The organism is Thermicanus aegyptius DSM 12793, from assembly GCF_000510645.1.
GTDB lineage: Bacteria > Bacillota > Bacilli > Thermicanales > Thermicanaceae > Thermicanus > Thermicanus aegyptius.
The window spans coordinates 2,762,165-2,817,113 of sequence record NZ_KI783301.1; the positions used below are offsets into that span (position 1 = coordinate 2,762,165).

The window sequence follows — 54,949 nt, forward strand, 5'->3', positions numbered from 1 at the left end:
ACATTGTCGATGTATCGATTGTTCCATACCGGTTCGAAGATGGAATTGGCAAAGCGAATCACTTCGATATTTTGAACCATCTCTTTTCCCAGATAATGATCGATTCTATAAATCTCCTCCTCCGCGAAAACCTCCCGGATCTCTTGATTCAATTGTTCGGCCGAAGAAAGATCATGGCCAAAGGGCTTTTCAATCACCAATCGCTTCCACCCATTTGTCCGGGTGAGGCCTGCAGTATGGAGATTTTTGGCAATCAATCCAAAAAAGTCGGGTGCCATCGATAAGTAAAAAATGCGATTTCCCTTTAAGGAAAAATGTTCATCCAATTGGATTAGCGTCGTTTGCAACGTTTCAAATCCCGCTTTATCGTGTATATCAAGGGATTGATAAAAAAAATGTTTCGCAAACGCCGCCCACTCTTCTTGCCCCGGTAAGGAGAAGCGGGAGTGGCGGGCAATCGAGTCTTTTACCCGCCGATGGTACTCCTCTCGGGTAAGAGGACTTCTGGCCAGGCCGATGACGGCAAAGTCATGGGATAATATCCCTTGTTTATATAGGCTGTAGAGGGCGGGATAGAGCTTCCTCTTTGCCAAATCTCCGGTTGCCCCAAAGAGGAGCACCGCTGCTGGATGACTTTCATTTCTTTTCATGGTTCGCCTTCCTCGCGTTTATGGTCTTCCATAGTATCCCCATTTTTCATAACCTGTGTAACCGGGATATCATCCTCATTTTAGCACAGCGGAACAAAAAAGTACCACCTTGACGACATCCCTTCCCTTTTTCACCCTTTCATCCCCTCCTGAATACTCTAATTTCGTACCGAAGCCGATGGGCAGATATCACGATGGGAGGTTGATAAGATGTGCGGAATATCGGGTTGGATTGATTGGGTGAATGACCCCGGGGGACAGACGGACACCTTGGAGGAGATGAATGAACGGATCAGCCCCCGAGGCCCCGATGATGCGGGATTTTGGGCGAAGGGGCCAGCCGCCTTTACGCATCGCCGCCTGGTGGTGGTAGACCCCGCAGGGGGAAAGCAGCCGATGATCCGGGCAAAAGAGGGACGACTCTATGTCCTCGTGTACAACGGGGAATTGTATAATACGGAGGAGTTGCGCCGGGAACTTCGCGAAAAGGGCTATTCCTTCGAAGGGCATTCGGATACGGAAGTCCTCCTCCTCTCATACATCGAATGGGGTCCTGCGTGCGTTGAGCGCTTGAACGGCATCTATGCCTTTGCCATTTGGGATGAGGGAAGGGAACAGCTCTTCATGGCCCGGGACCGGATCGGGGTAAAGCCCCTCTTCTACTATGAAACGCCCCATGGCCTGATCTTCGCCTCAGAGATCAAGGCCCTTCTCGCCAATCCCCTCGTTCCCAGCCGAATCGATGGGGAGGGATTGGCCGAGATCTTCGCACTGGGACCGGGGCGGACACCGGGAGTGGGTGTCTTCCGGGGAATAAAGGAGGTTTTACCAGGAGATTCGATTCTTTTTGATCGAAACGGACTACGAATCATCCCCTATTGGCGTTTGGAAAGCAAACCCCATGAAGATGACCTGGAGAAAACCATCGCCACCGTGAGAGAACTGGTACTGGATGCGGTGGAGCGGCAGCTCGTCTCCGATGTTCCCGTATGCTCCTTTCTCTCCGGGGGCTTGGACTCCAGCGCCATCTCCGCCGTCGCCTCCCGCTACTATCAGGAGCGTCGGGGAGAGGTCCTCCATACCTTCTCCGTCGATTATGTGGAGAACGACCGCTACTTTAGGAAAAATGAATTCCAGCCCAACCCCGACGCCCCCTGGGTGGAGAAGATGGTCCGTTACCTCGGTACCCATCATCATCCGGTTCTCATCGACACCCCGGAACTATACGAATCTCTCTTTCCCGCCCTGATCGCCCGGGATCTCCCGGGAATGACCGATGTGGATTCTTCCCTCCTCCTCTTCAGCGCGGAAATTAAGAAGTGGGCAACCGTCGCCCTCTCCGGCGAATGCGCCGACGAGATTTTCGCCGGTTACCCCTGGTTCTTCCGGGAGGATCTCATCACCGCCCCCACCTTCCCCTGGTCGGTGAAGCTGAAGGACCGCATTCGCTACCTCTCTCCCGAATTGGTGGAAGCGATTCGTCCGGAAGAATATGTGGCACATCGGTATGAGGAGGCACTGAGCGAAGTTCCCCGCCTCCCCGGAGAATCGGAACAGGAAGCCCGTATGCGGGAGATTCAATACCTAAGCCTCACCCGCTGGATGCCTGTCCTCCTCGACCGGAAAGACCGGATGAGCATGGCGGTCGGCCTTGAAGTCCGCGTTCCCTTCGCCGACCACCGCATCGTGGAATACCTGTGGAATGTTCCGTGGGAGTGGAAGGCTCTCCACGGGAGGGAAAAGGGGCTCCTCCGCGCCGCTCTTACGGGAATCCTCCCGGCCGAAGTGCTGGAGCGGAAGAAGAGCCCTTATCCCAAGACCCATAATCCTTCTTATCTCGCCGCGGTAAAACAGGGAATGTACCGGCTGCTGGACGATCCCCACTCTCCGATCCTTCCCCTGATTCACCGGAAAGAAGTGATGAAATTGCTTGAGGAAGCCACACCGGAAAGCCACCTCCCCTGGTTCGGCCAATTGATGAACGTTCCCCAACTCTTCGCCTATCTCATCCAGGTGAACGCTTGGCTGAAGGAATATCGGGTGGAAATCACTCTCTGAAAGAAGTTGCGGTATCCCTGTTTCATCAAAGAAAGAACGATAGCTGGGGCACCTTTATATCACCTTGATCAGCAACGACATGTATTAGACCGTTTTTTAGATCAATCTTCCACAAAGGAGAGATCGTCCAGCTATTGGGGATAGCTTTATAAACCCGTGTACACACGGAGAAGAAGGTCTACTTCTTTTGAGAGCCAACTGTTGAAGTCGGGCAAACGGTATAACTTCCATTCCGTTTCATGATCTGGATTCTGGACTCCGAGGTAAGCATCTTTTACTTGATTCGGATCGGTAAAGAGGAGTAAATCTTTATGCGGAAAATCGTTCGTCCCTGGCTTCGGCTTATAAGGCTCAAAGGTAAGAAGTACCGAATAAAACCGATCTTTCAACGTTGCCCCCACATTCAGTAATTGATCTAATTCATTTGAGTCCATTTTTTCAGTTTCAAGTTCGATTCCGATCCCGCCCCTTTGAGCAACCCATAACAAATTTTGGATATCAACAACAATCCCCATAGGATCCGAAATGGATGGATCGTTAAAAGGAAAAACTTCTGTTCCCCTTTTCACCGTAACCTGGATCAGTTTCTTCATGGACGATTCCTTATGTTGAGAATCAGAAAGATTTTGCCTTCCCGTGTTTTGGGAAATACCTTGGGCAGATTGGCTTACATTTTCTTCCCTGTTTATTCCGTTATTGGCACTACAAGAAGAAAGAAAGATCATACAAGCCAGTAAAACTCCAAAGGATAGCCCCCTTTTTTTCACTAAAAAAAACCTCCCCCCGCTTTCACAAATAAACATTGGAACGATATCACACCATGATCATCGCAAAGTCTCACTCATGGTGGAATGCGCTCCCTCGCTTTATAAACTCCAAAACAGTAAAAAATTCTTGTAGAAACGACTATAATTGAACGAATTGAACGTAAGATCGCAAAAAAACTTGGAAGATCTCAGGTTACAAAACCGGATGAAAGCCCCCTTGAAAGAATAAGGAAACCTCTTTTTAAGGTCAAACCTCATCTCATGAAAAAAGTCGAATCATCTAGATCAACCCCTTCATCCCTCTCAGGATCCGTTGCAGGAAAACCCGAAGCGTGTCCCCGCAGGTAACGGTCGGCCAGGAGACCGCCTCTTCCAGAAGAATCTTTACCCTTTCCCATGCCTCTAAGGCGATTTTCCTCCCCTCTTCCCTCGCCTTCCCATCGGTAAGCGACTCCATCCGGGCAAAGGCGAGGATTAACTCCAGACCCTTTTTCATTGCATCGGACCAGCGGCCATAGTCGGTGATCCAAAGGGAGATCTCCTGCAACAAGGGAATCTCTTTTCCCTTTTCCCGCAGTACTTCATAGGCTCTCTTCATCGCAGTGACCCGCTCCATATAGCGGGAGATCGCCTCCTCCCTCTTTCCCACATTGAGAAGAGATTGAAATTCTTTCACGAAGGAAACATAGAGAGGGGGCTCCTCCGGAACCAGGGGGCTTATCGTCACCGCTTCGGCAAATTCTTTAAAAGCCGCGATGAGAGCATCCCCGAAATCCTTTCCCCTTAGTTCCTCCTTTACCGCCTCTATCCAGCTCTTGTCCGGATCGTAGCCTTCCGGATCCGAAAAAAACCGGGCTGCTGTCCCCAAAGGAATGCGGGAAGCGAGAGGTAAGCTCATGGGATTGAGGAAAACCCCCCTGGTTCCGGTGAGAAGGGAAGAATCCCGTCCCCGGTAAGGACCGATATGTAATTCCGGCTCCATGTAAACATCATTCACCGGATAATTGTCCCAGATGAGGGGGGCTCTTCCCATCGCTTTCCACACCTCCCGCAGATGTTCCTCGGAAATGGCAGGGGAACAGATGGCAGGACCCGTCCAGAAGAGATCCACCTCTTCGGGAAGACGCCGCCCCAATTCGATAAGATAAGGATGATCCGGCTCTCCCGCATAATACGTGGGGCAGAAGATGAGATTTAGTCCGTCCCCCTTCCCTTTTTCCAGAAGGCGCAGCGCGAAATCGGCCTGGGCCTCCGCCAGATTGGCATAGCGCTTCTTATCCGCCTTATGTCTTAATTCAAAGGGAATATCGTCAAAGAATAGCCCCAACCTCTTTAATCCCATATCGATAAAGGGGGATACCTTCTTCCATAAAGCCTCCAGTTCCGTCGGATCGGAATACGTGAGGCTTAAGCCGGGGCTTAGGGCCATCATCACTTCCACATTGGCCTCCCCACCGACCCGAAAGAGATCTTGAAACTCCTGTAATTTCTCCTCGGGATAGGGCTCCCGCCACCTTTCCCTGTGGTAAGGATCTCCCTTCGGCGCATAGATGTAGGCGTTATACCCCTTCTCTCCCATCCACCGAAGAAGCTCCTTTCTTTCCTCCGGCTTCCATACCGGACCGTAGAAACCTTCGATCACGCCCTGTAACCAACCCTTCATCGCCATTCTCCTCTCCTCCTCATCTGTGGTTTAGAAAAAAGCCGTATTCACCATCTTCACCATCTATCGAAAAAAATAATAGGAACAATTTCTTTTTATCATTTTACTAAATCATAGATCATCCCGTAAAATGATGGCAAAGAATTTTAAAACTTTTTGGTAAGGGTGGGATGATGAACCGGAAAAATAAACCCCTTTTCGTCCTCGTGGGAGGAATGTCCGCGTTGGCCATTGTGATGGGAATCGGACGCTTTGCCTATACCCCGATTTTGCCCTACCTTCAAGATTTCGTTCATCTTTCGAGTGGGACGGCAGGCTACCTGGCTTCATCCAATTATTTGGGCTACCTGTTGGGAGCCCTCTTTGCCGGGATTTTCAGGTGGAAGGGAGGCAAAACCTTTCCACTTCGAATTTTTTTGGCCCTTAATATCTTGACGACCGTCGCCATGGGATTAACCGATCATCTCCCGCTTTGGTTTATCCTTCGCTTTCTGTCGGGTTTAAGCAGCGGCGTTGTTTTCGTGCTTGCTTCCAGCCTTACGCTTGACGTTCTCGCACGTGCCGGGAAGCCTGTATGGGCAGGGTCGTTCTACAGCGGCGTAGGCATCGGTATTTTTTTCACAGGCCTTTTGGTCCCATGGTTGAACCATTACTTTGGTTGGCAGGGAACTTGGATCGGCGTCGGGCTACTTTCCTTTTTCCTAAGCCCTTTCACGATCGGATGGTTACGGGAGGATCTTTCACCCCAACGGGAGGGACCTCCACCCGATCGCTTAAGCACATCTCTTCCCGGCAAGAATAAGATCCTTCCATGGTTGGTTGCCGCCTACGGCTGTGAAGGGATGGGGTATATCGTAAGCGGAACGTTCTTGGTTGCCTTGGTCCGAGAGATTCCCTCATTAAACCATGATCCCGCTTTAAGCTGGGTGATCGTCGGACTGGCCGCCATCCCCTCTTCAGTGCTTTTGGCGCAGGCCGCCGCGAAATGGGGGGATCTGAATGTGTTGCAAACCGCCTATTTTCTCCAGATGATCGGCGTCATTTTGCCCACCCTCTTATATAATTCATATGGGGCATTGGCCGGATCATTGCTATTTGGCGGAACCTTTATGGGGATTACGACATTGGCCGTCTCCGCCGGAAGGCGGATGGCTTCTCGGGAAAGCAGCAAGGTGATCGGTCTTCTCACCTTCGTCTATGGCGTAGGCCAGATGGCGGGTCCTTCCCTGGCAGGCTTCTTCATCACCGGCACCGGGAATTACACCTCTTCGTTGCTATTTGCAGCCGTTGTCCTTGGATGCGGAATGCTCTTCCTAGGGGCTGGGCAGATCAAAGCTTCTAAAGAGAAGATTGCAGGAAGTGGTCATGGCTCCGCCATGCGCCCATAACGTACAGAAAAGGAGGATAAAAAAATGCCGTATGTGAACATTAAGGTAACCAAGGAAAAAATTCCGGTTACGGCGGAACAAAAAGAGCGGCTAATTCAAGGCGTAACCCGGCTGCTTCAAGAAGTCCTGGGTAAAAACCCCAAAACTACGGTGGTCGTCATCGATGAAGTGGATACGGACAATTGGGGCATCGGAGGAGAGTCGGTGACCATAAGGCGAAAACGCGGTGAGTAGGCCAAACCCCGTTCCGCATCCTTCGTGGGACGGGGTTTGCTCTCCCCATCTTCAGATGCGTACCATTCCCAATCCCTTTGCCTAGCATATCCGAAATGAACAAGACCAAACCTATGAATTCCATTCTTCTTTCGATGGACCATACAGACCGGGAACACGCAGGCCGGCTTGGCGCATCAAGACGGTCATTTTCCCCCGATGATGGGCCTGATGCTGAATTCCATTATTTCAGAAACCGAAAGATTTTCCTTGACCCTCCGTTTTAAACTCGATAAGATGGAAATGGTATACATAAACGGTTCAAGGGAGGAATGGGTATGCTGCAAGGATTATCTCTTACCTGGGATCTGGAGAAGATCTTTCCAGGTGGGAGCCAATCGGAAGAGTTAAACCGCTTCATGGAAGATCTGAAGCAACGTTTAGACGCTTTACAACAAGAGATATCTTCGGGGAGAGCCCCGCAAACCCTGGAAGAGGCCAAAAATTGGGCGAAAGTGATCGACAATATCGAAGAGCTCTCCGGGCACCTAGCGGAGGTCGGGGCTTTCCTCAGTTGCCTCACCGCCCAAAATGTGAAGGATGAGAAGGCGAAGCTTCTTTACGGAAGGATACAGCAATACTTCGCAGACTTTACAAGCACCTTAACCTCTTTGGATGAGCAGATTCTAAAGATTCCCGATGAGGTCTGGAATCAGCTCCTTCGGGAAGAATTCCTGCGGGAGATCTCCTTTCCACTGGAGGAGCGCCGGGAGAAGGCAAAGGTGCGCATGGATCCTGTGCTGGAGCGTCTTGCCACCGATCTTTCGGTGGACGGATACCACGCCTGGGGAGAGTATTACAACACCGTCGTGGGGAGAATTACCATCCCTTTTGAAATAGACGGGGAGAAAAAAGAATTGTCCGTCGGCCAGGCCAACAACCTCCTGGATCATGAAGATCGAAACGTGCGCAGGGCCCTTTTTTCCAAATACGAAGAAGCATGGGCCGACGCTGCAGAGCTTACCTCAGGCGTCTTAAATCACCTGGGAGGATTCCGCTTGGCCCTTTATAAGAATCGAGGCTGGGATTCCGTCTTGAAGGAGCCCCTTGAATATAACCGTATGACCGAAGAGACGTTGGAGGCCATGTGGGCCACGGTAGAGAAAAATAAAGAGATCCTGGTCCGATACCTGGAGCGGAAGGCGCGCCTTCTGGGACTTGATCGGTTAAGCTGGTTTGATGTGGACGCCCCCTTGCGGAAATCGGCCGCAAAAATCTCCTACGATGAAGGAGCCCATTTCATCGTAGAGCAGTTTAGGCGCTTTAACCCGAAGATGGCCGATTTCGCCGCCCATGCCTTTACGAACCGGTGGATTGAAGCCGAAGACCGACCGGGAAAACGGCCGGGAGGGTTTTGCACCAACTTCCCCTTAACGAAAGAGTCCCGCATCTTCATGACCTACAGCGGTACCATGAAAAATGTCTCTACACTGGCCCACGAATTGGGGCACGCCTATCACCAATCGGTGATGAATGATCTTCCTTACTTGGCTCAGGATTATGCCATGAACGTGGCGGAGACGGCCTCCACCTTCGCCGAGATGATCGTCTCCGATGCCGCCTTGAAGAAGGCCTCATCGAAGGAGGAGAAAATTGCACTTCTTGACGATAAGCTCTCCCGGGCCATCGCCTTCTTCATGAATCTTCATGCACGCTTCCTCTTTGAGCTTGATTTCTATACCGAGCGGAAGAAAGGTCCCGTCAGTGTGGATCGGCTAAATGAACTGATGGCAGCTGCCCAGAAGAGGGCGTACAAAGAATCGCTGCAGCAGTACCATCCGTATTTCTGGGAATCGAAGCTTCATTTCTATATCACCGAAGTTCCTTTTTATAATTTCCCGTACACCTTCGGTTTCCTTTTCAGCTCCGGAATCTACGCCAGAGCATTGGCGGAAGGACCGGCCTTCGCCCCTCGCTACGAGGCTCTCCTCGGGGATACAGGCCGCATGAAGGTGGAGGATCTGGCGAAGAAACATCTTGGCGAGGACCTCACCAAGTCCGACTTCTGGCAGAGCGCCGTCGATCTCACCCTCGCCGATGCGAAGGAATTCCTAAAATTGACGGAGTAGAAGGGTAAGGCCCCTATGAGGATAGATGCGAGTTTAAGGTCATGAAGCACGGTCATGGAGCACGTGATCTGGAAAAATCTTCGCCTCTCCTCAGGGGGCCATTTTGATCCTAACCAGGTAGAAGATCTCCCGGCTCCTCTCCCATATCCCGCCCGTTCCTTCCGGAATAAAGTACTTTTCGATACCATACCGGAGATTCACTTGTTGTCCGGAATCATCGCCCCATGTTACTCTCCCTTTTAAGGAAACGTCTTGATCCCCCTTCCTCCCCCGTGTCCGGCAGACGCCGGCGGCCTCAAACACCTCTCCATGAGGCTTGAGAAGATTCCTTTCTCCACCTAACCTTTTTCCCTATTTCTTCGCGATCCGCTCTGTTACTATCTTGGATGGTCAGCTCTCTTTCCCCTGGGGCATTCCCTCTCCGGATGGATCAAAGGAGAGGCGAACGTGCGGCAGGGGACGGTTTTTCGCTTCTTCCAGGGAAAGAACATCCCGGTTGGGCAGTTGTGCGATGCACACCCGGATCTGTTGGCAGAGTTCCTCCACATCGAGCCCCCAGTGTTTGGGTCGATATTGCTCCAGATAATGGAGGGCGGTCTTCAGCATCCCTCTGGCTCCCTTTACATTTCCGTATTCATAATGGTAGAGCGCCACGGAGAGTTGGATCAAACCTTGTAAGAAGCGGTTTTGCTTCTCCGCCAACCAGATTTCCTCAAGGAGGTCGTGGCACTCATAGTACTCCCCTTTATGAAACTTTTCTAAAAAAAGATCATATTCTTTGGGATAAGAATTTCCCCATGACGGCTCCAAGACACCCCGCTACTCCCTTCTTTCATGCAGTTTAACCTAAAATCTTCGTTTCCGTTTTATCGACAGAGTGGATGTGATATAATATCCATCATGAAAAGAACTACAGGTGAAGAAAATGTCTCAACTTATTCATAATTATCCCTTATGGGCGAGCATTTGGGCCATTCTTATTGCCCAATTTCTAAAAATTCCCCTCTATTATATGCACCATAAAAAATGGGATTTCGAGCTTTTCTTCAGTACCGGAAGAATGCCGAGCTCCCATTCCGCGGCCGTTGCGGCGCTCACCGTTTCTTTAGGAATCCAGGAAGGGTGGAATTCTCCTTCATTTGCCATCGGTTTCATTCTCGCCTCGATCGTTATGTTTGACGCGGCAGGTATACGCCGCCATGCCGGTGAACATGCCGCCCTCTTAAATCAGATTTTTTTCGGCACGACAACTCCTTCAGGAGCTGCCCCCGATGAAAAAAAGAACGTAGAAGAAGAAAAGGAACCTGGGATGAAACCCCTTGAAGAACTGTTGGGACATAAGCCCATCGAAGTGGCCGGAGGAGCCCTTCTAGGGATCCTGGTCGCTCTCGCCTTAGCTTAATGTTCCCGCACCCTTCCCATTTATACTTTTCCTCTCCCCCGCCAAATGCCCCTTAAAACATGCGGTACCCATGCCGCCTCAATGCCCGAATCGCCACACTGCTTAACACCCCACCGAGGACGCCGGACAGCAGGATCACGATATCTACCCACTTGAGCCCCCCCGTGGCCACCCAGGCGATGAGAAACACGCCTCCGCTTAATACGCTGGGCAGCCATGTGGTTTTAAGGAGCATATTTAAGATGAAGCCGATTCCAAAGAATAGAACCATAAAAAGCGGAATTGAAATGATAAACTGGGCAATGTTCATCTCTGCTTTCCCCCATATCTAGCTTCCTTCTCCCCCTCAGTGTACTGAAAAGGGAAAGAGCGGTCAATCGAGAACGACCGCCCTGCCCATATCCCTTATCCATACGTCTTTTACTTTTAAAAAAGATTAACCGAATAGGCGTCCCTTCTTGAGGACCAATGAAACGCCACCCAATTTGTAGAGATAGCGCAGATCGGAGGCCTTCTTCATGAGGCGGGCCGATCCCCCTTTGAGGCGAATCTTCCCCACCACTCCGATGCCGTCACTTCTCCCCAGAGAGGCAAGAGTTCCCTGAATGGAAGGCGTAAATTCCTCCAAGGTTCCGCCTCTGAGCAAGGAGAGAAGATTCTTCGCACAATTTTCGCCTTGTTGGGTAGCGATTTGGGCCGTCGGAGGATAGGGTCTTCCTTCCTTGGTAAAGACGACGGAAGCATCGCCGATGACAAAAACATCTTCATAACCAGGCGCCCGTAAAGCTGGATCTACCTTCACCCTCCCGCGAACCGTCTCAAATCCGGCCTCCTCCAAGAGGTGGTTGCCCCGTACCCCGCCTGTCCAGATGACCGTCTTGGAAAGAATGTTCTCCCCATTGGCCAATTCAATGCCTTCGGCGGTACATGACTTAATAGGTGTATTAATCCGGAATTCAACTCCTTTGGCCTGAAGGCGCTCCATCGCATACTCCACCAGTTCTTTATCAAAGCCGGGCAGTACGGTGGGAGCCGCCTCCACACTAATGATCCGCACTTTTTCCCGCGGGATGTCAAATTGCCTACATAGATCGGGCATCCGATCCGCCAGCTCCCCGACAAATTCAATACCGGTAAATCCGGCACCTCCTACAACGATGGTTAGGTACGACTCTTGTTCCCCTTCCTCATGGTATCTCGAAAAAGTATATTCAATATGTTCACGGATGGTGCGAACGGCATTAAGGCTGGTAATGCCGAAGGCATATTCCCTTAGGCCCTGGATGCCAAAGGTCTCCGGCTCGCTCCCCAATGCAATCACCAAATAATCATAATGAAGTTCCCCATCATGGAGAATAACCCTTTTTTCTTTGGGGTCAATGGCTTCAACCGTTCCCTTCCGGAAATGGATCAGATCGGTGTTAATAATCTCGTCAATGTTTACTTTAACCGCTTCTTGGGGTGCCGTGCCCGCTGCCGGTTCGTGAAGGTGAGTGGTCATATAATGGTAATTATGCTTATTCACCAGCGTAACTTCCGCCTCATTATACTGTATATCCCTCTGTAGATGGATCGCGGTCATCAAGCCTCCATACCCGGCCCCCAAAATCAATACCTTTGGTACTGTCATTTTTATCCTTCCCCTCTCTTGCCTGAGACTTCTTTTTGACGACGGTCCCAAGCCTAGTTTCTCCTACTCCCATAAATCTTTGCAAAGACTTTGTACTTACGTTCACAAATATGTTACAATATTTATTGTAGGAGCTTTTTCACTATTTGACAAGTGAAAAAGCTCACAATAGAAATTTTTCCCCTCTCTATTCCATCCACTGATTCTAGAACAACATAAAGCATGGGAAGATCGAGATTAACGGAGGTGCCGACATGTCGGAACGGGATGAAATTGTTGACATTACCATTATCGGCGGGGGACCCGCAGGGCTATTCGCGGCCTTTTATGGGGGGATGCGCCACGCTACCGTGAAAATCATCGAAAGTATGCCGCAATTGGGGGGACAGCTGGCCGCCCTTTATCCGGAAAAATATATTTATGATGTGGCCGGATTCCCAAAGATTAAAGCACAAGATTTGGTGGAGAATCTCAAAAAACAGGCACTCTATTTTAACCCCATAATCTGCCTGGAAGAAAAAGTATTGGACTTGAAGAAGCTGGAGCAAGAAAACCTCTTTGAGCTGACAACGGATAAAGGGACGCATTATTCCCGATCCGTCATCGTGGCTGCCGGAGTCGGCGCCTTTGAACCGAGACGTTTAGAGCTAGAGGAAGCGAAACGATTTGAGAAAACAAATCTGTACTACTTCGTCAGCGATATGGAACAATTCCGGGGAGAACGGGTGGTCATTCTGGGCGGAGGCGACTCCGCAGTGGATTGGGCTCTCATGCTCGATTCGATCGCCAGCGAAGTTCATATCGTTCATCGAAGGGATAAATTCAGAGCGCATGAACATAGCGTGGAGCAATTATACCGATCCCATGTCCACATTCACACTTCTTATGAAGTAAGGAGCTTGACGGGGGAAAACAAGATCGAATCGATCACGATCGTTCATAATAAAACGGGAGAAGAGATCATCCTCCCCTTAGACGCCCTCATCGTCAACTACGGTTTTGTTTCTTCCCTCGGCCCGATTCAGAATTGGGGGCTTACCTTACAGAAGGGGGCCATTCTGGTCAATTCCAGGATGGAAACCAATATTCCCGGCGTTTACGCCGCAGGAGATATCGCTACCTATGATGGCAAGATTAAGTTGATTGCCGTAGGACTGGGGGAAGCTCCTACAGCCGTTAACAATGCGAAGAGCTATATCGATCCTACCGCCAAGGTTCAGCCAGGACACTCCAGCAGCCTCACCTTCTAACGTGACCCCTCCTCTTGGAAAGCCATCTCTTCCCGCTCGGAAAGATGGCTTTTTGCATATACTACCTACAAAACCTTTATAAATGCGCGGGAATGCGCGGGATAAAAGGAGGCGGGAACATGGGGTATATGTGTCCCCTGTGTAACGGCATGACCACCCTGTACCGGATCTGCCCATCCTGCGGCACCAGGCTGGACCATAAGGGAAGGATCGAGGAATCCTATGATCCTTACAGTCCTTATCGGGATGGAGAGGATCTAAAACGAACCAATGGATATTACGATGATCTCCTTCATCAATGCATCCACGTCGGCTATTGCCCGTATTGCAATAAAGAGCATCTCCTCTTCATTCAGGAGGAGCTCCACTAGGGCAGAGATCCTTGGCGACACGATCCTGTTTCCCCAGCTCCTTTCTTCATCATGAACCCGACTTCGCGGATCCATGAACCGAGCCGTCGCCCCGTATTGCCACAAGAAGGGAACGAGATTTATAATGTTTGTAGTCAGTTCCTTAGCCTTACGAAAGGAGATGCTTATTTGACGATAAAGATGGATTCACTACAAGATATTCGGGAGAAGGTGGAGAGGGGAGAACGCCTTACCTTTGAAGATGGGATGAGGCTGCTCACTTCGAACGACCTTTTCGCCATCGGTCAGATGGCCGATTCGGTTCGAAGGAGGAAAAGTGGCGATCATGTTTATTTTATCGTCAATACTCACCTGAATTACACCAATGTGTGCTATCTTGACTGCAAGTTGTGCGCTTTCGGAGTGAAGCCTGAAAACCCCCGCTCCTACACCCTCTCCCTGGAGGAAATCGAAAGGAAAATCATCGATATGAAAGGGAAAGGATTTACGGAACTACATATTGTTGGGGGTGTAAATCCGAAGCTTCCTTTCAGCTATTATGAAGAGATGATTCGCCTCGCCAAAAAACATCTGCCGGAGATTCATGTACAGGCGTTCACGGCCGTAGAACTGGATTACCTCGCGCGCCTTTCGAAGATCAGCATCGAAGAGGCGATCGACCGCTTGCGGGAAGCAGGGCTGGGCTCTATCTTGGGCGGTGGAGCGGAGATCTTCCACCCGGAGGTGCGGTCCATCATTTCCGGTCATAAGACGAACGCAGAACGGTGGTTCGAAATTCACGAGCGGATTCACCGTTTGGGCATGCGCTCAAACGCCTCGATCCTTTACGGGAGCATCGAAAAACCGGAACATGTGATCGACCATCTTCTCCGCCTCAGGGCATTACAAGATAAAACAGGGGGATTTGATGCCTTCTTTGGTTTTGCCTTCCATCCGGAAAATACGAAACTTGCGGAAGAGTATGGGATCACCGGTGAGACCACCGGCCTTTATGATCTTAAACTATTGGCCATCGCCCGCCTCATGTTGGATAATTTCCCCCATATCCGAGCTTTCTGGATGATGATTGGGTTAAAATTAGCCCAGATCTCCCTCTACTTCGGCGTAGATGATTTAGATGGGACGGTGATGGAAGAACAAATTGTCCATGACGCAGGCGCGGAAACCCCGCAAATGACGCCGAAAGAGACGTTTATCCAGATGATTCGGGAGGCAGGACGAATCCCGGTGGAACGGGATACGCTTTATCATGTCCTCCGAACCTATTAAACTTTTAAAGGATGGAAAGGAGTAAGAAGATGATAAAAACCTTAGAAATTAAAGATCCTGCACTTTTCCCGATCGCTGAAAAGATTGAGAAGGGGGAACGGCTTACTCTGGAAGATGGGCTGCTCCTCTACAAGTCCCCGGATCTTTTAAGCATTGGGCAGATGGCTGATGCGGTGAACCGGAGGTTCAACGGCGATGACGTCTACTTCATCGAGAATATGTATATAAACCCCACCAACATTTGTGAAGCCAACTGTGCTTTTTGCGGCTTTAAGAGAAAACGAGGGGAAGACGGCGCGTATACCATGTACCCCGAAGATGTTCTCCGATATGTGGAAGAGCGAATCACCCCAACCACTCGAGAGTTTCATATTGTGGGAGGGCATAACCCCCATGAGCCCTTTTCCTATTATGTAGATACCCTCCGCATCCTGAAGGAACATTATCCCGAAATTACGATTAAAGCCTACACAGCCGCAGAGATTCAGTTCTTTTCCAAAATCTCCGGCCTATCGGTGGAAGATGTGCTCAAAGAATTGATCGCCGTGGGATTGGAAACCCTCCCCGGTGGCGGAGCGGAGATCCTCTCAGAGAATTACCGCCGTAAATTAAGCCCTGACAAGGCCACCACCGAAGAATGGCTCGAGGTTCACCGGACGGCGCACCGCCTCGGGATGAAGACCCATGCCACCATGCTCTATGGCCTGATCGAAAGTTTGGAAGAACGCCTCACCCATATGATCCTCCTTCGGGAGCTGCAAGACGAGACGAACGGATTCTTGGTCTTTATCCCCCTCGCGGTTCAGCCTAAATCGATCAACGCCGGCATCAAGAAGAGGACCTCCGCTTTTGACGATCTGCGCACGATCGCGATCAGCAGACTGATGCTGGACAATTTCCCCCACATTAAGTCCTACTGGATCAACATTGGGACCCAACTGACGCAGCTCTCCATGACCTTCGGCGCCTCGGATATCCACGGCACCTTAGTGGAAGAGAGAATCAGCCACTCGGCAGGTGCCCTCACCCAATCGGCTCTTACCCGGGATGAGTTGATCTGGCTGATTCAAGGCGCGGGGAAACGCCCGGTGGAACGGGATACCTTCTATCGGCGCATTCGGGTCTACGAGTAAACCTTCCAACGTCTGCGTGAAGCAAAGGAAGGCATAGCGAAAAAAATGATTGCAGAACAAGGGGCGTTTTCCCCCTTGTTCTGCGGTTGGTCGTTTTTTTCTATTTCTTCCGAGCCTCTTCCTTCATTCCTTGCTCTTCGACTTCCTCTTCTCCTTGCCCTATCCCCATGTCCCCTTCTTCCTCCAGACCTACCAACACCCTAATTTTTTCAAGAAGCTCTTCCGGGGTCATCGCAGAGATAATCTCCCCATTCACCAAAGCATAAGGATTGGTAAAACACTCCCCACAATTTCCCAGACAACCGTACTCTACCACATCTAAACCAGGCTCTTTCTCCAATGCTTCCTTTACCATCTCCGTACCGCTGGCCAAATTGCTGATGCAAAACTCAATGATGGGGCGCATGAATGGTCTCACCTCTACCTCTATCCTAGTCGAGAGAAATGATTTGGTCAAATCGATCCTTTGCTTCGTCCACCCTGCATTTATCCTCTGCAAAATTTATCCCCCGGCGAGAGAAATGTTTTGTTTCGCTGTTAAACCGGCATTCTCAAGTTCCTGATACAGCCCCTTGAGGGACGGAGGGCCCTCCGATACCACCCGGCCGCCAATCACGATGACGGGATAAAAGGGGTCCCCCTCAATATCCTTAAGGAAGGAGATCCCTTCCTCCCCACTCTCCGAATCCATATCGATATACCGAACGAAGAACCGGCTCGGATCATAGCGCCTGGAAAGGGCAGACTGAAGCCAGCTCGCCGTTTCTCGAGAGGATGGGGCACCTATACAGGTGGCACAGGAATGCTCAGAACCGATCACGATGATCTCCAAAGGTTTCAATCAACTCTCCCTCCCTATCAAGCGAATATTATATAACAAATTTATTCTATTATATAACATAATTCAAAAAAGATAAAGGTACAGGGGCTAGCCCTACACCTTTATCTTAACAGAGGAGATTTCATATGCCAAAGTGGAAAAGTACCCTTTCGAATAGAATTTATTTTCTTCTCGGTCTATAATAGAAGAGGAAAGGAGTGAAACTGATGGAAGTAAGAGAAAAAGTGGAGGAAGTATTAGATAAGCTTCGCCCCTTTATCCAAAGCGATGGTGGCGATGTAGAATTGCTCGATGTAGAAGATGGGATCGTTAAACTTCGCCTGCTCGGCGCCTGCGGAAGTTGTCCCAGTTCCACCATCACTTTAAAAGCAGGCATTGAAAGGGCATTGATGGAAAAAGTTCCTGAAGTGGTCGAGGTGATTCAAGTCCTCTAAGGGCTCTCCCTTGGTTCTCTCAGATGGGTGGGATTTAACCACTCGATTTCCGCTAAATCAACGCCGCTCCATTCTTTCAGTTTTTCGCGAAATTGGATAAGGAACCGGTTTTTTTGAGCTTCTTGGTTCAAAAGGGAGCGGAACTTAAGTTCCCCCAAACCCGGTTCCAAATTCTTAGCATAATACCCTTCAACGTACCCTGCCCATTCGTAGGGAAAAAGGAGAATCGCATAGAGGAGCGGAAATTCTTCCGGAAGAATCTCCCTTACCCGCTGATATCCCTGCAAAAAGGAGAAGGCCCCGGCCTGTTCTCCTTTTTCCATAAACGTGTTTCGCATAAAATGGCCCAAATCGCGAACAGGAATGTCCAACCTCCAATCTTCTGCATGGCGAAATCCGATCGATTCTCCTTTTATCTCCAATTGATCAAGCGACAACGACCGGTATGAAAGGACGCCATAGGCCGCCGAGAGGGGAACCACCTCAGGATAATGATAATCGTCCAGGTAAAATAGGGCATCTTGAGCCAATTGGTGATAATAGGTGTAATTGTCCAAGAAGAGGGACTCCAACTCATTGGAAATCCCTTGAGAAAAAAGAGCATCCCTAAACCTCCGAATTCGTTTTAGTCGTTCTACCCAAATCTCCCGCCATTTTCCGATGCGATTTAAGGGATGCCTGCGTGAGACTGGAAAACCGGCCGAAGCCCGATGAAATCTCGCCAGTCGTTCCCCGATGCTCTCCAGCAGTTTTCGCTCTTCACGGATCAAGTTTTCTTTTTGCTGTGGGTTCGTCTCCATACGAGGAGACGGGTTGAGGATAAAACCTCGCATTTCTAAATAATGGCCCATGGAAGCAATAAATGCGTGAATCAGTTCCATACCTGTTCCCCCTTTCATCCTCGTTATATCCTATGCCTGATAGAGGGAAAGGTGCCCAGGGGAAAAGGGGAACTTTAAGCGATTCAAGCATACTTTAGATATCACGATTCAATTTATTTCAAGAAGAAATGAGGAATTCAGGTTGACTGACGATGATAAATTACGCAGAAAAGCCCTTGAGCTGCTTAACGATCGGGGGGTCACCTTGGAGGATATCGCCGATTTGGTCTTTTTTCTCCAAAAACCTTATCACGATGATCTGACCAAGGAGGAGTGCCTTTTCAATGTCCAACGGGTTTTGGAAAAAAGGGAAATACAGAATGCCATCATCACGGGGATCCAGCTCGATCTATTGGCGGAGCAAAATGCATTGCTTCAACCTCTTCAACATATGATCGAAACGGATGAAGGCTTATATGGGATTGATGAAATCCTGGCCTTCTCCATCGTTAATGTTTACGGAAGTATTGGATTTACCAATTATGGATATATCGATAAGGTCAAACCAGGAGTACTGAAGAAATTAAATGATAAAAATGATGGATATATTCATACGTTCCTTGACGATATCGTAGGAGCGCTCGCTGCCGCTGCTTCCAGCCGTCTCGCTCATACCCGTGAGGAGCATAAGTCCTAGTCGATCTCCTATCCCTTTCTCATGAGCCACTGTCGAACCTCAGTAAGAGAAGAGAAGGAATAGGTCGGCCTGATCGTGGAGGTTTCTGCCTCCTCCTGGGTGGTGACTCCTGTAAAGAGGAGGAGGGTATCTAAACCCCCATTTTTCCCAGCGAGAATATCGGTATGGAGGTTATCGCCGATAATGAGGCTCTCCTTCTGCTTAAAACCAAACCGATTTAAGGCCATCTCTACGATGATTTTCGATGGCTTTCCCACGACGGTGGGATCTACCCCTGTAGTGATGGACAATAGGCCGGCGAGGGAACCGGCCCCAGGGAGAAAGCCCCTTTCTGTGGGAAGCGCCTTATCTCCATTGGTTGCGATAAAGGCCGCCCCTGCCCGGATCGCAAGGGCTCCCCTTGCCAATTTTTCATACGTAACCTCTCGATCTAGTCCGGAAACAACTACCTCTACATCCTGTGGGTTCTCCCCGTCTACCAGTGAGTATCCCGCCTTTTGCAAAGCCTCGATCAGCCCTTCTTCCCCGATGGGATAAATACGTTTCCCCGCATGCTTCGTCTTTAGATATTCTGCGGTTGCCAGTGAGGAGGTAAAGATCTCCTCTGCTGTTACATAAAACCCCATCCGTAGTAATTTTTCCGCCACTTGTTGCGGTGTGCGGGTAGAATTGTTGGTGAGAATTGCAAAAGAAAAGCCTTCATCCCTAAGCCAAGCGAGGAAGGAAGGCGCATCCTGAATCAATTCTTCTCCCCGATACAATGTTCCATCCAAGTCGATCAAAAAGCTTTTATACATCTCTCTTTATCCCTTCTTTATTTCCAGCAGGTTTCTTAATGCTAAAACTACAGTAATTCTCTCCTTCCGCATAACAATCGATACGCTTTATTTCCGTTTTCAGGACTTCCTGAAATAACTCCAATTCACACCTGCATGCCTCTTTATACTGCTTGGCGATCGCTGAAATGGGGCAGTTATGCTCCAATAAAATATATTCATCCTCTTTCGGGACAACCTTTACCATATACCCTTTCTGATCCTGAACCTCTGCCAGACGAAAGACCTTCTCTTCAAACCGGTCTACGCGCTGAAGCTGCCGATCCATCTCCTTGATCAGTCTCTCTTTCCGCCGCCGGAATAAAGCATGGATTAGTTCTTCGTTCTCCTCACCCAAATCCTTGAGGAACTCCAGTGCTAAATCCCCGTAATTCTTAGGGAAAACATGTTCTCCGATTGCAGAGAGCCTGTAAAAGGTAGCCGGTCTACCCATCGACTGTCGGACCATGGAGGTCTCCACCAATTGATCCCTCTCCAAAGCATTGAGATGACGACGAACGGCCATCTCCGTGATGCCTAATTCCTTTGCTATATCCCCAACGGAAAGGGAGCCTGCCTTTTTTAACATCGTGAGGATCTCTTGCCGGGTGGTATTGCTCAACATTTTCACCTACCATCTTGGTGCAAAGATAAGTTTTTTGTTATTATACCTCCTTTTCTACTATACGTAAACTTTATAAATGTTTATCTTTATTTACCAATTTATAGGATATATCATGTGGTTTATAAACCCTCCTGTCGTATAAACGAGCGGACCCGATCCGGAAAGAGGAGAAATTCATCTCTCTCCTGCTCTAGAAGGGAAAGGAGGGAGGTTGCCCCTTCGTTTCGGTAGTATTCCCGGGTTAGGCGGCGGTAGATGGAGATCATCTCTTTCCACACAGAAGAGGAAGGAGGAGGAAGAATTTCTTCATCTACGAGGATGTCCACCATATCCTCATAGCTCCCCGGATCCCTTAAAATGAATCGATCTATCAATAAGGCCGCAATATCGGTAAAGGAGTGGAAGAGAAGCTCAAAACCCCGTTCTAACGCCAACTCTTTCATCCGCTGAGGTGCGGTTAACGCTTCCTTTGGGTATTCTTCCAAGAGATAGCGAATCAGTGCTTCATACCCTTTGATCCGTTCTTCTACTTTGTCAAGGTCTGTCCGGAACATTTCATCTTCACTTCTTTCTGCGGGCAAAGAGTAGTATTCCTGCGAAGGTTAATAAGGTCGCAAGGAGGATGGTGACTCCTTCCATAATCGCTTGCATGATGAACCGTCCTTTCTTTGTTCTTCCGGGTTCTCTCTCATCAAAGGGAAATCGAATGCTTCTTCCAAAAATTATAAAACGCTTGGGATGGGGGGGAAGTGTCCCACCGAGGATGGTTTTGTGTATAATGAATTATACCTTACAAACAGAAAGAAGGAGGAACGAATGATGGAAAACCTTCACTTCTTATATGATTACCAAGAGGAAACAAAAGTGCGGTTCATTAGTTTTTTGGGGAAGACAGGCCGGTTTGATTTAGCTCTCCTCATAACGGATCAGTATTTCGGGAAAACGATTGTGATGGATATTCAGAAAAGTCGGTTTGCCATCATGGGCCAGGACGATTTGGAAGAATCCGGATACTTGGAGGACGCCTTCTCCCTCACTTCTGAAGAAGCATCGGAGCTAAAAGAATTCTTAATGCCTCTCCTTTAACGGAATTGGGTTACTTCGTTCTCCTGAAATCGAGGCGATATGATCCTCTCTCTTTTTAAAACCGAAAGCCGCCAACTTGTACATGGCGGCCTTATTCTTCTCCCGTCTCCTCAAGATTTTCTTCCTCTTTCTTTCCCCCAAGGAAAAGGCTCATCTTCTTCACCACAAAATAAGAACACCCAAAATTGCAGTATTCCTGTATATATTGATCCAGAGAGCCGATACGCTGCTCGAAGGCCGCCTTTTTATTCCGATCTTCATAAAAACCTTTTAGCCTGAGTTGACCAAACCCCCAATCCCCAACGATGTAATCGTATTTATCTAAGACCTCGCTGTACCGGTCCCGAAAGGCTTCAGGATTCCATCCGTTTCTTTCATCATGGACTAACTGAAAATAATTTCCCTGTATCCGAATACTCTTCTCCATTTCTACCACCTTTCTGTCTCCCATCTTACCATTTCCCTCACTTCTCATGCAACGGTTTTACGCATCCTGGGAAGAATAAACCCAGGAGGTGTTTACAGATGAGATGTTTGCTCATTTCTCTTTTTCTCCTACTCCTTGTCGGCTGCGGGGGAAATCAGGGGTGGATCACGAATCGATCTCCGGGGGAGATCAACCGGACGGTTACCGAGGATGTAAACCGTTTTAAGGAGAGGATAAATTCTGTGGTTTATGCCCCGGCCGTTCCGCCCGCTCCCATCTCTTCTCCAACGGGGAGGAATGGATTGCAAGCCCCCAATAAACCCGGAGCGCTTAACACTTACGGGTTGGTGCGCCTTACGAGAAAAGAGTTAGATCAGGTTCGGCAGAGTACCGTAGGGTATGACCGAAATCATTTGGCTCAATTGGTGGCCCAGGCGATAAGTAGTCTTTCCGGAGTCAGGGATGTGACCATCCTCGTTACCGATGATCATGCATATGTAGGATATTCCACGGCGGAACCGAACGGCCAAGTCGAGTCCTTAGATCAGCAGGTAAAGAAGTCGGCACAAAGCGTTCTCCCTCCCTATTATGATGTTTTCACCTCAACAAATCCTTCTCTAACGAATGAAGTCATACGGCTTACCAACGGAAAGACAGATCGCATTGATGAAGATCTGGACCGACTCTTAATGAGGAGAGGGATCCGGAAAAGCGGTGGCAGATAGGCAGATCATGATGAAAGAAAAGAGGTCTCGACAAGGGACCTCTTTTATACGATCTCATGATTTACCGCAAGTTTCCTCATGACATTGGAGATCTACACGGAAGAGGATTGAATGTGAGCAGCCGCTTTCGCCTGTTCATGGGCATGGTAGGAGCTGCGGACCAGAGGGCCTGACTCCACGTGGCGGAATCCCCTCTTCTTCCCCTCCAATTTAAGTTGATGAAATTCTTCCGGGGGATAATATCGAACCACTTTCATATGATGAGGAGATGGCTGCAAATATTGTCCGATCGTAAGGATGTCAACTTCAGCCTTTCTTAGATCCTCCATGGTCTCCAGGATCTCTTCATACTCCTCCCCAACCCCGACCATGATGCTTGATTTGGTAGGAATTCGTGGATTTATCTCCTTAGCCTTCGTCAACAGTTCCAAGGAACGATCATATGTAGCCTTGGAGCGAATCCGGTCGGAGAGACGACGAACCGTCTCCACGTTATGATTTAAAACGGCAGGGTAGGCCTCCATAACTTTCTCTAGGGAGGACCAATCACCTTGAAAATCAGGGATGAGAACTTCCACACTACAGGTCGGTACGCGCCTACGAATGGCACGGATCGTCTCTGCAAAGATGGATGCCCCACCATCGGACAGATCATCACGTGCTACCGAAGTAACCACCACATGGGCAAGTCCCATCTGTTCGACCGCCTGGGCTACCCGCTCCGGCTCCGCCAGATCCAATTCGGTGGGAAGGCCCGTCTTTACCGCACAGAAACGGCAATTTCGGGTACAGAGATCGCCTAGAATCATAAAAGTAGCCGTACGCCGGCTCCAGCATTCATAAATGTTGGGACAACGCGCCTCTTCACATACCGTATGCAGGGTTTTACTCCGCATCATCTCTTTCAGTTCCTGGTATTCCCCATCGGTGCGCAGCCTGATTTTTAACCATTCCGGTTTTCTCTCGGTCACAGGTTCGTCCTCCTAGAGTTCATCTTTTCCTTCATTATAAACTTCTTCGCGGCAGGAGACCAGGATTTAAGCGAATGAGTGTAGGTTTGGGAAAGCATGAATGACACCTATTGAAAAACGGGAGAATAAAAAAGAATCCTTTTGGAAGAAAGGAAGTGTTCTGCAGTTGGGACGTCTCTTTCGTTCTTTTAGGACTCCCGCATTCTTATTTCTGCTTGCTTTTTTTTCCCTGATCCCATTCCCAGGGAAAGGAACGGCCGATGAGGAAGGAAAAGCTCTTCTGGAAGAACGAATGGCATTATATGAACGGATGGAGAGCATTACCCTCATCCCCTGGTATTATCTCGCTGCGGTCGACCAATACGAACGGAGTATCCACAAAACGAAGGGGGAAAAAGATCGTCTCATCGCCATCCGAATCCCTTCCTCTCTCTGGTCAGGACCTCTAAACCCGGATCAGGAAGATGAAAACCCGGTTTCCATCTCCTTCTTTCAGGGAATCGGAGAGGATGGGGATGGAGACGGTTTTGCCTCCCTAGAGAGCGATGAAGATCTCCTTTACACCTTCGCCCACCGGTTATCTCAATATGGCACCACGGAAGAAGATCTTCGCATCGGATTATGGGAATATTATGAGAAGGATAAGACCGTCCGGATCATCCATGAATTCGCCCAGATTTTTAAGAAATATAAACGCCTGGACCTCTTCGACAGAGCCTTTGTGTTAGATCGGCGTTTTCATTACAGCTATCACAGCACCTGGGGGGATCCCCGGGGATGGGGGGGACGGAGAATCCATGAGGGGACCGATCTTTTTGCCGGTTACGGTACCCCTGTGCGGAGCAGTTCCTACGGATATGTGGAGATTATGGGTTGGAATAAATATGGGGGATGGCGGATCGGAATCCGGGATCTGAACAACATCTATCATTATTACGCCCACCTTTCCGGTTTCCAAAAAGGGATTAAGACCCACATGATCGTGGAACCTGGGCAGGTTATTGGGTACGTCGGCAGTTCCGGATATGGCAAACCGGGGACTTCGGGCAAATTCCCACCCCATCTCCATTATGGTATGTATAAATATAACGGTCGCTCCGAATGGGCCTTTGACCCTTACCCCCACTTAAAACTCTGGGAAAGAAGTCAACTACCCCCGCCTACGTTTCACTAAGAGGCGGGAGCTTGCAACTCCCCGGAAGTGCGAACGAAAGCCTCCTCCTTCCTTCAATTGGGGTTGCATCATGGGCAGGTTGACTGCTGCCCGGCCTTGCCGGTCATGCCGGCAAAGCCCCTGTTTTAAGGTACTCCATTCCCTTTAAAAACAGGTTCATTGCTCCAATTCGATCATCATTGGATCGGTACGAACATCTTTTGCAACAAAAGGTGTGGGTTTTCTTACTCCGGTTCGATTTTTCCCTATGCCCACACCGGGGACAGGTTTGGGAGGTGTAGTGGGGTGGGACTGCGATAACTTTTGAGGAACGCTGTTTCGCTTTATAGGTGAGCATCTGCCTGAATTGGTAGAACGCCCATGACACCGTTTCATAGCGGTCTTTCCTCCACACTCTTTCTGTTGCATCTCTTACACCGGTCAGATCCTCCAGCACGAATAAGGTTCTTTCTCCATACCGGCTCACGAGTGCCTTCGTGACGGTGTGATTGATGTCCGTCATCCAACGGTTTTCTCGCTGACCAATTCTTTTTAGTCTTCTTCTTGCCGAAGGGGTTCCTTTTCGTTGTAACTGCCTGCGAACCTCTTTAAAACGGGATCTTCTCTCTTTCATGGCACGACCACGGACAAACAGAGACTTTCCTTGATCGTCATAAACCGTCGCAAGGAAATGGACGCCGAGGTCAACACCGACAACCCTTTGAATCTCATGATCCTTTAATTCCGGGATCCCTTTCGTCATCGGGATATGGAGGAAAAACTTCCCCTTTTTCATCACGAGCTTCGCCGTACCGAAAAGCCATGTGCCGTCAAAGTACCGTTCCATTCCTTTGATGGTAAAGGGAACCTTTACCCGTCCTTTTAAGGTGTTTACGGAGAAGAGCCCTTTTCGCAAGGAGTAATCCCGGTTCCAAACCAAATCATACTCCGGTCGTTTAAAGCGAATGAGCGTAGGTTTATGACCGTTATGTTTGGCAGTCTTGTAACGGGCAAGGACGGTCTTCATGACAGACTGCGCCATTTGGGAACGAAGGCCAAACCTTTCACGAAGCGCCGGATAAGTCTTTTGATGCAACTTCATTAGACGAATCGAGGGGTTTGTAAACACTTGCTCAGAAACGAAATTACATCCATCCCTATAGGCCCTCAAGGTTTCGCCCAATAATACGGTTTGTTCTTCGGTGGGGAAAATCCTGATTTTTGCCGTAAGCGTAATTTCCATTGGTTCACCCCGCTTTCTCTACAGAAAAGATACCATCATTTGTTCGTAATATCAATATCTTTGAAAGGAGGAAAGGCACATTCCTCTCCCGCTTATAGAAGCGGGAGTCTCCTGCGCTGAAAATGATGAACGGAAAAAGAGGTGATCATGGAGAGGTGGATGGTATCCCTTCTAAGGGAATCGTCTGGAAGGGGATTCTCTCGCTTCCCCGAAAATAATAGGAAGGAACTTCTCCTACGATGAATTGTTGGGCGATGGGCACCTTTTGTTCCACCACCACTTCCTCTGAGGAAAAAGGAATGACCACTTTTATTTTTGTTTTGATGTTTAGGTTTACGGTGAGGAGTACATTATTGATTCCGGTTTCCTGTAAAACCGGAAGAATACTTACATCAACCGCTCCTAGAGGGACAAAGCTGATGGGGATCTTAGGGCCATAGGTGGCCAAAATCTCGCTATTTAAAGCCACCCCGACGGGAAGCTGAAAGGTTTGATGGCTCGCCTCTTCCAGTCTATCCCTGATGTTTTGGGTCGCTTCCGCTTGAATGAGGGAAGCATTCTTCACATCAAGGGAAATCGAAGTGATCTTATTATTTTGGTCTGTTTTTGAGTTGAAGAGTTCATTGATATGGTCTTTCTCTGCGATTTTTTTGGTAATCGCATCATTGATGGCATCAATGGCAATCTCCTCCACCTTGATGATCGCATAATCACGTATTACCGGCTGGATTTTCTTCTCCACATACCAGAAGGTTTGCAGCATAAGAACCAGGAAGAGAACGAGGATGAAGAAAAAAATTCTCCCTTTTTTCCGCCTTGGTTTACCTAATCTCATCTTCGTCATCTCTTTCACTCCCCTACCCATTTTATGCAGAAATGGGGACTTCATGAAAAAAGGGCATGCCCTTTCGGAATTAAGGGAAGGGTGAACCACTTCCGGATATAAGCTAAGGGAAATGAAAAAGGGAGGAATAGGAAAATTACCAATGTCCTGACCATTGCAGGAGAAGGATACCCCCTCCTAGGCACCAAACATAAAGTGCAAAACCTTTAAGAGAGCCCCGTTTAAGGAGGTTTAACATCCAACGGATGGCCAGATATCCCGTCAAAAATGAAGTCAACCCGCCCAAAATAAGGGGAAGAAATCCCACAGATTCGACGTGATGTGTGCGGGAAAGTTCAAGGAGGGGAAGGAAAAGATTAGCTCCTAAAATGGAGGGGATGGAGAGGAGAAAGGAGAAACGGGCCGCTTCTTCCTTTTCCATGCCGATAAATAAAGCGCCTGCCAGGGTAAGTCCTGAACGGGAGATGGCGGGGAGGATGGCTGCTCCCTGCAATGTCCCAATCCAAAGGGCATCCATGATTCCCATCTCCTCCATTCTCTTTTTTCCCCTCTCACGCAGATGGTCCGCTGCCCAGAGGATCCCGCCTGTGAAGAGAAACTCCCATCCCAAGCTTTCGCCGGTTACGGCAATCCGATCAAAAAAATCGGCAAATAGGAAACCGATCAATGCGGTAGGAATCGTCCCCGCAACGAGCAACTTGGTTAAAGGAGAAAAGGGGTGAGAAAGCACCTCTTTTATTTCCCGGAGAAAAACGGCGAGCACCGCAAAAAAGGTGCCCAAGTGCATCAGCGTATCAAAGAGAAGGCCCGCTTCCGACAAACCCAGCCACCTTCGGGCTAAAACCAAATGGCCGGTGCTGGAGATGGGCAGAAATTCCGTCAACCCTTGGATCGAGCCCAGCAACATTCCTTTTAAACTTTCCTCCACGCGAACACCTCCCTGTCTCCACAAAAGATCCCATGTCCTTTTCAATATATGAAGGGAAAAAGGCTCTTATGGCTTTAAAAGGCAAAAAAAAAGCGGTGACTCCGCCTTTATTTTTCATCCGATCTATCCGCGCCTTACCTCTAATGGATATTGGGATCGATGGGGATTTCCCGTTCAAAGATGCCCGGAAAGCCTTCTTCCACCATTTTTCGTTTGATCAATTCCACCACATAGAGAGAGATCATTTGAAAGAGCTCCTCATCCGTCATCTGTTGGACGAAATTCATCAGATCTTCCCGGGAATGGCCTGAAAAAAGGGAGAGAACAATTTCCACGGTATCTTCATCATTTCCCGTAAGTTGATCGCGGTAGAGCTTAAAAAGATCATCGACGAATTTCATGAACTACACCTCGGTTCTATTTTTTTCCTTCCACCCAATGAAAACGGGGATGCCACGCCTCTTCCAGAGCTCCCTCCCTGTGCATCTCTACAGCGAGGAGATGGCGGAGAAAGTCGGGAAGAAAAAATTCCGGAGATAATTCCTTTTCTAATGCATGATACGGCTTTAAAAACATAAACATGTCGATGGTGCCCAACCGTATTTCTGCATGGGGGGAGAGGGGTTTACCATGAGCATACAGGCCTACCACCTTCGGTACTTCTCCTCCTTCCACCACCACCTCACACCCATCTAAGACCGGGAATCCCAGAATTTCTCCCCGAAACCCGAATCCTCTTACTCGTTGCCTCATTTTAACCGGCTGCAATGCTTCTTCTATGATTTCTTTTAATTCTAATGCTCTTAACGAAATGACGCAAGTATTTATTGGATGGGGACAAACCCGGAGAAGATCTTTTTGCGTGGCACTTCCAGGGGGAAGAGAATCAAGGAGAAGACCTGCGTTTACCAGGGAGATCTCCGTATGGGTCCAGTGCCGTACCGATTGAGCCAAGAGATTGGCGAAGGGCGATTCCTTCTCCCAATGGAGCGGCAGTCCCTCTTTCAAGTAAATAATCTCCCTGTCCAACAGCCGCTCCGCTTTTTCCCCGTACTGTTCAATCAATCCCATGATTCTTCCGTCTTCCTCTTCCCCTTCTATGGAGAAGGAGGTGGCGCCGATTTGAAAAGAAAGGGATGGATGATTCGTTCGTTGGGGCTCGATCAAGACCTCGCCTACATGCCCCCCATTTCTTCCCATCTGGACAATGAGCGTATTTCCGATCCATTCCCCTTCCGGGAGATAATGATGAGAATGGCCTCCAAGGATGAGCCCGATTTCGGGATAGTTTTCCGCGATCAGCCGATCATTGGCCAAACCCAAATGGGAAAGAAGAATGAGCAAATCTACCTGGGGGGCGAGACGGGATACGAGTTCGGGAAGAACCTCTTCCGCCGTCTCCACCTGCCACCCCAAAAGGCGATAATACTCTTTGTAAGGTGCCGTCAAGCCGATCATTCCCAACCTGAACCCATCCAGATCAAGGATTTTGTAGGGCGTCGCCCATCGGGGGTACTCCAACGTATCCAGATCTCTCAAGTTGCTCACAATCACTTGATAAGAACTCCCCTGATAAAGATGATTTAATTCCTCTTTTGTAAGCGTAATCCCCTCATTATTCCCCAGGGTAACCGATTGATACCCGGAAGCCTCCAGAATTTCCCGGTTGGCAAATCCTACGCTTACTTCCGTTAACGGATGGCTGCGATCCAGATGATCTCCCAGGTCTACGAAGAGGAGGATTTCCCGTTCGCCGTACTCCTTTCTCTTTTTGTTGAAAAAATGGGCGATTTTAGGCATTGCCTCAAAATGGCTGTGCAGATCATTGGTGTGAAAAATGCGAATCGGCCTCATAAACGATCCTCCTATGAGCCTTACGGTCTGCTCTTTCCCTTACACTCAGGATATGCCAAAAAGGGGAACTTATCAACCGGGAGAAGCGCAGGCACTCCCCCGTTCAATCGGAGATCCCCTCCTTAGAGAAGTCCTTCCATGCAAAAACCCGCCTTTTCGGCGGGCAGAAATCGGGAAAATCGTTTTTGTGATCGGAAAACCAATGATCATATCCGGTTTATCCGATGCTTCCCTCCATCTCGAACTTGATTATTTTAACCTTTTATATCTTTTCACGCTATCGAGAAAGCCTTGATTTATTTGGGTTTTTACAATAGAATTTTTCATATTGTATCAAACTTTTTCAAATCGTTTTGGTCAAAATATGGTCAATGTCACGACTAAACATCCTCTCTTTTGTTCTTCTTTTTCACCAACCCCGGGGACGACAAGCAGCTTTGGTCCCCAATCCGTCCCCAACAAAAAACGCCTGGTCAATCGACCAGGCTTTCGTGTGTGGATCCCATTCGATTGATCTCTTTTCCGGATCCCAACGGATCAGCCGCTCTTCGTGCAGCTTCTCCAGCACCTTTATGACTCTTTTCTCAGATCGTCCTGTCCTCACACATAGCTCCTGGATCGTCGGGGGCCGGTCATTCTAATCTAAAGTAAGTCTGGTAATTCTTTGGAATGAAAAATATGCCATTAACTTGACGACGTTGACCATTTGGTCTATACTGTATATGACAGAACCCACCCACGCCTCTTGTCAAAGACAATGCGCACCGGGGTGGGGCGTTTTATTATGGAGGTTTAAATCATGTCATTTGATGCGAATCATGTTCAAATTAAACAGCCTACAACATTCGAACAACAAATAGAAATTCTACGGTCAAGAGGTCTAATCGTAAATGATGAAGAATTCGCAATTAATGTATTAAAAACAACCAATTATTATCGTTTAACAGCTTATACTCTTCCGTTAAAAAAAGACGATAAGTTTTATCAAGGAATAACTTTTGAACATATTTACAAGATTTATCAATTCGACGCCGAGTTAAGGTTATTATTGATGAGCATATTCGAACAAATAGAGATCGCTTTTCGAACGCATACAGCCTATCTAATTGCCCATAAATATGGGCCGCTTGGTTATAGAGACAAAAATAATTTCAGATATCCTAAAAATCATAGTAAATTTTTAATGGAGCTTGATGAAAACATCAAAAATAGCAAAGAACTCTTTATATCTCATCATTTCAATAAATATGGCGGTCGAATCCCTATATGGGTTGCCGTTGAAGTGTTAACATTCGGTTTATTATCTAAGCTTTTCAATATCATGAAAGTTAAAGATCAGAAAATCATATCGCGTGATTACTATAATGGCATCCATCCATCCGAAATATCAAGCTGGCTTTATGCTATAGCAACGGTAAGGAATAGGTGCGCTCATTATAGTAGATTATATAATCGTAAGTTGTCCATAACGCCCTATCTTCCTATCGAAGCTAAGAACCTTGATATTAAAAATGACGAGCTTTTTAGTATCATTTATATACTGAAAAAGTTAATTAAGGCGGAGTCATTTTGGACAAGTTGGATTACAAAGTTAGAGGCGATTATCGAGCAGTATCAGCCAGAAGTAGATATTAAATTAATGGGTTTCCCGTATAATTGGGTAAATATATTAAGAAATTAAAAACCAATCCCCCGGACCTAAGCCGGGGGATCTTGTTTTTCTGTTGCTTTTCCATCCACATACGCCTCTGCGAACATATACGCTATAACCGAACCTACAGCTCCGATCAGCGCGACAACTTTCGTTATTGTATCTTCGCTTGCGCCGAATAAAACGAGGATACTGGTAGCGACACCAGCAAGCAGTGCCCAGAACTTGCGGCTTCCTAACTTACGTTTCCAGTCAATCCCGTTCATCTTTATCATCGTCCTCCTTTCGTCCAAGTAAAATGATTGCTAACCACGCCGCTTCGTCTACGGTTAGTTCCTTCTTTTTCGCCTTTTCTGCCCACTCCGCGGAACTTAATAGTCCGTTTTCTTTGAGATGTTCCAGCGCTTTGGTTAAGAGATCCCATTGCCAATCAAACTTTAGCTCCAACTTTCTTCCTCTCCTTTCTGTTGTTTTTTGTGCAATTCCCAATGATTTCACTTCTCTCATGAACACATCTTTGTCAATTGCGGTGCCAGGACAGGTTTTAGGTGCGTTCTCACGGTGGAAGCGAATATACTTACCACGATCATAGAAGAACCTGGCCAGCTTCAGCATGGCTTCTTTCTGCTTTCCGCCGAAGGTGTCGTGTCCTATATCAAAGTTTCCGAGCATTTCCACGGCAAAGGCACCGGTATTATACCATTTGATCGAGGCTGGGGCCTTACTGAAATCCCTTCCGGTCACAAACAATCCATCCGGGAATAGGGTGACATGTTGACCGATATCACTCCAACCTCTTGTCTGGATGTGGTATCGCTTCATGTCCTCCTGTAGTTGAAGGTAATTCTTCCCGTTGAAGTTTGAATGGTCCGGCCTCCAGGTATGGTGAACATGAAGCTCTTTGTGATTGTACTTCTTCAATTCCGTCAAAAGTTCGTCAATCGTAATAACCTTAAACCCGCTCATCGTCTAGCTTCACCTCCTCTCTACATCCGCGCAAAATAAAAGAGCGCTGCAATCGCGCCCGTGATCAGCGCCCCGGCGACAGTGCGCCAGAGCCACTTTTGATTGTCCGCCACATCATCGATTCGATGGTGCGCCGACTTCGCACTTTGCAGCGCCTCATCGGCTGTGGATTTCGCTTTCTCCGCTGTGAGTTTCACGTCCGTCATCGTGTCTAACTTGGTTTCGATTCGGACGATTCTCTCACGGATTTCCTGAAGTACATCGGTTTCTCCCATTGAGTCACCTGCTTTCATAAAAATAAAAATAAAAAAAAAAAAAAAAAAACACCTACTTGGTGTCTATCAACCATGCATCTATTAGTAGCTCTAGTAATTCGTCCTTTTCGACTCTGCTCATCTGCGAAAATGCCTTTTCTTTCAACTTTCCTCTTGCCTTTTCCTTTGGTGTCAATTCACGCCCGAATGTGATGACATTTTTACCTTGCACTTTTGCTTTTTGTTTCATCTCTAATTTCATACAATCACCGCCTCTATTGTAATAGTATTCCTACCGTACTTGGTCGTTGATTCTGCTTCAATGACAATCTCACCTGTTTGGGTAGCGTTTATTTGTATTGTTCCCACGCCGTTTACTGCGTTTTCAGAGCTTACAAGAGTCCCGTTAACATAAAAATTGATGACCTCAGTGCTGTTAGGGTCATCGACCATTGCGGTGATCGTGGCCATATCCACGCCGTCGGCTTTAATTTGCAACTTGTCCGCATGTATGGATATTCTTTTGTAGATATGCAATTTCCCTCCGGAACCATCGTCGAGCATTTCAAATCCTACGGCCTCGTTTAAGTCTTTTTGGGACGTCGCAGCTTCTACGTAATAGTATACCGGAGTATCGCCCCAATAAGTCCTCAGCTCATTTAAAAGTTCTTGTGACGGCTGCGACAAGTTATCATCAATGGCCATCAGTTCAAGCATGCCGTCCATGCGCTTTGTGTATATGACAAGCATCATCACACCTCCCATTTATATGACTTTTGTTTGTATCGATCCATTGATTTCAAAGTAATTGTATCCAACGCTAGTTTGACCATTCGATCTAACCCAATGGCGCACACGCACATTTCCTGAAACATTGATATTTAATGTTTCGGTCGTTAGTAGCCCTGCACTTGATGTAGTGGTGCGTTCAGGTAGAAAAACCTCCGCCCCTCCATTTGCAATGTATCCCACTTTTCCGTAGACTGGTGTGGCTCCATCACCCGAGATAATTAAGTGCTTGACAGTAGTGATGTTGCATTCACCCACCATTGAATTATTCTTAGCGTAGTCTGGGATGGTGTAGAGATCTTGGGGCAGAAGGATATCTTTCACCATAATGTACGTACTAGTGGTAGCATAAGATGTAGAATAGTTTGTTGGGGTTCTGTAAAGTGTGCCGTTGTGTGTCATCCCGATAGCGCTCAAATGCTTTCCATCCACCATATCCGCATCAAGCCCGCTTCCTACGCCCTGAGGGGCAATGGTATTAGGCGCTTGTGTTCCGGTGTGGTTAGCACGGGATAGATAATACGCGCCATGCTGTCCGTCGACGGTGTCCGCGTTGGTCGCCTGGGGCCATGTTCCGGTTCCAGCGATGGTCACGCGCTTGTTGGTGTTATCTGGCGTGATCGCGATGTTCGCTCCGGCGATTAGGTCAATGTTCCCACCGGGATTCGACACACCATCTACGCTGGCGAGTGCACCAACCTGAGCCGCCGTAACGGCATGTGGGTTGTCGGTGCGGTTGGCATGAGCATCCACCTTTGCTTGTGCGCCGGAGGGTGTTTCTGCCCCAATATCGGCCGGAGAAATCGGATCACTGCCACTGCTTGCATGGCTAGAGGCGTGGGCCGAAGGGGTGAATGAGGTTGGCTTCCCTGCGATATCATTCCAGTTCACCGTCGCAATCAACGCCCAAGCAGTCCCTGTGTCAATGTAAATGCGCCCAGTATCATTGGCGATGTAGAGACGTCCTACAGTACCGGGCGCTGGTTTGCTTGCGTCGGTCCCGGCCTGGGCGGAGGGGACGCCACCGGCGTTGAACATTCGCTTTGCTATTTCTTCGTCAATTTTGTCGGCGTTGAAGTTAAAGTCATCGATATTATAGAAATCTGTCTGTTCCGGTTTTTTTAGACCAATGTTTTGCGTTGTATTCATACCGGCAAAACCTCCTCCCTAATGTCGATATGTCTGTATGCTGCAAGAGCACCATGTGTCAGCTGCCCAATCGTAATATGCTGGTTGTATCGCAGTTCGACGATCAGGCGAAGGTTGGCTGGCACAACTTCACGGAGCATTCCCTGAGCCGCGTCAAACTGCCGTTTTACTGTCAGTTCAATCAGCACACGCAGCGTATATGGTTCTTTGTGTAACTCGATGACGTATTTTCCGGGGCCGAGTAGTGCGTCAAGACGGTCTTGCAACATTCGGTAGGTATAGGGTAGGCGGTTGAGCCATTTTCCGGCCACACGGAAACGCCTGGTTTCGATGGTGTCGTCGCCATAAGGCGTGATATTTAGTATCGCCTCACGCCTCGCGATTCCGCGTTCTGTTGCTGTCTCGATGAATTGGTCATTGAGAATGTTGTTAATTTCCTGCCTCAGATCGTTGAGCTCCACATCTTCCGTATCAGCGACCAAACCGAATTCCCGTAGCTGCGCTAAAAATTCAGGCCAATACTCGCCAATCTTAGCCATTGATCATCACCTGCCCTAGAACTGGAACTTCGTCCGACGCAAGCGTCACATTCGCAGCGACGCCGTTCAGTTTTGTTCCGGTTACGTCCAGTACACCAGGAACGTCCAAAATACGCGCGTCGATCAGCGCGACACGTACGATGGTTTGGTTTGTGTCCTGCCACGATTTGCGCAGTTCATCAAGATAAGCCTCGATCTTGGCAGTCACATCAGGCATTACACTGGCGGTTGTGTATCCTGTGTCAAGCGTCAGCGTCGTCTCCACATTGATTGAAACCCCAGCAGCGCTCTCCACCGTCACCACATGGCCGATCGGCGCAATGCCGTAGCCCTCGCCTTGTGGCGGCGGGTCCATATCATTTTGTACCCGATCCACCAGTCCGGAATCAGCAGGAAGGTAATTGGCCCCAAGAATGACGAGTTTCACCGTACCAGGACCGTTCCAAACGGGGTATACTTTGACCGCCATTACGCCCTCAATGGCCAGGGTTTTACTCTTGTAGTCGGCGATATTTCCGCCGAAGGCTTGCCCACGCAAGTTATCAAAATACCTCCTTCGCAAACTCTCGTCGTCCTCTTCCTCTGCGCCACGTTCGATGATGTCGGCCACCACAGCCTTGCTAAGACCGTTGATGTAGTCGATCGGCAGCATGTCGCCGCTGGGGACGTTTCCAACCTCACCAGCTGTTTCACATTCGAGCACAAAATCGCCAACGGCAAGCTTTTCAACCGCGACAAAGATCACATCATCGATGCGGAATCGAGAGCCGATCGGCACGTCCATCAGTGCGTTATTGCCGTCGTAAAAGAACCCGCGCCTCCGCGCTTTGGTAGCCGGCTTGCGGGAGATGCCAATCTCCGCCGCGCGGCGGGTCAGATACTCGCCGCTGGACGTGTCGGCGAAAGTCAGGCGCATGTTCGTGTCGAGTTCGATGTACATTTGTGCGAGTTCCGCTGCCGCCGGTGCCAGTGCATCGTAAATGATACTTCCCTCTCGTTTGTCGACGTCCGCCGGAACTCGATTCAGCATCCGTTGCAGGATTGCTTCGTAGGTCTGCGCCTCATACATGTGCCGTCACCTCCTTATGGAATGATCCGAACGACGATACGACGGTAAACCGAACCGCTACCGTATCCCCGACGATATCGATCTGAAAGTCCATCACGTCCTCAATTCGGTCATCCTGTGTTAGTGCCTCTCGAATTCTCCTGCGCAATTCAGACTGAACAAACATGAAATTCTGGCCGATGAGTCCATTCAATTCAACTCCGTAATCGGCATCATAGATCAGGTGCCGGAAACGTTCCGTCTGCAGAATCTTCGCCACAGCCTGCTGAACCGCATCAAGCCCGTCGATCATTCCTGCCACGCGCCCATGGTCGAAATCCAATCTCCATGTGCGTGAGGGCTGTTCGACGGTCTGTGTATTCTGATTGTCGATGCTTCCACCGGTCGGAATCATCCGTTCACCACCTTATCCAAGATCAAATATTTCTGGCCACCCTGGATTCTGAGTAGTACCACCTTATCACCCGCTTGTAGGTACTTAGCCGTGTTTGTCTGCATCAAAAAATCCTCCGAGAGAGTGAAACGCTGATCCACGTTCACCTCCAGAGGATTGGTTTTTGTAACGGCCCCGAACATCACAGCAACGGGTTGGCCGGCTTCCAATGCGTCAAGAGCAGCCTGTTTGATAATGTTCAACATATCAAATCACCTTCAATGTCAAGCTCATCGTATGATCTTCTCCGTCGAACTTATGGGTCACTTCATCCACCATCATGGGTTGATTGATTCCGAGCGATTCAATGACGACCGGTAGATATATGCCGGCACGGACCCGAATGTCTCCGATGGCTTCGATTTTTAGGCTCTTTTGCTCTCGGTTTTTGAGCCGTGTCAGCTGTGTCAGAAGTTCGTTGATTTGAGCTGCGTTTTTCTCCTCGTCCACACTCTCATACAGCTGCAGCACGCCCCACCGGGCGATATTGGCACTGTCCTGCGCCATGTACACCTCGCGCTTGCCGGTTTCCTTTTTGTACAGCTTGATCCGGTTGTATGTGTCTTGGTCGATGTCCCGGGAATGTTCGAAACCGGTCATCAAGCTACCGTCACCGATATAGAAACCGGCCTCGAACGACCTCACATCCCGAAGCGACAAGGCGCCGAAGTCGTCGAAGAACACGAAAAACCTCCCCGTAGCCGACATGGTGAGCGTGTTGGCTTTTTCGATGATGTCCAACAGTGTCTGGCCATCCTCGACCATGGATGGGATCCGGTGCCCTGTGTCGTCGATCAAACCGACTTTCAGGTTGAAATCCGCAGCGATCTTTCGGATGACATCGCCGGTCGTGACACCCTTGAAGACGTACGTGCTTTTGTTAAGCAGATACCGAACCTGGTCGTATGCCTTGACGCTGATCTCGGCATCTTGGTTTATCTTGACGCTGAACACGTACCCGTAGAACACATTCGCGCCGTCTTTCCGCACGCGAGCGATATCACCGTTGTTTACCGCGAACGCTCGATCCTGATAGATGCCGCTGTTGATGATGGTGAACTCCACGCTTGCCGGACGGCCGACGCGAGTGGTTGTCCAAGTCAGGTCTTTGGCGATCTGCGACAGATCCCACACGTTGCCGTTTTTATTGTCGAGCAGAATTTCAAGCATATGCCTTCCCGCCTTCTGTCGGCAGCTTCAGCACCATCCCAACCGGCAGCTTTTTCAGCTGCGCGTCGCTCAACCCATTCAGTCGCTGAATCTCGCGCCACCTGGAGCCGTCACCAAGTACCTTTTGCGCGACTTTCCAGAGGTTGTCCCCGGGTGCCAGCGTGTACGTCTTGGGCGGCACGCGCTCATCCGGGCGCTTTGGTTTCGGCTTCTGCACCGTCGTCCCGCCGCCAACCTGCTGGGCCACCTGCACCTTCCTGGCGGCATAGAACCGGTATTCTCTCAGCCGCAGTGAAAACGAAATGTCTCCGGGGCTGCCGGCGACCTCTTTCCATTCGAACCCTTCAATGCTGGCAGGTGTGTTGACTTCCATCGTGGATGTGACGGCCACAAACCGGATCGGGCGCTTGGTTTCCCACCAACGCATGATGTAGTCGATATATACCTTCGGCTCAAGGACAATCGAGGCTGTGACGAACGGATATCGCTGAGCCGGGAATATACTTTCAATCGTGTATCCTGCTAGCTCGCGGTCCTTGATGACATTGATTTTGCCGAGCCCGAAAACGTCATGCCCAACATCGTCCCCGCGAATGCTGGGACCGATTTCACCGGGGAGGACTGGAAGCTCAAAACCTTCCTCCTGGTTGTTCCAACTGAGCCAAATACCGTATCGGTCAGCCAAGGCCGTACACCCCCCGGGCTGAAGATGCAATCTGCTCAGTCAGCGACCTTTCAATGCGTGCTATAATCTCGTCGATATCGCTTTTCTTGTTCACGGGTCCGGTATGAACCGTCACCGTAGGAGTCAGTGAAACAAAATTTTGGATGCTCTTCATTTCTGCCAGTTCCCGCATCATTTTTAGGTCTTCGCTAGAAATGTCCACGGTGTCGCGGATTTTGCCTACTTCATCGACTTTGCCGATGTCTGGTTTTGTCTGCCACTTGGAAAAGTCATAGCCTTTCGCCTGTGCGGCCTGTTTCTCTGCTACTTGTTTCGCGCGTTCTGCTGCGCGATTAGCCAAGAAGTCTTTCACTTTCTGTTCCCGTTCCGCCGCTTTTGCCGCTGCAGAACTAATTTTTTCAGCCAGATTCTTATCCATCGCCTGCCGGCGCGCCTCTAATGCTAAGGCTTCTTTAGCAGCGTAACTCACATGACCGATCGTTTCCAAACTTACACCAGGTATCTTATTTAACTGTTCAATCATCCAGTTAATCCCGTCGATAACGGTGTTCGTCATTGAATCGACGAGCTTTACTATCTCTAAGTCAACCCAAGCCAGTGCTTCAAAAATACCTTTACCGACTTTATCAAAAAAGATTGGAACCTGGTCGAAAAAGTTTAAAATCGTATTCCATGTCCGCATAAGTCCTGCGGCGAATTGATCATTTGTATTCCAAAGATTAATTAGCCACATCGCCAAAGCAACGATCGCAGAGATAAGCAAAACAAAGACATTTGCTTTTTGGACTGCGTTCAGCGTCGCCCAAGCAGCTGTTAAACCTTCCGTCGCGAAGGTTAGATAAAATACTGCTGCTGTAACTGCCGCTGTTCTAATAGCGAGCAACCCCTGAGAAATGGCCTGTAGTTTGGTTATAAAAAACCAAGCTCCAAAAGCACCCACAATTCCCCAAACTATAGGTTCGATGGTTGGCCAATTTGAAGTTATAAAATTAAAAATATCGCCTACCACGTTCAGAAGCCAAACTGCAGCGACGGCTGCAGCAGCCATGGCTTTTCCCACTCCTTCAATTCCGCTAGCCATTTTAGGATCATTGAGCATTCGGCTTATTTGTTGTATTGCCGGACCAAATGCTTGAAGCGCAGAATTTTTAAGCTGATTCATAACATCCCCAAACGTCATCGGCATCGTTGCAAATTTTTTATTGATGTCATCTGCAGCATTAAACATTGCTGCTTTTATAATGTCCGCTGTAATTACGCCTTCTGCCGACATTGTTTTCAAATCGCCCATAGACTTCCCAGTAACATCTGCAATGGCTTGGGCAAGTCTCGGGGCAGCTTCCATAATCGTCCGGAACTCATCGCCTTGAAGCCTTCCTGCGGCCATTGCTTGCGACAATTGATACATTGCAGATTGCTGTTCTATGGTCGACGCACCACCAACTCGGAAAGCTTTTTGCATGAGTTCCGTAAAGGCGATCAGCTCGTCATTGCTACTGAACACCTTTCCTGCAAGAACGCCCATCCGCCCGATTACTCCTGCCATGTCGGTGTAGCTTCCTCGAGCACGATTGGCAGCAGCAAAGATTTTGTCCTGCAATTGTGCGGTTGTTTGTAATCCATCATTGATCAAATTAAGCCTAGCCAAAGAGTTCACATATTCATCACTAATGTTAGCGACAGCTCGTATACCTTGGAGAGAAAAGTAAGTCGCTGCGATACCTTTGATTGATCTCAGTAATCCACCCGCTCCGCTTTCTCCTAATTTCAATGATTGATTAAATTGCTTCTGCGCCTTATCTGCTTGCTCGATCTGGCGATTAATTTCAGCCGTGGCAGAAGCAATCTCCCTCTGTGAAGCCGCCAACAATCGATCTACATTCGTATTTCGTTCAGTGACGTTCTGCATCTGCTCGAACGCCCTGATCATCAGATTCATGCTGTTCATAATGGATTTAAGCGGTCCACTCATACCATCCATCATTTTAATTGTGGAGGAAATTGTTGGCATTCTATATACCTCCATTTTCTTATTAAATTTGATAAAAAATCGCCCTCAATATTGAGAGCGCGAGGATTTTCTTTATTAAGTTTTTATTTCACTTTTTTATCGATTGATTCAAGATCAGCAATCATCCGATCTTTTTTCGTAGCAATTTCTTCTTCCGTCAAGCCAATTTTATTCAATAATACAATTCTATTTTTTGCTATTATCGTTGCAGCTTCTTTCGCCCTATTAATATTCTCTCTAGCATTCGATAAATCTTTTGTAGCGTTTGAATCTAAATATTTCATCAAGCTATCGACCGCACTTTGATCAGCAAGAGCAAACACTTCAAATGTAGAAAGATATTCTTTTTCATCGTCCGTTTTCCCATAATTAAAACTTATAGACATCTGTCCAAACCATTCTTTTGCGTTTTTACAGTAATCATAAAAATCTAATTCAGACATACTTCCTTCGGAAAATGCGTTCGTAGCTTTCATTAGATAACCATGAGCTTCATATAATTTTAAATAGTCGTTCCAAGCTTTTTCATCGAATTCAAGACCTTGCTTTTTTAAATCCTCTGAATTTACATTTACGACCGCCTTTTTATTCCCGTTATTATCTAGATTATTAACTGGCGATGATTCATTTTCACTTACAAAAATTCCAACAATCAAAAAGATCGACGAAGCAATAAAAGAATACAAAACGAATTTCCCGTTTTTTCTCCTGACTAGCCAATAAATTAGACCACCGATGAACAACACTCCGAAAATGAACCATAAAAACATAAATAAATAAAACAATAGAAAGCCCTCCCGCGCAAATTTTGGTAACATTTTACCACATTCTGTGCAGGAAGGCTATCTTCTTTTTGCTTTCCGCTCGGCCTTCGCTGCCTCTTTCTTCTCTGCTTCGATGCGGATATCAATAGCAGCCATGATAAAGGCTTTCTCCTCCCGCGGCAAGTTGACAAACTGTCCCGGGAGAATGCGCAGTTTGTGGAGGGCGTAATACGCATAGTTAGCCTCCGCGTCGCCCTCTTTAATCAGTTTTTTGCTTCCTCGACGAGCGCCTCCATATCAATGTCAAAGCCACTTAGCTCCTGAATTTTGTTAACAAGCGTCGCGATCTCGCCAGAAAGGAGCACCTTGTTTAAATACTCATCCGGTGTAGCACAGCCGAGCTTCTTGATACTATCCGCATCCTTGAAGTCTGGATCCAGCGTATGCTCGATCACGACAGCCGTGTTAAAACCCTGCGCGTCAAATTCGACCTTACGGCCCTTTCCGACGCGCGTGTATCGCTTCCGCAGCTCATCAAAGGTTTGGTTCGTCATCGCCTTGATCTTGAATTTAAGGATATTTCCGTCCTTATCTTTGAACCTAGGCGAAACGACGACCTCATCGGTCAAATTATCGACCGGATGAGAATTGAGAAAATCCTGTAACGTGCTCATATTTTACCTCCTTAAAAGGCGCCTGGATTAGGCGCCCGTAATGGTGTTGAATTGGTCCAACAGATCCGCATCGCTGAACGTAAACGGCAATTCCTCTTCGAGCATATCGTCACTTGTTGCATCAAATTTAGCGATCGTAACACTGTCTAGGTTGCATCCTCTTAACAGCACAGTCTGTTTGCCTGTACTAGATTGAGGATCCTCATTAACAATTTGAAGATCAAACCAAAAATCACGACCTGTTTTAACGTACTCCACCATTAATTGACGGAAGATAGAAGTTACGTAGTAAATGGTCAGCGTACCAGATCCCTTCCACCCAGCTGACCGTTGCGGCGTATTGGTTTTACCCAGCACCGGCACGTCGACTTTGTTCTTTTCGATCGTCGCCTCTAAAGAGCGGGCATAAAACAGCTCCTCAACGCGCCCGTTAATTGTTGCGTAAGCCCTTGCCTGTTTCCCGCTGATTGCGTCGCCTTCACGGAAAAACACTCTGCATCACCCCTTACCGGACCGTCACGGTCATATAGATTTTCTCGATGGAGTCAATCGGCTGTACCCACTGATTCACCACAACCGCATCAACATCTGCCCCCGGGAGAACCTCAAGATCCGTCTGCGGATCGAAGTTTTGCACCGCGCCGATGTTCTGGTACTGATTGGTGATGTTGATGATTTCGGACTTAAACAGGTTACGGCCGTCATCGTTGTTCGCCACCTTGCCAATGTAGGATTGGCTGAACACCCGCATATAGTCATTGGCCAAACCATCCAGCACCCGAATAACGCGGTTTTTGCTGAATGCCTTACCTTTCGTCGGAGTGAACGTGTGCAACGTGTTGATATCCTGCTCAACAATGGCCCTGCCGTCCATCGCTGTGAACAGGAATTCGCCATTTTGCAGGGCCGCAATAATCTGGCTATTGGTGTACTTCGGCGCCACGTCTACCGCACCGTCATAAGCGTCATATGTGAGCGACTGGTTCGGCGCGGCCCCGGCCGTCGCCCCGGCCACCCACGCGACCGCCTGCGATGCAGTAAGCGTTGTCCCGTCTGTCAGCACAACGCCGTTTTTCACCGAAATGACTCCCTCATAGTCAGCCAACGGGTAGTTTTCCATGACGACTTGAATCTTCTTTCCTTCAGTATCCCGGAGCCGCTTTGCAAACGATACGAACACGTCTTTGGTCATCGCATCCGTCGCCGTCAAGCCGATGGTGTTGAAGTCGTGGACTTCGATAGCGGCAAGGTAATCCAGGTAGTCCTGCGCCGTTACACTACCGTCTGCCCCACCGGTTAGCGGTGCCCCGGCGGTTGTCGTGAGAGACCCGGTTCCGCTAAAATCGACCCAAGTATTCGACTTCAGTTCTTCAATGGTTGCAACGGTCTGCAGATCAACTTCCTGCCCGGAGACGAGCGTCTTCACGTCAAACTTAGCCGGATCGTCAATGTTCGACTGAACGATAATGCTGGCATCGTTCCCCCGTACACCGCCATGTTTGGCCGTCACAGTCAAATTTGTTCCAATCGTGGCCGTCGCCTTTGTTCCTGTGTTGAGCCTGTACAAGAGCAGTGTCCGGGCCCGTTTCAGCGCTTCCCGAACCAGGAGCAACTGCGGCTCCGTAATCGGATAGCCGAGTGTGTCAAACGTGTCCGCGCCGGCCTCGACCGCGATTACCTGCTTAGCGGGACCCCAGGAGAGCGGCAAGGGTAGGCTTACGAAGCCGCGCTCGCCGAGTGTCCCTAAAGGTTTGGCTTCTCCTACAAAGTTGATATACACACCAGGGCGTACCTTGTTTTGAACTGTCCACGTTCCACCTGCGGGCATATCAGTTCACCGTCCTTTTTGCAAAATCTTCGATCAGTTTTTGTACCTGATCGAGTGTGTATGCCTCATCATCTTTCAGCAATGAACTCAAAACGTCTTTTTGAACCGGCGTAAAATTAGCCGACTTTAAGAATTGCTCTTTCGTAAATTTCACAGCCGCTTTTTTCTCGCTCATTTGATCCCCTCCTTCACATCAAGTGCCTTCATCACCGGATCAACCGGTTTCGGCGCCCAGACGTGGAAATTGTATTCGACGAAGAAGTGCAGAACTTCGTCTACGATTTCAAACCGCATTCCCGTCCCGCGGACCAACCGGCCAGCTACCGCGATCCACTGAAGTGTTTCTGTCAGCCGTTCGGCCATGGCATACATATCCTCGTTACGACGCTCCGGGGCGAAGTAATGCACATCGAACGGATGATATCGGATGAACCGCCGGCCAAGCTCTTGCGTGTGCTCTGGCTCCAGGAGCTTTACAAAAAAGCATGGCAGCGTCAGGCCTTGCTTAATCTCTTCGCCCATGATCGGGATGGTTGGGAACGCGGTGTCGAGTGCGGAGTGGACGGCGTATCGGACGTCGTTAATGGTTACGGACAAGCTCATAAGCGCTCCACCAACCTGTCCATGTTCGCTTCAACAACCGCATACATCACATCGATCTGAAGATGAGAAGTCAATTCATTTCGCCCACCAACATCGACGTTCGCCCAGCTGGTGGCGATATTTCCGTCCGGACATTTTGCGGCGAAGACGAAACCCAACACTTCTCCGCCACGCGCCCGTTCGAGCAGCGTTTCCAACGCTTCCACCACATTGTCCTGTGGCGTTTTGAGTCGGATGATCTTCGCCATAGCATTACTCCTTCCTCGGCGGCCGGCCGTTCATGATATCATTGAGCAGCTGCATCACGCGCTTTTCCAAATACCGCGGTAGCTCCCGCTCGATCTCCTGCATGGAGATGGTCATCATAAAGCGGCCTTCGACCCACTTCGTCAGGTCATTGCCGGCCCGGTGGCCGTATTCAACGTAGATCGCGTACTCCGTTGGGTTAAAGATATCCACCTGATATGCATTTCCGCGACGCTCGACCCGACCGACTTTCCAATTCCGCCTCAGTTCCCCGGTATCAACCGGCGTCCGCTTTTTGATCTTCCGCTCGGCTCGGTACGCCATCTCCAGCAGGAAATCCTGGATGAAACGCTCGATGACGCGCTCGTCCAGCGCTTTTTTGAACGTTTTAGCCAGTTGCTCAAATTCGGAGAAGTCGAATTTTCCCCACTTGGACATTAGGCCCATTCCTTCCGTTGCAAACTTACTTCCTGATGTGTCGGATACAGAAACGGCTCTCCGGCAGTGTATCGGCGCGTCACGGTGCCGCGGGTGACTTCGAGCAGATCACCTTGACGAATGTCCAGCTCCGGAGCGATGAACATCTTCGTCTCATACCGGATTTCGTTCTGCGCCTCTGTCTGGTTGTTCTGGCCAAGCACACGCTGCGAAATGCGGCAGGGTTGGGCGGTGTAGACGGGCTGCAGGACGAGTTTGGTTTCCTTCGTGACCGGATCCTTGACCTGGACATATCGGTACACCATCGCCCGATCCGTGTATATCTGTTCGATTGCCCGACGGTGGCGGGTAAGGTCCATCGTCACCACCTCATTCTCCGGTACCTGTTCAAATCAACCCGATAATTCAACACAACGGCGTCGATTGCGGATTTGGACGTATTTGTCAAACCGGATCCCTGCGCTGGCTTTGACGACGTATCCCCGACTGTAACCTCTTCTCCGGCTCCGCTCGTCTCTGCGATCCCGTGGAGTTTCGGCTGTTCGATTCGGAGCGCGTCGATCGTCATGGACGCCCAGGTGTGTTCCAACTCGGCCGGGATCTCGATCAAGTTCGTATAGTGCAAGATGCGCCGGCCGATCTCCTGGACGTAGGAATCAATCAGCGCATCCAAACTGTTGTCCGTGATCTGCAGGCGGGTTTTGACTGTCGCCAGAACATCACTCGCCGCCATCTTTTTCGCCGCCTTTGGTTGCGAAAATCACTGCGAGAATATCTCCCTTCTTCGTCGCACCACCCAGATCGATGCCGTTGTCCGCCGCGTATTGCTTCAGTTCGGCAACGGTCATGTCATTGAAATCATTCAAGCCGCCAACAGGAGCTGGCTTAGATACGGGTTTCTCGGATTTCTCCTTCTCCCTTACCTTGGCAGCCAACTCCCGGCGTTGCCGATTAAATGCTGCAAGTCCCATGTGATCACCTCATTATAACAGCTTGTGGACAAATTTTACGACACGAATCGCTTTCGGCTCGTACACGCGACTCCAGTTCGTTCCGCTGGCCAACTCTGCGTTGGTCGGAGACACCCCAGCCACGCTCCCCGAAGTAAACCGCACTCCACGCGGATGCAAAATGAAAGTCCTGCGATTGATCAAGTAATCTTCGCCGGCTAAAGTGTCTCGGTCCGTTTCCGTCGGGACGAATCCGACCGGGTTGCCCTCGCCATATGCGACAGCACCGGGGCCGAATAAGTATGTCGTAAAAATCTTATTACCTGTCGGTGTTCCGGTACCATCAAGTTCATCAGTTACTGGAGTTGTATCGTCCACAATGACGCGCTTACCAAGGAATGTCGGTACATCAATAGAGCCAGTGGAAGGCTTAACGTACTGAATCAAGTCCTGTTTCGCCAGCGACGCCTCCGTCGCGCTGTGCATGACGATGGCCGTCAGCTGCGATTTAGCGTCGCCAAGCTTTTGCGCTGCATCGACCGTCGTCTTGGCGCTGATAACTGCTGCATCGCCGGTTTGGCCAGAAATATCATGCACCAGTGCTGACATGCTGGCCGATGCGAAAACACCCGTCAGGGTGGAAATCAGCGCCGCTTGGTATCTCCGTGCCCAATAAGATGCAACCAGGTCAGCGATGGCTCGCATCGGATCGTCACCGGCGAGATTGGCCGCTAGATCATTCGCACCCCAAGCACGGCCACGGCGCAGAATGACGGCTTCATCTTTGTTGGCTTGGATTTTGCCGGGCGTCAATGCCCCATTGTCGGATAGAACTTCATCATCCCCAACCAAATCACCCCAGAACGGCATCTGTACTGTCCGCGCAGCTGCGCTTGCTAGCCGGTCAAACTCTTGCGTACGTTGGGCAATTCCGGATTGAAAGATTGCCGAAAGCTCCATCGTACGCTGTACCACGTAGGGATTAAACACCTCAGGAACGATTACATCAGAAATTTTCACAGACATGTTTTATCAACCTCCAACAATGGATTGAAGTTGTTTCGCAAGCTCCGGATTCTCTCGAAGAATGCGGGCCTGTTCAGTTAGATTGAAATGCTCTTTCGACCACGGGTTTTTAATTCCAGTGCTTCCGCCATCCCGCCCATCCGCCGGTGCAACGCCTTTGAATTGCGGACCTTTGTCCGATTTTTGCTCGACAAACAAAAAAGCCTTACTTTGACGTAGGGTTTTGATTTGCTCATCGAGCCCGGCTTTTACGTTGCTGCTGTCATCGAGCTCGATTTTGCTTTTGTCCAACAGGGCAGCCACCAGATCCGGATCGTGTACCTGGCCGGCGACCGCCAGCTTGATTGCTGTTGTCACGGCCATGTCCTGGAGCTTGGCCTCGTACTTCTCGGCAGCGGCTTTGTTCTCCGCCTGAAGTTGCTCGATCTGCTTTTTCAGTTCCTCGTTTCCCTCAGCCGCTTTTTTCAGATCGGAAAGCTGCTTGTCACGTTCCTTAAGTGCTTCTTCGGCTTGCTTTTTGGCTTCGTTAATTTCATTGAACTTGTCCTTCGGAATCCAGTTCCCGTCGGATACGACTGCGACCTTATGTTTGTCACCAAGCTTCGCCATCAATTGGTTATATAGTTCTTCGCCCAAAAGTTCTTTCAAATCCACTTTTCAACACGCTCCCATTTGGTTTTTATGGCGTAACCCACCGCCATGGGCGGCCGTGATGCTCCGGCCAACGAGCAATACAAAGGGCCCCGGGAGTCTCGTCCGGAGCCCAATAAAAACACCCTCGCATGGTCGAGAGTGTCGGTTAACTCGGTAAAACAATTTCACCATTTAACAGCTTATCCGCTATTAAATCCTCCCCAATTTCGCGCAAACGTTCAACCATATTACTTATTCGCGAGGCCAAGTTAACGTCCGAGAAGAAACCTGAATCAATGATCTCTTGGACTTTATTCAAATTTCCCTCGTCATTTAACCACTGAATCGGAATATAAATCATAAAGCGTTCACCCCAATTCTATTCATTGCAATAATTAGCACATTCTCAAAGACGATTTTCTCATTGCCTGTGAGGCCCTTAACACCTTTCGCTATAGCTGAGTTTACATCATTGATCATTTGTGTGCGGTAATCCTTGTAGTTCGGCATATTTTCAAGCATTTTATCAACCAACTCTGCGACGTTCTCTTTTATATAGCCTAAATATGGTTGACTGTACGCCGAGATATCAAAAGACCGAGAGCCGATCTCACCAATTAATTTTTTCCATTCTGCAGTTTTCTTTACCCCTAACCTGTACTCATAAGCGATTTTCCCAAAGTCCGAGATATTGTCAGCCCGTTCAAACTCTGGCAAAGCTTTGAGTTTGGGGAGCGTTTCAATAAGGTGCCCAGGATAACTTGGTGAAATTTCATTCGTAATGCCGACTTGTTTAGCCATATAGTGCGCAAAGGACTCAGCAAAGACATCATCATAATAAGCCCATGTTTGAAAACCAATTTCCTTGATATCGTGTCGCAACCCATTGGCCATTGCATGAAATAGTTCGTGAAAGACGGTTTTAACTTGATACTCTATGCTCCGGGCGTCGTCGGAGTTCAACTCGTAGGTAATTACTTCGATGGTTTCTCCGCTCGTGTTTAATTGGCACTGTCCATGAGCAGGAATACGATGTCTTTGTACTTTCAAGGTGGATCCTGCTTTGATTAGTACATTTTGTGCAAACTCCTTCACATCTTGCTTATCCCAGTCGTTATAAATCGCCTTGACACTCGCGACAAAATCGGTTTTTGTAGCACCTTGTTCTCCTACATGCATATTATACCATCGTTCATACGTAATGTCACCAGGGACGAAATAGGTGTCGCCGCGCTCATCTCGTGCGATCCGTTCACCATGGTCAATCTCATCATCGAAATACGGAACGACGGTCGATCGGCATCGGACGTGCAGCGGAGGATAGTTAACGCCGACCTCGCGTTCAGACAATGCAAAGACACGGCCATCCATCGAGCGACATATTTGAGTTGTGCGGTTATCTAGTGTAGCCAAGTATTCATACTTCTGCACCACACCACTTTCCTTGTACCCGGCCGCTGTCGCTTCCCCGACAAAGAAGGCTGTCTCCGTCTGCACCAGGCGCTCAGCATTAGACAACGACACTCCCATTCGTTCAGCCAGATCCCTCACCGTTCGCTCGGCTGGTTCGCCGCGAATGAACGCCTGCGCCAGCTTCGTTCGCAGCTCAGTAACCAATTTGTCCCGGTCATTCCAGATCCGTTTGCTCCAGTTACTTCCTGCGAACTCGGTTCCGAGAACCGTTTCCAATGTGTCTCGGTCGATTTTTGCAAAGGTCACACCGAACCCCGTTCCACGCTGGAGTTCATAGATGGTCCGGTAGTAGGTGTCCTCGTACACGTCACCCAGGAGCTCGCCTGTGCGCTGCTGCCGGCTTCCGGCTAGCATTTCAACCTGCTGCTGAATCTCCGTCAGCAACGCCTCGTACCGGCTCACCCGGACCCTGTAATAGACCTCATTCAGCTGCTTGGTCCAGCGGCCGTCGGCATTGTCCTTCGCTTTGGCCGTAAACTCTTCCAGCGTCATCTTGAACTGTCTGAGTTCTTTTCCGGAGAGTTGCCGGCGCGCCTCGGCCATGCTGACCTCGCTGTTCGCCGCGTAGCGCTGGTAAAACACTTCGATCGCACGCCGGATTTCCTCCGTCGCCCGGGCGTATTCCCGATCCAGTTCGGCCTGGTAGGCATCGGCTTTCGCAAACTGCCGGGCGGCTACTTCCTCACTACGGCGGCGCCAGTATTCGGCCGGCTTCATGCTTGCTCACCGCCGCCTTGTGGCTGCTGCCCCAAATGTCCAAACTGCACCATGTCTGTATTGCGCTCTCTCCGGATCCTCTCTAGTTCTGCCTGAACGTCCGTTACAAACGGATGGTTTGCGATTAACGTCTCTTCTGACAAAATCCCAACGCTGTTTCTTATGTCGGAAATCACATCGGATTCAGATATAATAATGTCCCTGTTAAAAATGAACTCCACTGTTTCATTTGAAAAATCTCCGACTCCAGTGTTAGTCAAGTGCGTATTGATAAACCATAAAAGTTGCTCTAAAGCAGCTTGAAATTCGGTCTCAATGATATTGCAATCCATATCGAGATCCGCATACAAGAATTTCAATGCAACTCCTGAAGGAGCGCTTTTTACTCGATCAATATCAAACAAAACTCCCCGGCCGAACTCATAGATGTCCTTGCGCAGCTGCTCGATGTGCGTGCGGAAGGCCTCGACGTTGATCTCAAGGCTGAGCGTATCAACTCCACCATCATCCGTCACCTTCACCGCCCGGTACACCGAAAGATTGCGCCGGAATTCTCCCAGATCCTGGCCGTCATAATTCCTAACGACATAAATCGAATTGGGCAAGTCCTCCAGGTTGTTCGAATTGTCACTGGTCTTCACGTCGTAATCATCGACAAGCGACTTGATGACCTGGACGAGCGGAATCTCCTCGTCGTTATACTTGAAGCAAACAAACGGCACGCGCTCCCAATTAAATCCCTGCTCCTGGCCGTCCTGAATGGCCGTGAAGTGGCTGCCGAACTCACCCGCTTCAACGTCCGGGATCAATCCTCCCTCGCTGAGCACGTACCGGCGCACACCGGACGTGTCCCAGAATTCCACTTTCGTAATGATCTTCTTAGTTGTGCCTTCGTAGGCTTCGACATCGTACACACGGATTGCCGCGTCTAGCTCTGTATGCGCCGCGTCGCGCCAGAGCGGGATGATTTCCTCGCTTGGAATCTTTTTGAATGACAGCTGGCCTTCCTCGTTGTAATAAACATGCAGCCAGGCTTTGCCTTTGTTCACGGCTTCCTTACCCAAATTTTTCAGCAGGCGCAAAAAAGACTTGTTGAAAATGTCGTTCAACAAGTCCAGATAGGCAGCATTTTCGGTTTGAATGGTAAGCGGCTTTCCCAGCAGATAGCCGACTTTTTGGTCCACCAACTTCCGGACGAAGGCGTGCACCAGTTTATTGTTGGCCAGATTGGTCACCTCGACCAACTCTCCACCCTCGCCAATCACTGTCCGCTTGCGCTGCAGAATGTCATGGTCGCTGATGTAATACCGCTGTCCTGTAATCATCCACTGGCGTTCCGTGGAGTGTAGCCATTCATCGATCTGGATTTTAATTATCTGCTCCAGGCTCATCGCTGACTTGGCACCTGCTTCGATGATTTGTATAAGCTCTGCGGTTGTTTGTGACATTGCCTCACCTCCCATCATTTGAAGCTGATTGCTGGCCCGCGAATCTCGCTCTCCAGCGCATACCGTACAGCGTCGATGCTGTGGTTGTCTCGGTCAGGATAACCTTCTTTCCAACCACCGTTTCCGTCCGGCTCGAGCTCGTACCCCTCGAACTCCCGGGCCGTATTTGGACAGCGGACCGGATCGATAACAATTTCATTCAAGTCTTGCAGGAACTTGATGCCGTGTTCCACGCTATCCGGTCCCTTCTTCGCCCCAACAACGTTCACGCCCAAATTGCGCAACTCGTTGATGGTTCGCGGTTCGGCACTGTCAGCCGTAACCCGGGTGTTGCTTTTGTTTTCGGTTTTGATCGCATCGGCCAACGCCCGGTTCGACATTCCAACCTTGTGGATCTCGTAGAAGATGAACAGCCGATTGCGCGTGCGGTCGAAGTGCATAACCGCATAGTGCGTCGGATGCGATGCAAAGCCGAAGTCCAAACCGCGCTTGATTCGATCGAACGCCTTGATTTCCTCGTCACTGATCCGCCGAAGCGTAAGGTTACGAAACACTTCTCCGCCAGTTCCAACGTCTTCACCAAGGTACTCATGTCGATAGGCCAATTCGTTCCGCTGCCGAAGCGTCTCAGCCTCGATGAAAAATTGCTCACCCAGCCATTCCCGCGGAACATCCAGATAGGTGCTGTGGTGCACAAACCAGCCCTCAGGCGGATTGTTCTTGTATTCATTAACCCATGCCTTTCGACTCTTAGGTGGGTTGTAGGTATAAAAAACGCGGAAGCTGTCGCCGCCGCGCATGAACGTCTGATTGATCGTTCGGATATCTTCGATACTGAACTCATCAGCTTCTTCATACCAGATATATTTCACATAACCACGTCGGAGCTTGCCGGACTTCACTTTCCGTGGGTTGTCCGCGCCTCGAAAGATTATTGTTTGCCCTGTTGGACGGTACATAATCCGCATTGGCGAAACACTTACATCCCAAAGATGGGCCACGCCAAGTTTTTCGATCGCCCAAAGTAATTGCTCATAGACACTCTCGCGGATCGTGTCCTTAACTTTCCGGAGTGCCGCGGCATTCGCTTGCTGATCCCGCATCATACCGACGATGATCTCGACAGCCACGAACGATGATTTCGTCGAGCCGCGGCCGCCACCGAGCAGGAAGTGCGTCGCTCTGTCATTTTTGACGGCATGATGAACCCCATAAAAGCTCGGAGCAATGATGTCGGTTAAGCGGATCTGCATTGCTCCACCCCGAAGATGGACAAATATGACGATACACGAACCTCCGGCGGGTACTTTGTCTTATCAGTATTGAGCGCCTCATCGCCGGCTGGATCAGGATCGTAAAATCGGCCGTGATACCACAGCGTCCAATGCGATCGATGAGAACATGAAAACCGCAATTTTACAATGCAAACATCCGGCAACGATTCTTTGGCGTGGTGTAAACGATCCCCGCACATAATCCCCAATCGATTTAAAGCCTCAACAACTTCTTTCGTCCGTGTCCCGCCTTGTTTCCCGCCAAACGCCCGAATAGCTTCTGCTAGCGAAATGTTGGCTACCATTGCAACACACGCTTGCCCGCAAAGACTGGACCCCAGTGGCTGATACACGTGATTCATCCAACCTCGCCGCCCTTCTCCGGCACGTCGTCCACAATCTGCACAGCTCCTTGAACGTCTATCTGCTGCTTGTCAATCCACATACCAAACCTCTTTCCAAGGAGCTCCAGAGCGCGAATCTTGTCTGCAAAGCGTATTTCACGTTCAACGCCAACTCCGTCTTGCGTCGGGATCGTCTTGACCTTCACAGCCGCGATCGCGGCTGTGTCGTCTTCCGTGGAGTTCGGTTTAAGCGTTGCGCTATCCAAATCAACCACATCAGTCGGATTCAAGAATGCAATCCGAGCAAGCTCCCGGATAATCCGTTCCTGGGTTACACCTGTACGCTTGGACAACTTGGCCATGCGGGCATCGATGTACGCGCGAACGCTAACTTTCGCTAACAGCCTAGCCCCTTGCTCATTGGCCGTTTTAGGACTATATCCGGCCCGAATAGCCGCCTGCGTCGCATTAAGATCAATCAGATATTCTTCCACAAACCTCTTCTGCTTCTCCGTTAGTTTCACATAAACCACCACCTCACAAAATTATTTTGCAAAAAGAAAAAGCACCGCATGGGTGTTGAATCATCTCGTAATATGCCAGCTCTTACTCACGCGGCCGGCACGCGCCTCCGATCCACTTCTTGCGCCGCTGGAGTCACGGCTGCCCAGGAGGCGGGTATGAGCTGCAGCATGTGGTCAATATGCGCAACCAGAAGTGGAGTAATTATCGAATTCAAACAACACGAAAAAGCCGCCTGCAATCAGGCGACATCTGTTTTTGGGCACACTAAGGGCACTGTATTTTGTATGACATTTGCATGACATTTGCATGACAAGCTAGGCGATAAAGGCTTGTTCTACCTTGCTTTTCGCCCGTTCGACAAACTTTTGAACGGTCGCCCTTGATATTTTTAATCTATCAGCGATTGCCGAATATGTCAAGCCATACGCCATGTGAAGTAGAAAACAAGTCCTTTCCCGCACCGACATCTCCAGTAACAACATCACCATCCGGTGAGCCTCATCGCTGTCTGGTTTCGGCATCAGCTCAGCCAATAGCGCCCTCTGCCGGTACACATCGGTTATGTCCACCCCCCGAAGGTTCCCCGGCCTGCGGCCCCGCCGCATCCACTGAAGGGCAAACTGCAAATCTGAAATCATACCGCCTATGGTCTCGTACTCAATTTCCTGCTCCGGGTCTGCTCGGTCGAGTTTTGCACGATAAGCTTCCAAGACCTTCTTTTCGTCGCTGTACTCTTGGATAAGCCTATCGACCCATGTTTCCCTCACACTCTCATCTCCTCTCCCCGCCTACTCTAGTGCGCATTTTTCGCCGTCTCAATCCGCGCTTTCAAAGCCTCCAGCAAACGCTCCTGCGTCGTGCTTTTCTGCTCCAAGGCCGCCATGACGTCCTCGTCAACACCGCCCTGTACCACTAAGTGATGAATGATGACTTTCTGCCGCTGTCCCTGCCGGTGCAGTCGGCCATTTGCCTGTTGGTACAACTCCAGACTCCAATTCAACCCGAACCAAACCACATGATTTCCTCCGTCCTGGAGATTCAAACCGTAGGCGGTACTGGCCGGATGCGCCAGCAGTACGTCGATTTTCCCGGCGTTCCAGTCCATCTGATCCTGCGGCGTCCGTAGCTCCCGTACCCGGAGGCCGGTTTTGGCCAGCGCCTTTTTCAACCTGGCCAGGTCATGCTGGTACGTATAGAACACCAGCGCCGGCTTTCCGTTCAGTTGTTCAATCAATTCCAAAAACGCCTCAATCTTGCAGTCGTGAATCTCGTGCACCTGCCGGTCCTCGTCGTACAGGGCGCCATTGCACAGCTGCAACAACTTCCCGGTCAGTGCGGCCGCGCTGGTCACCGAGATCTCGGCATCCTCCAGCTCGATCAGCATCTTTCGCTCCAGCTCCCGGTATAACTTTTTCGCCCGCTCGTCCAGCACGACCGGAATGACGTTTGTCACGCAATCCGGCAGCTCCAAATAATCCTCGGCCTTCATACTGATACAGATATCAGCGATTTTCTGGTGAACGACTTCCTCAGCACCTTGCTTCGGTGTGTACCCAAAGCCGTTGTAATTTTTCTCGAAGTATTTTTCGCGATAGTGGGTAATATAGTGTTCCAGCCGCTGCCCCTGGTCAAGCAAATACATCTGCGCCCATAAATCCATCAGCCCGTTTGGTGCCGGCGTGCCGGTTAGCCCCACGATCCGGCGGATGTGCCGGCGGACCCACGTCAGCGCCTTGAACCGCTTGGCCTGGTGATTTTTGAACGACGACAGCTCGTCTAACACCACCATGTCAAATGGCCAGGCGTTTCGATAGTAATTCACCAACCACGAAACAAGGTCACGACTAACCACATACACATCTCCTGGTGTGTTCAGCGCTCGGATCCGTTTCGTTTCGGAACC

At 49.4% G+C, this 54,949-nt stretch carries 69 protein-coding genes and 1 pseudogene (2 of these 70 cut by a window edge); 15 read left to right on the forward strand and 55 right to left on the reverse strand.

Annotated elements, in window-relative coordinates:
• Positions 1-650: the beginning of a glucose-6-phosphate dehydrogenase gene (gene zwf, locus THEAE_RS0114625; RefSeq protein WP_028987993.1), read on the reverse strand. Its footprint begins 895 nt before the window's first position; the window shows 650 of its 1,545 coding nt (coding positions 1-650); it begins with the start codon at positions 648-650; its stop codon lies off the left edge, out of view.
• Between the two features lie 210 nt (positions 651-860).
• Between zwf and asnB the strand changes: the two genes are divergently transcribed.
• Positions 861-2,708: an asparagine synthase (glutamine-hydrolyzing) gene (gene asnB, locus THEAE_RS0114630; RefSeq protein ID WP_028987994.1), complete on the forward strand. Its 1,848-nt coding sequence runs from the start codon at positions 861-863 to the stop codon at positions 2,706-2,708.
• 146 nt (positions 2,709-2,854) lie between these two features.
• Here asnB and THEAE_RS0114635 read toward each other — a convergent pair whose 3' ends face one another.
• Positions 2,855-3,301, reverse strand: coding sequence for a hypothetical protein (locus THEAE_RS0114635; RefSeq protein WP_156920643.1), 447 nt, complete (start codon positions 3,299-3,301; stop codon positions 2,855-2,857).
• 454 nt (positions 3,302-3,755) lie between these two features.
• Positions 3,756-5,144, reverse strand: a complete 1,389-nt coding sequence (locus THEAE_RS22205) for a protein O-GlcNAcase (RefSeq protein ID WP_052330046.1) — start codon at positions 5,142-5,144, stop codon at positions 3,756-3,758.
• Between the two features lie 167 nt (positions 5,145-5,311).
• Here THEAE_RS22205 and THEAE_RS0114645 point away from each other — a divergent pair, with 167 nt between their 5' ends.
• Positions 5,312-6,526 (forward strand): YbfB/YjiJ family MFS transporter, encoded by a 1,215-nt coding sequence (locus THEAE_RS0114645; protein WP_052330048.1) that lies wholly within the window; start codon positions 5,312-5,314, stop codon positions 6,524-6,526.
• 24 nt (positions 6,527-6,550) lie between these two features.
• Positions 6,551-6,760, forward strand: coding sequence for a tautomerase family protein (locus tag THEAE_RS0114650; RefSeq protein WP_005588251.1), 210 nt, complete (start codon positions 6,551-6,553; stop codon positions 6,758-6,760).
• Positions 6,761-6,871: 111 nt separating this feature from the next.
• Here THEAE_RS0114650 and THEAE_RS22700 read toward each other — a convergent pair.
• Positions 6,872-6,979: pseudogene (locus THEAE_RS22700) on the reverse strand (DinB family protein); the annotation flags it as partial.
• A 98-nt stretch (positions 6,980-7,077) separates the two neighbouring features.
• On the opposite strand from THEAE_RS22700, the gene THEAE_RS0114655 reads away from it, so the two are divergent.
• On the forward strand, positions 7,078-8,868 hold the full coding sequence (locus THEAE_RS0114655; protein WP_028987997.1) for a M3 family oligoendopeptidase: 1,791 nt from the start codon (positions 7,078-7,080) through the stop codon (positions 8,866-8,868).
• Positions 8,869-8,958: 90 nt separating this feature from the next.
• On the opposite strand, the gene THEAE_RS0114660 is transcribed toward THEAE_RS0114655, so the two are convergent.
• Complete coding sequence (locus THEAE_RS0114660) at positions 8,959-9,171, reverse strand: hypothetical protein (RefSeq protein WP_028987998.1); 213 nt, start codon at positions 9,169-9,171, stop codon at positions 8,959-8,961.
• A gap of 87 nt (positions 9,172-9,258) precedes the next feature.
• Positions 9,259-9,678 (reverse strand): DUF309 domain-containing protein, encoded by a 420-nt coding sequence (locus THEAE_RS0114665; RefSeq protein WP_005588256.1) that lies wholly within the window; start codon positions 9,676-9,678, stop codon positions 9,259-9,261.
• Between the two features lie 115 nt (positions 9,679-9,793).
• Between THEAE_RS0114665 and THEAE_RS0114670 the strand changes: the two genes are divergently transcribed.
• A complete protein-coding gene (locus THEAE_RS0114670; RefSeq protein WP_005588258.1) occupies positions 9,794-10,270 on the forward strand; it encodes a divergent PAP2 family protein in 477 nt (158 codons plus the stop codon).
• 52 nt (positions 10,271-10,322) lie between these two features.
• Here THEAE_RS0114670 and THEAE_RS0114675 read toward each other — a convergent pair whose 3' ends face one another.
• Positions 10,323-10,580 carry a YuiB family protein gene (locus THEAE_RS0114675; RefSeq protein WP_005588259.1) on the reverse strand — a complete coding sequence of 86 codons (258 nt, stop codon included), beginning with the start codon at positions 10,578-10,580 and terminating at the stop codon, positions 10,323-10,325.
• Positions 10,581-10,706: 126 nt separating this feature from the next.
• Complete coding sequence (locus THEAE_RS0114680; protein WP_005588260.1) at positions 10,707-11,900, reverse strand: NAD(P)/FAD-dependent oxidoreductase; 1,194 nt, start codon at positions 11,898-11,900, stop codon at positions 10,707-10,709.
• A 254-nt stretch (positions 11,901-12,154) separates the two neighbouring features.
• On the opposite strand from THEAE_RS0114680, the gene THEAE_RS0114685 reads away from it, so the two are divergent.
• The 4 genes from THEAE_RS0114685 (at position 12,155) to mqnE (THEAE_RS0114700) (ending at position 15,923) form a co-directional block, all read left to right on the forward strand.
• Entirely contained in the window at positions 12,155-13,150 is a 996-nt protein-coding gene (locus tag THEAE_RS0114685) for an NAD(P)/FAD-dependent oxidoreductase (protein WP_005588262.1), read from the forward strand.
• Between the two features lie 119 nt (positions 13,151-13,269).
• A complete protein-coding gene (locus tag THEAE_RS0114690; RefSeq protein ID WP_005588263.1) occupies positions 13,270-13,521 on the forward strand; it encodes a hypothetical protein in 252 nt (83 codons plus the stop codon).
• Positions 13,522-13,689: 168 nt separating this feature from the next.
• Positions 13,690-14,790, forward strand: a complete 1,101-nt coding sequence (gene mqnE / locus THEAE_RS0114695) for an aminofutalosine synthase MqnE (protein WP_245605570.1) — start codon at positions 13,690-13,692, stop codon at positions 14,788-14,790.
• A gap of 29 nt (positions 14,791-14,819) precedes the next feature.
• Positions 14,820-15,923 carry an aminofutalosine synthase MqnE gene (gene mqnE / locus THEAE_RS0114700; RefSeq protein ID WP_039944489.1) on the forward strand — a complete coding sequence of 368 codons (1,104 nt, stop codon included), beginning with the start codon at positions 14,820-14,822 and terminating at the stop codon, positions 15,921-15,923.
• Between the two features lie 100 nt (positions 15,924-16,023).
• Here the strand turns inward: mqnE (THEAE_RS0114700) and THEAE_RS21180 are convergent, their stop codons facing one another.
• Positions 16,024-16,329 carry a DUF1450 domain-containing protein gene (locus THEAE_RS21180; protein WP_051430982.1) on the reverse strand — a complete coding sequence of 102 codons (306 nt, stop codon included), beginning with the start codon at positions 16,327-16,329 and terminating at the stop codon, positions 16,024-16,026.
• 96 nt (positions 16,330-16,425) lie between these two features.
• Positions 16,426-16,764, reverse strand: coding sequence for a DUF1462 family protein (locus THEAE_RS0114710; protein WP_005588011.1), 339 nt, complete (start codon positions 16,762-16,764; stop codon positions 16,426-16,428).
• Positions 16,765-16,970: 206 nt separating this feature from the next.
• On the opposite strand from THEAE_RS0114710, the gene THEAE_RS0114715 reads away from it, so the two are divergent.
• Complete coding sequence (locus THEAE_RS0114715; protein WP_005588010.1) at positions 16,971-17,198, forward strand: NifU family protein; 228 nt, start codon at positions 16,971-16,973, stop codon at positions 17,196-17,198.
• Here THEAE_RS0114715 and THEAE_RS0114720 read toward each other — a convergent pair.
• On the reverse strand, positions 17,195-18,079 hold the full coding sequence (locus THEAE_RS0114720) for a protein kinase family protein (RefSeq protein WP_028988001.1): 885 nt from the start codon (positions 18,077-18,079) through the stop codon (positions 17,195-17,197). The two genes, THEAE_RS0114715 and THEAE_RS0114720, sit on opposite strands and share 4 nt — an antisense overlap.
• Before the next feature lie 142 nt (positions 18,080-18,221).
• Here THEAE_RS0114720 and THEAE_RS0114725 point away from each other — a divergent pair, with 142 nt between their 5' ends.
• A complete protein-coding gene (locus THEAE_RS0114725) occupies positions 18,222-18,716 on the forward strand; it encodes a phosphatidylglycerophosphatase A family protein (protein ID WP_028988002.1) in 495 nt (164 codons plus the stop codon).
• An 8-nt stretch (positions 18,717-18,724) separates the two neighbouring features.
• On the opposite strand, the gene THEAE_RS0114730 is transcribed toward THEAE_RS0114725, so the two are convergent.
• The 3 genes from THEAE_RS0114730 to THEAE_RS0114740 all read right to left on the reverse strand — a co-directional run bounded on the left by THEAE_RS0114730 (position 18,725) and on the right by THEAE_RS0114740 (position 20,710).
• Complete coding sequence (locus THEAE_RS0114730; protein ID WP_028988003.1) at positions 18,725-19,513, reverse strand: TIGR01457 family HAD-type hydrolase; 789 nt, start codon at positions 19,511-19,513, stop codon at positions 18,725-18,727.
• The gene (locus THEAE_RS0114735; RefSeq protein ID WP_028988004.1) at positions 19,506-20,156 is read right to left on the reverse strand and encodes a helix-turn-helix transcriptional regulator; all 651 of its coding nucleotides are present in this window, start codon (positions 20,154-20,156) and stop codon (positions 19,506-19,508) included. Before THEAE_RS0114735 ends, THEAE_RS0114730 begins: the two co-directional genes overlap by 8 nt.
• A gap of 119 nt (positions 20,157-20,275) precedes the next feature.
• Complete coding sequence (locus THEAE_RS0114740; protein WP_028988005.1) at positions 20,276-20,710, reverse strand: DUF86 domain-containing protein; 435 nt, start codon at positions 20,708-20,710, stop codon at positions 20,276-20,278.
• A 265-nt stretch (positions 20,711-20,975) separates the two neighbouring features.
• On the opposite strand from THEAE_RS0114740, the gene THEAE_RS0114750 reads away from it, so the two are divergent.
• A complete protein-coding gene (locus THEAE_RS0114750; protein WP_028988006.1) occupies positions 20,976-21,242 on the forward strand; it encodes a DUF3055 domain-containing protein in 267 nt (88 codons plus the stop codon).
• Positions 21,243-21,333: 91 nt separating this feature from the next.
• On the opposite strand, the gene THEAE_RS21185 is transcribed toward THEAE_RS0114750, so the two are convergent.
• Positions 21,334-21,693, reverse strand: a complete 360-nt coding sequence (locus THEAE_RS21185; RefSeq protein ID WP_084213662.1) for a YutD-like domain-containing protein — start codon at positions 21,691-21,693, stop codon at positions 21,334-21,336.
• A gap of 74 nt (positions 21,694-21,767) precedes the next feature.
• On the opposite strand from THEAE_RS21185, the gene THEAE_RS22210 reads away from it, so the two are divergent.
• On the forward strand, positions 21,768-22,394 hold the full coding sequence (locus THEAE_RS22210; protein ID WP_052330050.1) for a YhcN/YlaJ family sporulation lipoprotein: 627 nt from the start codon (positions 21,768-21,770) through the stop codon (positions 22,392-22,394).
• 92 nt (positions 22,395-22,486) lie between these two features.
• Here THEAE_RS22210 and lipA read toward each other — a convergent pair whose 3' ends face one another.
• Positions 22,487-23,365, reverse strand: a complete 879-nt coding sequence (lipA, locus tag THEAE_RS0114765; RefSeq protein ID WP_028988007.1) for a lipoyl synthase — start codon at positions 23,363-23,365, stop codon at positions 22,487-22,489.
• Between the two features lie 100 nt (positions 23,366-23,465).
• On the opposite strand from lipA, the gene THEAE_RS0114770 reads away from it, so the two are divergent.
• Positions 23,466-24,539, forward strand: a complete 1,074-nt coding sequence (locus tag THEAE_RS0114770) for a M23 family metallopeptidase (protein ID WP_084213574.1) — start codon at positions 23,466-23,468, stop codon at positions 24,537-24,539.
• A gap of 103 nt (positions 24,540-24,642) precedes the next feature.
• On the opposite strand, the gene THEAE_RS0114775 is transcribed toward THEAE_RS0114770, so the two are convergent.
• From THEAE_RS0114775 to THEAE_RS23105, 6 genes are all read right to left on the reverse strand, one after another.
• Complete coding sequence (locus THEAE_RS0114775) at positions 24,643-25,761, reverse strand: RNA-guided endonuclease InsQ/TnpB family protein (RefSeq protein WP_028988009.1); 1,119 nt, start codon at positions 25,759-25,761, stop codon at positions 24,643-24,645.
• A 145-nt stretch (positions 25,762-25,906) separates the two neighbouring features.
• Positions 25,907-26,605, reverse strand: a complete 699-nt coding sequence (gene yunB, locus THEAE_RS0114780) for a sporulation protein YunB (RefSeq protein WP_028988010.1) — start codon at positions 26,603-26,605, stop codon at positions 25,907-25,909.
• 136 nt (positions 26,606-26,741) lie between these two features.
• On the reverse strand, positions 26,742-27,512 hold the full coding sequence (locus tag THEAE_RS0114790; RefSeq protein WP_039945303.1) for an undecaprenyl-diphosphate phosphatase: 771 nt from the start codon (positions 27,510-27,512) through the stop codon (positions 26,742-26,744).
• Positions 27,513-27,673: 161 nt separating this feature from the next.
• Positions 27,674-27,934 carry a DUF6154 family protein gene (locus THEAE_RS0114795; protein ID WP_005587990.1) on the reverse strand — a complete coding sequence of 87 codons (261 nt, stop codon included), beginning with the start codon at positions 27,932-27,934 and terminating at the stop codon, positions 27,674-27,676.
• Between the two features lie 16 nt (positions 27,935-27,950).
• Complete coding sequence (locus tag THEAE_RS0114800; RefSeq protein WP_005587989.1) at positions 27,951-29,387, reverse strand: bifunctional metallophosphatase/5'-nucleotidase; 1,437 nt, start codon at positions 29,385-29,387, stop codon at positions 27,951-27,953.
• Between the two features lie 409 nt (positions 29,388-29,796).
• Positions 29,797-29,955, reverse strand: a complete 159-nt coding sequence (locus THEAE_RS23105) for a hypothetical protein (protein ID WP_156920645.1) — start codon at positions 29,953-29,955, stop codon at positions 29,797-29,799.
• A gap of 231 nt (positions 29,956-30,186) precedes the next feature.
• On the opposite strand from THEAE_RS23105, the gene THEAE_RS0114815 reads away from it, so the two are divergent.
• Complete coding sequence (locus THEAE_RS0114815) at positions 30,187-31,068, forward strand: Abi family protein (protein WP_028988014.1); 882 nt, start codon at positions 30,187-30,189, stop codon at positions 31,066-31,068.
• A gap of 17 nt (positions 31,069-31,085) precedes the next feature.
• On the opposite strand, the gene THEAE_RS0114820 is transcribed toward THEAE_RS0114815, so the two are convergent.
• The 33 genes from THEAE_RS0114820 to THEAE_RS21215 all read right to left on the reverse strand — a co-directional run.
• Positions 31,086-31,304, reverse strand: coding sequence for a hypothetical protein (locus THEAE_RS0114820; protein ID WP_028988015.1), 219 nt, complete (start codon positions 31,302-31,304; stop codon positions 31,086-31,088).
• Positions 31,291-32,004, reverse strand: a complete 714-nt coding sequence (locus THEAE_RS22215; protein ID WP_052330052.1) for a peptidoglycan recognition protein family protein — start codon at positions 32,002-32,004, stop codon at positions 31,291-31,293. Before THEAE_RS22215 ends, THEAE_RS0114820 begins: the two co-directional genes overlap by 14 nt.
• A 20-nt stretch (positions 32,005-32,024) precedes the next feature.
• Positions 32,025-32,279 (reverse strand): hemolysin XhlA family protein, encoded by a 255-nt coding sequence (locus THEAE_RS0114830; RefSeq protein WP_028988016.1) that lies wholly within the window; start codon positions 32,277-32,279, stop codon positions 32,025-32,027.
• A gap of 52 nt (positions 32,280-32,331) precedes the next feature.
• Positions 32,332-32,520 carry a hypothetical protein gene (locus THEAE_RS0114835; RefSeq protein WP_028988017.1) on the reverse strand — a complete coding sequence of 63 codons (189 nt, stop codon included), beginning with the start codon at positions 32,518-32,520 and terminating at the stop codon, positions 32,332-32,334.
• The gene (locus tag THEAE_RS0114840) at positions 32,517-33,008 is read right to left on the reverse strand and encodes an Ig-like domain-containing protein (RefSeq protein ID WP_028988018.1); all 492 of its coding nucleotides are present in this window, start codon (positions 33,006-33,008) and stop codon (positions 32,517-32,519) included. Before THEAE_RS0114840 ends, THEAE_RS0114835 begins: the two co-directional genes overlap by 4 nt.
• 15 nt (positions 33,009-33,023) lie before the next feature.
• Positions 33,024-34,196 carry a hypothetical protein gene (locus THEAE_RS0114845; RefSeq protein ID WP_028988019.1) on the reverse strand — a complete coding sequence of 391 codons (1,173 nt, stop codon included), beginning with the start codon at positions 34,194-34,196 and terminating at the stop codon, positions 33,024-33,026.
• Positions 34,193-34,735: a putative phage tail protein gene (locus THEAE_RS0114850; RefSeq protein ID WP_028988020.1), complete on the reverse strand. Its 543-nt coding sequence runs from the start codon at positions 34,733-34,735 to the stop codon at positions 34,193-34,195. The genes THEAE_RS0114845 and THEAE_RS0114850 overlap by 4 nt, the downstream gene beginning before the upstream one ends.
• A complete protein-coding gene (locus tag THEAE_RS0114855; RefSeq protein ID WP_028988021.1) occupies positions 34,728-35,804 on the reverse strand; it encodes a baseplate J/gp47 family protein in 1,077 nt (358 codons plus the stop codon). The genes THEAE_RS0114850 and THEAE_RS0114855 overlap by 8 nt, the downstream gene beginning before the upstream one ends.
• A complete protein-coding gene (locus THEAE_RS0114860) occupies positions 35,797-36,198 on the reverse strand; it encodes a DUF2634 domain-containing protein (protein WP_028988022.1) in 402 nt (133 codons plus the stop codon). The genes THEAE_RS0114855 and THEAE_RS0114860 overlap by 8 nt, the downstream gene beginning before the upstream one ends.
• Positions 36,195-36,443: a DUF2577 domain-containing protein gene (locus tag THEAE_RS0114865; RefSeq protein ID WP_028988023.1), complete on the reverse strand. Its 249-nt coding sequence runs from the start codon at positions 36,441-36,443 to the stop codon at positions 36,195-36,197. The genes THEAE_RS0114860 and THEAE_RS0114865 overlap by 4 nt, the downstream gene beginning before the upstream one ends.
• A gap of 1 nt (position 36,444) precedes the next feature.
• Complete coding sequence (locus THEAE_RS0114870; RefSeq protein WP_028988024.1) at positions 36,445-37,407, reverse strand: XkdQ/YqbQ family protein; 963 nt, start codon at positions 37,405-37,407, stop codon at positions 36,445-36,447.
• On the reverse strand, positions 37,400-38,092 hold the full coding sequence (locus THEAE_RS0114875) for a LysM peptidoglycan-binding domain-containing protein (RefSeq protein ID WP_028988025.1): 693 nt from the start codon (positions 38,090-38,092) through the stop codon (positions 37,400-37,402). Before THEAE_RS0114875 ends, THEAE_RS0114870 begins: the two co-directional genes overlap by 8 nt.
• Positions 38,085-40,103, reverse strand: coding sequence for a tape measure protein (locus THEAE_RS0114880; RefSeq protein ID WP_028988026.1), 2,019 nt, complete (start codon positions 40,101-40,103; stop codon positions 38,085-38,087). The genes THEAE_RS0114875 and THEAE_RS0114880 overlap by 8 nt, the downstream gene beginning before the upstream one ends.
• 83 nt (positions 40,104-40,186) lie before the next feature.
• Complete coding sequence (locus tag THEAE_RS0114885) at positions 40,187-40,888, reverse strand: hypothetical protein (RefSeq protein ID WP_028988027.1); 702 nt, start codon at positions 40,886-40,888, stop codon at positions 40,187-40,189.
• Positions 40,889-41,130: 242 nt separating this feature from the next.
• Positions 41,131-41,541, reverse strand: a complete 411-nt coding sequence (locus THEAE_RS0114895) for a phage tail assembly chaperone (RefSeq protein ID WP_028988029.1) — start codon at positions 41,539-41,541, stop codon at positions 41,131-41,133.
• A gap of 27 nt (positions 41,542-41,568) precedes the next feature.
• Entirely contained in the window at positions 41,569-42,033 is a 465-nt protein-coding gene (locus THEAE_RS0114900) for a phage tail tube protein (RefSeq protein ID WP_028988030.1), read from the reverse strand.
• A gap of 13 nt (positions 42,034-42,046) precedes the next feature.
• Positions 42,047-43,369, reverse strand: coding sequence for a phage tail sheath family protein (locus THEAE_RS0114905; RefSeq protein WP_028988031.1), 1,323 nt, complete (start codon positions 43,367-43,369; stop codon positions 42,047-42,049).
• Between the two features lies 1 nt (position 43,370).
• Positions 43,371-43,544 carry a hypothetical protein gene (locus THEAE_RS23295; RefSeq protein WP_169729999.1) on the reverse strand — a complete coding sequence of 58 codons (174 nt, stop codon included), beginning with the start codon at positions 43,542-43,544 and terminating at the stop codon, positions 43,371-43,373.
• Positions 43,541-43,972, reverse strand: coding sequence for a phage tail terminator family protein (locus THEAE_RS0114915; protein ID WP_039944490.1), 432 nt, complete (start codon positions 43,970-43,972; stop codon positions 43,541-43,543). The genes THEAE_RS23295 and THEAE_RS0114915 overlap by 4 nt, the downstream gene beginning before the upstream one ends.
• Positions 43,969-44,220, reverse strand: coding sequence for a hypothetical protein (locus THEAE_RS0114920; protein WP_028988033.1), 252 nt, complete (start codon positions 44,218-44,220; stop codon positions 43,969-43,971). Before THEAE_RS0114920 ends, THEAE_RS0114915 begins: the two co-directional genes overlap by 4 nt.
• A gap of 4 nt (positions 44,221-44,224) precedes the next feature.
• Entirely contained in the window at positions 44,225-44,656 is a 432-nt protein-coding gene (locus THEAE_RS0114925) for an HK97 gp10 family phage protein (RefSeq protein WP_028988034.1), read from the reverse strand.
• Complete coding sequence (locus tag THEAE_RS0114930) at positions 44,656-45,015, reverse strand: hypothetical protein (RefSeq protein ID WP_039944491.1); 360 nt, start codon at positions 45,013-45,015, stop codon at positions 44,656-44,658. Before THEAE_RS0114930 ends, THEAE_RS0114925 begins: the two co-directional genes overlap by 1 nt.
• Before the next feature lie 2 nt (positions 45,016-45,017).
• Positions 45,018-45,389: a phage head-tail connector protein gene (locus THEAE_RS0114935; RefSeq protein WP_028988036.1), complete on the reverse strand. Its 372-nt coding sequence runs from the start codon at positions 45,387-45,389 to the stop codon at positions 45,018-45,020.
• Positions 45,376-45,627: a hypothetical protein gene (locus THEAE_RS0114940; protein ID WP_028988037.1), complete on the reverse strand. Its 252-nt coding sequence runs from the start codon at positions 45,625-45,627 to the stop codon at positions 45,376-45,378. The genes THEAE_RS0114935 and THEAE_RS0114940 overlap by 14 nt, the downstream gene beginning before the upstream one ends.
• Before the next feature lie 12 nt (positions 45,628-45,639).
• Positions 45,640-46,632 (reverse strand): major capsid protein, encoded by a 993-nt coding sequence (locus tag THEAE_RS0114945; protein ID WP_028988038.1) that lies wholly within the window; start codon positions 46,630-46,632, stop codon positions 45,640-45,642.
• 6 nt (positions 46,633-46,638) lie between these two features.
• Positions 46,639-47,286 (reverse strand): phage scaffolding protein, encoded by a 648-nt coding sequence (locus tag THEAE_RS21200; protein WP_039944492.1) that lies wholly within the window; start codon positions 47,284-47,286, stop codon positions 46,639-46,641.
• Between the two features lie 145 nt (positions 47,287-47,431).
• A complete protein-coding gene (locus THEAE_RS0114955; protein ID WP_028988039.1) occupies positions 47,432-47,626 on the reverse strand; it encodes a hypothetical protein in 195 nt (64 codons plus the stop codon).
• Positions 47,623-49,455, reverse strand: a complete 1,833-nt coding sequence (locus THEAE_RS22710) for a minor capsid protein (protein ID WP_084213577.1) — start codon at positions 49,453-49,455, stop codon at positions 47,623-47,625. The genes THEAE_RS0114955 and THEAE_RS22710 overlap by 4 nt, the downstream gene beginning before the upstream one ends.
• The gene (locus THEAE_RS21210) at positions 49,452-50,903 is read right to left on the reverse strand and encodes a phage portal protein (protein WP_052330053.1); all 1,452 of its coding nucleotides are present in this window, start codon (positions 50,901-50,903) and stop codon (positions 49,452-49,454) included. Before THEAE_RS21210 ends, THEAE_RS22710 begins: the two co-directional genes overlap by 4 nt.
• A 14-nt stretch (positions 50,904-50,917) precedes the next feature.
• Complete coding sequence (locus THEAE_RS0114970) at positions 50,918-52,156, reverse strand: PBSX family phage terminase large subunit (protein WP_028988040.1); 1,239 nt, start codon at positions 52,154-52,156, stop codon at positions 50,918-50,920.
• Between the two features lie 379 nt (positions 52,157-52,535).
• Entirely contained in the window at positions 52,536-53,045 is a 510-nt protein-coding gene (locus THEAE_RS0114980) for a terminase small subunit (protein ID WP_028988042.1), read from the reverse strand.
• 315 nt (positions 53,046-53,360) lie between these two features.
• Entirely contained in the window at positions 53,361-53,813 is a 453-nt protein-coding gene (locus tag THEAE_RS0114985; protein ID WP_028988043.1) for a sigma factor-like helix-turn-helix DNA-binding protein, read from the reverse strand.
• 26 nt (positions 53,814-53,839) lie between these two features.
• Positions 53,840-54,949, reverse strand: the 3' portion of a protein-coding gene (locus THEAE_RS21215) for a DEAD/DEAH box helicase (RefSeq protein ID WP_156920646.1). 267 nt of this gene lie beyond the right edge of the window; only the last 1,110 of its 1,377 coding nucleotides appear in the window; the start codon falls outside the window, past its right edge; its stop codon occupies positions 53,840-53,842.

Bases quoted from the DNA above. Each gene is read 5' to 3' on its own strand.
- asnB (WP_028987994.1), top strand. From the start codon at position 861: ATGTGCGGAATATCGGGTTGGATTGATTGGGTGAATGACCCCGGGGGA.
- THEAE_RS0114635 (WP_156920643.1), bottom strand. From the start codon at position 3,301: ATGAAGAAACTGATCCAGGTTACGGTGAAAAGGGGAACAGAAGTTTTT.
- THEAE_RS22205 (WP_052330046.1), bottom strand. From the start codon at position 5,144: ATGGCGATGAAGGGTTGGTTACAGGGCGTGATCGAAGGTTTCTACGGT.
- THEAE_RS0114645 (WP_052330048.1), top strand. From the start codon at position 5,312: ATGAACCGGAAAAATAAACCCCTTTTCGTCCTCGTGGGAGGAATGTCC.
- THEAE_RS0114650 (WP_005588251.1), top strand. From the start codon at position 6,551: ATGCCGTATGTGAACATTAAGGTAACCAAGGAAAAAATTCCGGTTACG.
- THEAE_RS0114655 (WP_028987997.1), top strand. From the start codon at position 7,078: ATGCTGCAAGGATTATCTCTTACCTGGGATCTGGAGAAGATCTTTCCA.
- THEAE_RS0114670 (WP_005588258.1), top strand. From the start codon at position 9,794: ATGTCTCAACTTATTCATAATTATCCCTTATGGGCGAGCATTTGGGCC.
- THEAE_RS0114675 (WP_005588259.1), bottom strand. From the start codon at position 10,580: ATGAACATTGCCCAGTTTATCATTTCAATTCCGCTTTTTATGGTTCTA.
- THEAE_RS0114680 (WP_005588260.1), bottom strand. From the start codon at position 11,900: ATGACAGTACCAAAGGTATTGATTTTGGGGGCCGGGTATGGAGGCTTG.
- THEAE_RS0114685 (WP_005588262.1), top strand. From the start codon at position 12,155: ATGTCGGAACGGGATGAAATTGTTGACATTACCATTATCGGCGGGGGA.
- THEAE_RS0114690 (WP_005588263.1), top strand. From the start codon at position 13,270: ATGGGGTATATGTGTCCCCTGTGTAACGGCATGACCACCCTGTACCGG.
- mqnE (WP_039944489.1), top strand. From the start codon at position 14,820: ATGATAAAAACCTTAGAAATTAAAGATCCTGCACTTTTCCCGATCGCT.
- THEAE_RS21180 (WP_051430982.1), bottom strand. From the start codon at position 16,329: ATGCGCCCCATCATTGAGTTTTGCATCAGCAATTTGGCCAGCGGTACG.
- THEAE_RS0114715 (WP_005588010.1), top strand. From the start codon at position 16,971: ATGGAAGTAAGAGAAAAAGTGGAGGAAGTATTAGATAAGCTTCGCCCC.
- THEAE_RS0114720 (WP_028988001.1), bottom strand. From the start codon at position 18,079: ATGGAACTGATTCACGCATTTATTGCTTCCATGGGCCATTATTTAGAA.
- THEAE_RS0114730 (WP_028988003.1), bottom strand. From the start codon at position 19,513: ATGTATAAAAGCTTTTTGATCGACTTGGATGGAACATTGTATCGGGGA.
- THEAE_RS0114735 (WP_028988004.1), bottom strand. From the start codon at position 20,156: ATGTTGAGCAATACCACCCGGCAAGAGATCCTCACGATGTTAAAAAAG.
- THEAE_RS0114740 (WP_028988005.1), bottom strand. From the start codon at position 20,710: ATGTTCCGGACAGACCTTGACAAAGTAGAAGAACGGATCAAAGGGTAT.
- THEAE_RS0114750 (WP_028988006.1), top strand. From the start codon at position 20,976: ATGGAAAACCTTCACTTCTTATATGATTACCAAGAGGAAACAAAAGTG.
- THEAE_RS21185 (WP_084213662.1), bottom strand. From the start codon at position 21,693: ATGGGAGACAGAAAGGTGGTAGAAATGGAGAAGAGTATTCGGATACAG.
- THEAE_RS22210 (WP_052330050.1), top strand. From the start codon at position 21,768: ATGAGATGTTTGCTCATTTCTCTTTTTCTCCTACTCCTTGTCGGCTGC.
- THEAE_RS0114770 (WP_084213574.1), top strand. From the start codon at position 23,466: ATGACACCTATTGAAAAACGGGAGAATAAAAAAGAATCCTTTTGGAAG.
- THEAE_RS0114775 (WP_028988009.1), bottom strand. From the start codon at position 25,761: ATGGAAATTACGCTTACGGCAAAAATCAGGATTTTCCCCACCGAAGAA.
- yunB (WP_028988010.1), bottom strand. From the start codon at position 26,605: ATGACGAAGATGAGATTAGGTAAACCAAGGCGGAAAAAAGGGAGAATT.
- THEAE_RS0114790 (WP_039945303.1), bottom strand. From the start codon at position 27,512: ATGTTGCTGGGCTCGATCCAAGGGTTGACGGAATTTCTGCCCATCTCC.
- THEAE_RS0114795 (WP_005587990.1), bottom strand. From the start codon at position 27,934: ATGAAATTCGTCGATGATCTTTTTAAGCTCTACCGCGATCAACTTACG.
- THEAE_RS0114800 (WP_005587989.1), bottom strand. From the start codon at position 29,387: ATGAGGCCGATTCGCATTTTTCACACCAATGATCTGCACAGCCATTTT.
- THEAE_RS0114815 (WP_028988014.1), top strand. From the start codon at position 30,187: ATGTCATTTGATGCGAATCATGTTCAAATTAAACAGCCTACAACATTC.
- THEAE_RS0114820 (WP_028988015.1), bottom strand. From the start codon at position 31,304: ATGAACGGGATTGACTGGAAACGTAAGTTAGGAAGCCGCAAGTTCTGG.
- THEAE_RS22215 (WP_052330052.1), bottom strand. From the start codon at position 32,004: ATGAGCGGGTTTAAGGTTATTACGATTGACGAACTTTTGACGGAATTG.
- THEAE_RS0114830 (WP_028988016.1), bottom strand. From the start codon at position 32,279: ATGGGAGAAACCGATGTACTTCAGGAAATCCGTGAGAGAATCGTCCGA.
- THEAE_RS0114835 (WP_028988017.1), bottom strand. From the start codon at position 32,520: ATGAAATTAGAGATGAAACAAAAAGCAAAAGTGCAAGGTAAAAATGTC.
- THEAE_RS0114840 (WP_028988018.1), bottom strand. From the start codon at position 33,008: ATGCTTGTCATATACACAAAGCGCATGGACGGCATGCTTGAACTGATG.
- THEAE_RS0114845 (WP_028988019.1), bottom strand. From the start codon at position 34,196: ATGAATACAACGCAAAACATTGGTCTAAAAAAACCGGAACAGACAGAT.
- THEAE_RS0114850 (WP_028988020.1), bottom strand. From the start codon at position 34,735: ATGGCTAAGATTGGCGAGTATTGGCCTGAATTTTTAGCGCAGCTACGG.
- THEAE_RS0114855 (WP_028988021.1), bottom strand. From the start codon at position 35,804: ATGTATGAGGCGCAGACCTACGAAGCAATCCTGCAACGGATGCTGAAT.
- THEAE_RS0114860 (WP_028988022.1), bottom strand. From the start codon at position 36,198: ATGATTCCGACCGGTGGAAGCATCGACAATCAGAATACACAGACCGTC.
- THEAE_RS0114865 (WP_028988023.1), bottom strand. From the start codon at position 36,443: ATGTTGAACATTATCAAACAGGCTGCTCTTGACGCATTGGAAGCCGGC.
- THEAE_RS0114870 (WP_028988024.1), bottom strand. From the start codon at position 37,407: ATGCTTGAAATTCTGCTCGACAATAAAAACGGCAACGTGTGGGATCTG.
- THEAE_RS0114880 (WP_028988026.1), bottom strand. From the start codon at position 40,103: ATGCCAACAATTTCCTCCACAATTAAAATGATGGATGGTATGAGTGGA.
- THEAE_RS0114895 (WP_028988029.1), bottom strand. From the start codon at position 41,541: ATGAGCACGTTACAGGATTTTCTCAATTCTCATCCGGTCGATAATTTG.
- THEAE_RS0114905 (WP_028988031.1), bottom strand. From the start codon at position 43,369: ATGCCCGCAGGTGGAACGTGGACAGTTCAAAACAAGGTACGCCCTGGT.
- THEAE_RS23295 (WP_169729999.1), bottom strand. From the start codon at position 43,544: ATGAGCGAGAAAAAAGCGGCTGTGAAATTTACGAAAGAGCAATTCTTA.
- THEAE_RS0114915 (WP_039944490.1), bottom strand. From the start codon at position 43,972: ATGAGCTTGTCCGTAACCATTAACGACGTCCGATACGCCGTCCACTCC.
- THEAE_RS0114920 (WP_028988033.1), bottom strand. From the start codon at position 44,220: ATGGCGAAGATCATCCGACTCAAAACGCCACAGGACAATGTGGTGGAA.
- THEAE_RS0114925 (WP_028988034.1), bottom strand. From the start codon at position 44,656: ATGTCCAAGTGGGGAAAATTCGACTTCTCCGAATTTGAGCAACTGGCT.
- THEAE_RS0114930 (WP_039944491.1), bottom strand. From the start codon at position 45,015: ATGGACCTTACCCGCCACCGTCGGGCAATCGAACAGATATACACGGAT.
- THEAE_RS0114935 (WP_028988036.1), bottom strand. From the start codon at position 45,389: ATGGCGGCGAGTGATGTTCTGGCGACAGTCAAAACCCGCCTGCAGATC.
- THEAE_RS0114940 (WP_028988037.1), bottom strand. From the start codon at position 45,627: ATGGGACTTGCAGCATTTAATCGGCAACGCCGGGAGTTGGCTGCCAAG.
- THEAE_RS0114945 (WP_028988038.1), bottom strand. From the start codon at position 46,632: ATGTCTGTGAAAATTTCTGATGTAATCGTTCCTGAGGTGTTTAATCCC.
- THEAE_RS0114955 (WP_028988039.1), bottom strand. From the start codon at position 47,626: ATGATTTATATTCCGATTCAGTGGTTAAATGACGAGGGAAATTTGAAT.
- THEAE_RS22710 (WP_084213577.1), bottom strand. From the start codon at position 49,455: ATGAAGCCGGCCGAATACTGGCGCCGCCGTAGTGAGGAAGTAGCCGCC.
- THEAE_RS21210 (WP_052330053.1), bottom strand. From the start codon at position 50,903: ATGTCACAAACAACCGCAGAGCTTATACAAATCATCGAAGCAGGTGCC.
- THEAE_RS0114970 (WP_028988040.1), bottom strand. From the start codon at position 52,156: ATGCAGATCCGCTTAACCGACATCATTGCTCCGAGCTTTTATGGGGTT.